This window comes from Sporosarcina sp. P37 (assembly GCF_002109365.1).
Classification (GTDB): domain Bacteria; phylum Bacillota; class Bacilli; order Bacillales_A; family Planococcaceae; genus Sporosarcina.
This window is the reverse complement of sequence record NZ_CP015349.1, coordinates 1,137,672-1,194,896: the sequence shown is the minus strand read 5'-3', so window position 1 is coordinate 1,194,896 and position 57,225 is coordinate 1,137,672. Positions and strand designations below refer to the sequence as shown.

Here is a 57,225-nt window from a genome sequence, read left to right as displayed (position 1 = left end):
AAAATGGCCTGGGCTGTCTGGCTTCGTTAGATACCTGATTATGTATATTGTCCAAGCGCCGATGTTTATGTTGATAAAAAGATTAAACTTTTTAATTAAATCATGCATAAGTTCATTTCCAATAACAAGAAAACGCTTGCAGACACAAAACTGCCATATGTAAGCGTTTTGACTTTGAAAGAATTGTGAAAACCTTCACATAGCCGTTTCTTTTGTTGTAGAACAGCGTATGATAGGAGTAACAAAAGAAATTGGTCAGCAGAATCCATTCAAGGAAATATGCTGCCAAACAAAAAGGAGACTGTACAATATGTGGGTTATCACATTGTTTGAACAGGCAAATGTACGAATCTTTGAATACGATAAGAAAATTGAAGCGATTAACGCAATGAAGAACTTCGGTAAATATGCTGTACTATCATATACAAATTAAGCCTTAGCTTTTATGACAATAAACGAATGTAAATGAAAAGGAGACGGTAAACATGCGGGTCATTACATTATTTGATAAAGAAAACGTAAGAATTTTTGAATATGCGGAAAAAGCAGAAGCGACAAATGCAATGAAGAACTTCAGTAAATACGCAGTACTTTCTTATACAAACTAAGCCATAGATTATTTTTAGATCACCGAATATAAAACAAAAGGAGACTGGAAAACATGTGGGTAATCACTTTATTTGAATCAGAAAATGTAAGGATCTTTGAATATGCCGAGAAATCAGAAGCGACAAGCGCAATGAAAAACTTCAGCAAATATGCAGTACTGTCATACACAAACTAAGTAAATAAATTATCACCTGCAGCGATCATCGGCTGCAGGTTTTTTGCCGTATCCCTAAATAATTCACATGCCCATTTTATAACCAGGCGTTTGAGTATGTTACTATAAGATCATATCATTACAAGAATTAGAGAACTTTTGATAATTTACAGTACAGTTACGAGGAAAGGAACATCTATGTTAGGCAAAGTGAATACATTTTTGCAGCGATGGATCGCAATATTGACACCGTTAAGTTTAGTAGTGGGTGTGCTGTTCCATTCAGTGGGAGAGCAGTTATTATTTATCGTTACTTGGCTATTTGCCTTCATGACATTTGTAGGCAGCCTAGGTATGAATGTAAAAGAGCTGCGGATGGTGGGAAAACATCCCATCGTTGTACTCGTAAGCATCGCCTTTTTGCATATCTTGATGCCAGCGTGGGCTTATCTATTATCTATTGTCTTTTTTGATGATCATTTATTGACAGTCGGCTTTGTATTAGCTGTCGCTATTCCGACGGGTGTAACGAGTGTAATCTGGGTAACCATTTCTAAGGGCAACTTACCGCTGTGTCTGTCCATTATTTTAATTGATACGCTGCTTGCACCTATAATTATGCCTGCAATTCTTCATGTAGTTGTCGGGGAAAGTATCACAATCGATATGACAGCAATGATTCTAAATTTATTATGGATGATTGTACTGCCGACGATACTCGGTATTACGCTGAATGAACTGACGAAAGGCAATGTTCAGAAGGTATGGGGATCCCGGTTAGCTCCATTTTCCAAATTGAGCCTGTTCGCGATTGTTGCGATCAACGGCAGTGCGGTTGCACCGTATGTGAAGACCATTTCCCTTGAGCTGATTGGAATAATTTCAGTCGTGCTAATGTTATCGCTGACCGGTTACGGGGCTGCTTTATTGGTTGCGCACGTACTGTGGAAAAATCCGGAGATTGCCGCGACTTTCATGTTTATCGGCGGAATGCGTAATATCGCTACAGGTGTTGTCATTGCTACTACCTTCTTCCCTGCGAAAGTTGCGATGCCTGTTGTTTTCGGTATGTTATTCCAGCAGGTGCTCGCTTCTATTTCCAGTAAGGCAGCCGCATGGTATGGAAAACGGCAATTGACTGTCAGTGAAGGGTAATAAAATAAAACAACTGCCGCTATTCTGACTCAGAGAAAGCGGCAGTTGTTTTATTTATTCTTCTTTTTCTCATTTCTCGGTCTCGAACCAAATTCTGCAGAGAATTCTTCCTGTGAAAAACCTTCAGGATGCTGATTATTACTGTTGCTTGCTTCTTTGTTTTTATTCTGATACGTACCCAGCGGATTGTGCGTTCTTTCATTCATCGTTTTCTTATTGTTTTTATTCGTCATATTCATCCACCTCCTACTGACTAAGATGGACGGAAGCTAAATTTTTATACGGTGCCTGAGAATTCCTGAAGTTGTCTGAAAAATGTTATCATGACTAAAAGGAGAGGTGGGACTATGCGAAAAGTATATAGAACTTTCCTGTTACTCATCGTCAGTGCACTCTTTCTATTCATAACAGGATGCTCCAATGAAGAGCCCGAACATGTTTTGCAGCCAGATCAACAACAACATCAAAACGAACAAATCCAATCATTGCTTATTTCTGCCCGTGAAGCGGCTGAAAAAGGACGGCTGTCTGATGAGCGCTGGCAAGCAGGGATGACCACCTATCCACAGGTCATCGATGAGCTGGGTGAACCCGACAAAGTAATACATGCAGATAACGGAAACTATGCGATTTATGAAAAAGCTAAGCTTGAACTGGTCTTAACAGCGAACAATCTGATCTGCGAAATGCGTTCTTCTCATCCTGAATTGGAAACGATAACAGAAGCCGCTGCAGAAGAGGTGCTGGGTGCGCCGGATGAATACCGCGAATCAGATGAACAAAGGGTTGCCGTCTATAATTTGAATGACGAGTACGAACTGGCTGTACGTTTTTCGGCTTCAGAAGACGCAGACGCAACTGCTGAACAAATTGCTGTCATTCATAAGCAGAGCGCTGAAATACAGTCCGTTATACAAAATATGGGGATGGATGAAAAGCTCGGGCAATTGATTATGATAGGTGTACAAGGCCCGCGGCTTGACTCTGCGGCAAAGAAATTTATAGAAGAAACGCATGTGGGCGGAGTTATTTTATTTAAACGTAACCTCGTATCAGTCACACAGTCGCTCACTTTAATCAATGAATTAAAACAAGCCAACGCAGATGCAAAAGCTCCATTGTTTATAAGTGCGGATGAAGAAGGAGGCCGTGTGACGCGATTGCCGAAAGAAATCATGAAGTCGCCTTCCAGCCGTAAAATCGGTAACGCGGAATCGGGGAAATATGCGTTTGAAGCGGGAGAATTAGCAGGCCGCAAGATGAGCGCTTTCGGATTGAATATGGACTTTGCACCAGTACTTGACGTGGACAGCAATCCCAATAATCCTGTGATTGGCGACCGTTCCTACAGTTCTGACGCAAAGCTCGTCAGTAAAGCGGGAATCCGACAGGCAAAAGGCATGAAGTCTCAGCGTGTTATACCCGTCGTCAAACACTTTCCGGGTCATGGCGATACAAGTGTAGATTCACATATTGAATTGCCGGTAATTCGTCACACAAAAGAACGTTTGCAGAACGTGGAGCTGCTGCCTTTTAAGGAAGCAATTCAGGAGGGTATAAACGCAGTGATGGTCGGTCATTTGATTGTTCAGGCCTATGATCCAAAAACGCCCGCGTCTTTTTCCAAGCCGGTGATACAAGGGCTATTGCGTGATGAATTACAATTTAATGGGGTAGTCATTACAGATGACTTAATTATGGGTGCCATCGGAAAAAACTATTCGATAGGTGATGCCGCCATTCAATCCATTTTGGCGGGAGGAGACATTTTGCTGGTCGGCCATGATTACCAGCCGGTAACGGATGTGCTTACGGCACTTCACAACGCATTAGATGAAGGGACGATTACAGAACAAAGGATCAACCAAAGTGTCGAGCGAATTTTGTTAGTAAAACAGCAGTATGAAGTGGACGATCTTCCGCATGAAAAGGTGGACGTAGAAGAACTGAACCGTCTGACTAAAGAATTGTTGAACAAGCTGCAGTGATACGCAGATGCGTTGAACGCGGAATGATCGTGCTGGAAATAGATCATCAGAAAGAAGCCGCGGAATTATTTGCATATTTTTTCAGACAGCCACTTGTAAATAGAGTGGCTGTTCTTTTTGAAAAAATTCACAGCTGATGTTTCGTTCTAATATTCATATCTGCGGGCATGCTATGTCTGAGGGAATAAGGAGGATGAATGGATGAACATTAGCGAAGAGTTGAAAATGTTGAAGGCATTTCGCTGTGATGATCGTTGCGTGCTGTCTGTATACTTAAACACAAATCCGGCAGATCGTGATCAGCAGCAGGCTGCATGGAGAATTCATTTGAAATCGGGATTGAAACGTCTGGATGAATACTTGGTCGCATCAGGCGATGAAAAAGAATTGACTGCATTCCGTTCAGTAAAAGAAGATGTAATGAAGGAAATTGAAGATAAGCAAAATGATCTGGCAAAAGGGGCCATCATTTTTGCGGCGGCAGAACCTAAAATCTGGTCTGTCCATTATGTTCAAGTTGCGGTCAAGACTAGCTTTCATTGGGAAAGTCAGGCGATGACAAATGAGTTGGAGTATATGTTACAAGCATATCCAGAAGCGGGAATAATACTCCCGAGCTACAGCGATGTACGTATTTTGGATACGGCGATGGGGAGAGTTCATGATGAAACTGTCTATGAATTTGATTCAGGCCTTGACGTCTGGAAAGAGCAAAAAGGGGTGAAGTCTTCCATTCAGCGCGGAGTAGGAGGACACACGGACGGTTTTGACCAACGCCTGAAACAAAACTTAGACCGCTTTTATAAGGATATGGGCTCTGTCGTCGGCACATTGAAAAAGAAACACAGATGGAAAGAAGTGCATGTGGCGGGGGAGGCCGAACTCGCGAAAAGCTTCGCATCCATTCTGAGTGAAAAGCCGAATAGCTGCATACACAAAAATTTCGGTAAAGCGAATAATAATCACATCATCCAAAAAATCTTCGAGTCCCGCTGAATGAATCAAGAACATGCTGCCCGGCAGACGGCAGCATGTTTTTTTGCGTTGTATGTCTTCAAAACTAAATAGGAATATGACGTGAAAATTACGTCAGCCAATAATTGTTCAGATTGTACATTTTGGTTATTTCCTGTTGAACCAATATAACTAAAGTAATTTTAGAATTTTACTAGTATACTAAGTGGTAAAGAAGGGGGTCAGCACATGGGAAAAGTAAGAAAAATTACGTTGTGGGGACTGAGTATACTGTCAATTATAATAGTAATTGCAGTAATATTTGCAAACGCTTACATCTCGAAGTCAAGACCGCTTGAAGCGGGGGAGCAACAAGTCTCTTTTATCGATGATGAAGTAGTCGTTGCACGGGACAAAAACGGTGTGCCTCACATTCACGCCGCATCGGATGAAGATTTGTACCGGGCGCAAGGATATGTACAGGCACAAGACCGATTGTTCCAAATGGATCTCGCACGCAGACAGGCAAGCGGCCGGCTGGCGGAAGTAATTGGTGAAAAAGCAGTAGATACGGATAAGCTGTTCCGCACATTCAGTCTTCGAAGTGCAGCAGAAGCCTCGTATGACGGCTATGGAGAGCATGCGAAGAAAGTGCTTGGCTGGTATGCGGAAGGTGTGAATGCTTTCATTGAGGAAGCTAAATCATCAAAAAAATTATCCTATGAATTTGCGCTATTGGGATATGAACCGGAAGAGTGGACACCGGTGGATTCATTGACAATCGGTAAATATATGGCCTATGACCTCGGCGGCAGATGGCAGCCTCAGGCATTCCGCCACTGGGCAATCCATGCATTTCCCGAAGAAAAAATGAAGGATTTATTTCTAACGTATCCCGAAAACGCTGAATCCATTATGACGGCAAATAAAGAACATACAGTAGAAGTGGCAGGACGTTTTCTTCCGGAACTGTCACCGCCTGAATTCAATGGCAGTAATAACTGGGTAGTTTCCGGAAAGAAGACCGCTTCAGGCAAACCTCTGCTTGCAGACGATCCGCATTTAGGCCTCAGCACCCCGTCCATCTGGTATCAGATGCATTTGCAATCACCGAAGCAGAATGTTGAAGGCGTAATATTTGCTGGCATACCTGGCATTATTTTAGGAAATAATGAAGATATCGCATGGGGCGTTACGAATGTCGGTCCAGACGTGCAGGACTTGTATATTGAAGTGCCGCACCCAAGTAAAAAAGGCTTGTTCCGGTATGATGGACAATGGGAAAAAGCTGAAATTCGTAACGAAATAATCCAAGTCAAAGGCGGAGAAGAAATACCGTTTGAAGTCATCGTTACACGGCATGGGCCCATCATTTCGGACGTCATGTATAAGAAAGAAAACCCAGGTGCATCATTTTCCATGCAGTGGACAGCACTTGAGCCGACATTAGAGCTGGAAGCAATCATGGAGATGAATACTTCTTCCGATTGGAACAGTTTTGAGAAGGCATTGGAAAAATTCCACGCGCCGGCGCAGAACTTTGTTTTTGCTTCCACAGACGGCACGATCGCGTATAAAGCAAATGGCCGTATACCTATTCGAAAACAAGGTGATGCACAATTGGCTGTCCCCGGTGATTCATCCAAATATGGCTGGAAAGGCTATGTGCCATATGACGAACTGCCGACTATAGTGAATCCCGAAGAAGGCTTTATCGCCACTGCCAATAATGAAGTGGCGGATGAAAACTATCCGTATCACATCACGAAGTTTTGGGCACAGCCATACCGTTTTGAACGAATTGTAGAAGTGCTGAGAGAAAAAGATGACTTTACTGTGGAAGATATGATGAAACTGCAGATGGATCAAAAAAATCTCTACGCTGCAGAATTTCTTGATGCCATGATTGATTCTGTACAGAAAAAAGATCAGTCAGGAGAATTTAGAGATACATTGAATATGTTGCAGCAATGGGATCAAGTGGATTCGCAGGACAGCAGCGCACCTTTGATTTTCCATAAGTGGATGAAGCAACTGCAACTCGATATGTTCCGTGATGAAATGCCTGCGGATGTCTACCAATTAATGCCGGGTAAAAACCAAATTACCGATGAATTATTGCGGAAAGGATATAACGGCGAAGAAAGCGTGTGGCTTGAAGAGAAGGCGGGGATCGATCAATGGGTCTACGATTCATTCGCGAACACGATGAAAAACATCGCCAATGATTTCGGAGATAATCAGGATAAATGGACATGGGGAGATTACCACCAGCTGACATTCCCGCATCCTTTGGCAAGCGCATCCCCCTTATTCGAAAAGTTATTGAATCCGAAAAAACAACCGATCGGCGGTTCAAATATTACAGTACAGGCTGCCGCATTTAAAGACGACGGCTCTGTCAACCATGGGGCCTCGTGGAGATTCGTCGCAGATTTAGCCGACTTGTCCAAAACCTACCACATTGTAGGACCGGGACAAAGCGGGCACATGAAATCCAAATGGTTCCACGACCAGGCAGAAGACTGGGCACTCGGCAACTATCATGAGACTCTCATGACAGAGAATCTTCCAGACAGCCGTGTGCTTATATTGCAGCCGAAAGGTAAATAAGTAAAACGTCTATAGATATCAGGGACTGAAGGCCAACTCGTACACACTGCGGGTTTGACTTCAGTCTTTTGTATATTGAGTTACCAACCTTCCGCAGCATAAATTGACACCAGGTGCTTAATAAGTGGTACGCATCTGCCTTTACAGCTGATGAATGTTCCTTTATCTGTTTTCTTTCGGATACGATAAAAACATTTTTCTCATGGTATACTATAAGAATTCTAAATGGCAAAGCATTATCGGAGGAATCATCATGAAACATCTGGCAGGCGGCATACAATGGGCCGTCTTTCTCATCGCTTCATCCATTGCAGCACCCATCGCCATCTCACATGTATTCGGTATGGATCCGATGGCCGCATCGCTGTTCATGCAACGAACAATATTCCTGCTCGGCATCGCCTGTCTGATTCAGGCATTTTTCGGGCACAGGCTGCCAATCAACGAAGGGCCGGCGGGATTATGGTGGGGGATTTATGTAGTGTATGCCGGGATGGTCGGCATTTTCTATACGACATCAACAGATGCTCTGCAGGCACTGCAAAGCGGTATGCTTTACAGCGGTATACTGTTTATTATATTAGCGGCCACTGGCATCATCACGAAAATGAAGGCGTTATTTACACCCGCCATTACATTTACCTATTTAATGCTGCTGATTTTGCAGTTGAGCGGAACATTCATTAAAGGAATGATGGGTGTTGAAGAAGCAGGGGACCATCTGGATCCTGCCATTACGGTCGGGAGTCTTATCGTTCTGCTGATTACATTTATTGCGATGGCAAATAAACGTCCGTCTGTCTCGAAGTATGCCGTGCTGATATCCATTGCGCTCGGGTGGGGGATTTTCCTGGCACTCGGCAAAACGCCTGCTGTAGCGAAAGTTTCAGATCAGCTGATCCAGCTGCCAAAAATGTTCGTCTACGGCAACCCTGTGTGGGACAGCGGTGTTCTCGTTACGGCAGTATTCATTACATTATTGCTAGTTGCAAACATGCTGGCCTCCATTCGTGTGATGGAACATTTATTGAAACACTCCTTTCATATCACCCCGCCTGACCGTTTGCGCCAAGGAGCATTCGCTTCAGGATTTATCCATCTGCTAGCGGGTGTGTTTTCCGCAATCGGCTCGGTTCCGATTTCAGGTTCTGCGGGATTTGTCGGCACAACACGAATGCCTTCCATCAAACCGTTTATTATCGGCAGTACGCTGCTCGTTCTCATTACACTGTTCCCTAGTGTCATGGCCATATTTGCCGCATTGCCGGCTCCTGTCGCCTATGCAGTGACGTTCGCAATCTTTACGAAGATGGTGTCCATGGCGTTTGATGAACTTGATGCCGATCCAGAAAAAGAACGCGCACGGCAAGCGGTGGCATTCGGGCTGATGGTGGGTGTAGGGACAATGTTCGTACCGGCAGAAAGTCTGTCCCAACTTCCAGCCATTGCAGCTTCTACATTATCTAACGGATTGATTACGGGCACAATTCTCGCAATCATGATTGAGCAGTATATGATTAGCAGACAAAAACGAAAACAGCACAGCGCCGGCAAAAACTCCTGACAATTGCATTGCTGTCAGGAGTTTTGCCCGCGTAGTAAGGGGAACATTATTCTTTCTTTGACCGTTTATCTTCTGTTGCACGATAGACTTCTTTCAGCGCGTCGCGATACTCTTTTCCACTTGAATTCTCCCTAGCGCGTGCTGCTTCTTCGGCACTGGCTTCAAATTCCAAGCCCATTTCTTCATTGATTGTCCCTTTATGGAACAAATGCCTAATATCTCTCTCCATAGTCATCCCTCCTCTTTCGTACTATGGCTTGTTTTGCCATAGATATACATAGCGCGGGTATTTTTGCAGAAAGAAAGAGGATTATCTATGGAATTGTCGAAAGAAGTGAAGTAGCAGCAAAATTCAGAACAGGGAGAGTGTATGAATATGAGCAAAAAAGTATTGATTCTAGGCGGGGATGCCGTAGAAGCGCTGGAAATATTCTATCCGTATTATCGCTGTCTGGAAGAAGGATTTGACACGACTATTGCTTCACCTTCTGTGAAAAAATTATATACAGTTACACATGACTTCGTTGACGGAATGGAAACGTATGTAGAAAAGCCTGCGTATGGCCTGGATTCACATATTGCTTTTCAAGATGTCAATCCTGCTGAGTATGATGCGCTCATTATCCCGGGAGGACGGGCGCCTGAATATATTCGTTTGGATGACTCATTACCGGGCATCGTCCGTCATTTCTTTGAGGAGAATAAACCCGTGGCAGCGGTTTGTCATGCGGCGCAAGTATTATCCGTCATTCCTGATCTTATGAAAGGCAGGGAATATACAGCCTATATTGCCTGTAAGCCGGATGTTACAGCAGCAGGCGCCACATACATTGAAAAAGATCTTCATACGGAAGGAAACCTCGTGTCAGGACATGCCTGGCCGGATCTTCCTGGCTTAATGAGAGAATTTATGAAAATGGTCAATAAATAAAATTGCATACGCTTTGTCTAAAAACTCCAGACGATTCCCATGTGAAGCCGTCTGGAGTTTTTGCTTACTATATACCGCCTGCAGACAAAATAAACACCAGCAGCAAGATCAGTGGAATAAGCAGCACCAAAAAGAATCCGAATATAATCATAACCGTACCGAATCCGCGCCATGAAGAGAAATGATGAACAATACCAATTCCCTTGGATAAAATGATTGTACTAAAAATACCTATTCCTAATGTCAGCAAATTCGTAAACAATAAAACGGCAGATATCGTCGAGAATATAGCCGGCTCCGCAGCATTCACTGTATCTATAAATAAATCCTTACCGAATAAAATGATAAGCAACAGATAAATAGGCATCATCCAAATATATGGTATAGAGGCAATCGGCACCATCTGCAGCATATCATTAAAATTTCCCGCACCGCCAAGCCACTTGCCTGCCCACGTGTATAATGCGGAAGCAATAAACAGACTGATCAACCCTCCGATAAAAGCAGACAGAATACCAAGGATTACGATAATGAATAACGGAAGATCAAGTAATAAATCCGTTCCCCAAAACGAAGTCAGGCCGATGCTGACCGAAGATAAGAATAGGATGAAAAAACTATAACTCCAAGTTTTGTATTCTAAAACATAGCGAATCGTTTCTTTTGGCTGTGTCCATGCCGAAATAAGTGGATTCATGAAACATAACCTCCATTTCAATTATACTGCAGTATACGTTTCGGAACTTCCATTTGTTTCATAATCGAATAAAGTAATTAAGGAAATCCTCATTCATTAAAAAAATCTTCAGGTTTGCTATACTTTCCGTAGCAATAACTGAAGGAGGAATCATTCATGACAAAATTATTCAGCCCTTATACCATACGCGGCGTAGAGTTCAAAAATCGGATCGCGATGTCACCGATGTGTATGTACTCTTCGCATAACCAGGACGGAAAAGTAGAAGACTGGCATAAAACTCATTATCCGGCCCGTGCAGTAGGACAGGTAGGCCTCATAATAGTAGAGGCAACTGCGGTGCAGCCCCAAGGAAGGATTTCCAGTGAAGATTTAGGGATCTGGTCAGATGATCATGTGGAAGGATTAGCTGAATTAGTCCGTTTGATGAAACAGCATGGAGCGCGTACGGGCATCCAGCTGGCACATGCGGGAAGAAAAGCAGCAGTAGACGGAACGATTTACGCGCCGAGTGCGATTGCTTTCAATGAAGAATACAAAACACCTGCAGAAATGTCCGTGGCAGATATAGAAGAAACGATCGAAGCGTTCAAGCAGGCGGCCATCCGATCAAAAAAGGCCGGTTTTGATGTTATTGAAATTCATGGTGCGCACGGCTATCTGCTCAACGAATTCCTGACCCCTTTATGCAATCGCCGGGAAGATGAATATGGCGGATCGGCAGAAAACCGCTACCGTATTTTGCGGCAAGTGATTGACGCGGTCCGTTCTGTCTGGGAAGGCCCGCTATTTGTCAGAATCTCAGCAGAAGACTACCGCGAAGGCGGAATGGATGCTTCACAATATGCTGAAATGGCAGTTTGGATGAAAGAACAGGGTGTCGATTTAGTCGATGTCAGCTCGGGTGGTGTAGTGCCCGCAGCGATTCATGCGTTCCCTGGCTACCAAGTGCCATTTGCAGATACGATACGCCGGAAGGCAAATATTGCGACAGGCGCTGTAGGTTTGATTACTTCCGCACTTCAGGCAGAGGAAATTTTACAAAATGACCGTGCAGACATTGTATTGCTGGCACGGGAATTATTGCGCGATCCGTACTGGCCGTACAGGGCAGCGAAGGAACTTGGTGCCGAAATCGAATCCGCGGTTCAATATACACGCGGCTGGACGTACTGAATAACTATTCCATTCATTACGTTTTATCATTAAAAAACACGAGCTCTGCCCGAATTTCTTCGGTAATATGCAATATGGCAAATGAATAATGCGGCAGCTTCCGTTTGTCAGTGGGAGATCCGGGATTCAGCAGAAGAGTTTTATTCATATAACGAAGCATAGGAATATGGGAGTGTCCGAAGACAATTACGTCGGCAGGCACTCCTTCAAATGCTTCAATAACGCGTTTCTCCGTCGTCTTTTTCTCCCCGTGCCCATGCACTAATCCAATTCGCACATCACCTGCTTGAATCACTTGCTGCAAGGGGAATAACTTTTTGACTTCTTCAGAATCTGCATTTCCTGATACGCCCTTAACTACCGCAAATTCCGAAAACATTTGCACCGCCTCCATCGATTTCCAATCACCTGTATGTAAGATTAAGTCAGCTGTATCGCATTCGGCCAGTAAACGTGCCGGCAAATTCTTACCTCTGCCGGGTATATGTGTATCACCTGTAATCACAACTTTCATCACGCACCTCCTAGGCTTGTCTTTGACTATATCATTTCCATAATCACTGCATAGCAAACAAAAAAGGGGACATACTACGCCAATACGGGAGGCGATTTTTATGGAAGATTATACATTTACAGATGCAGTGCTGGCAGATTATAAAACTGGTATGGGTGCGATGAGCGAACAAGTGCCAAAATTAATGAAATCATTCCATGCTTTTTCTGAAGTATGTTTTGAAGAAGGAGAAGTCAGTCAGAAGTACAAGCATTTGATTGCGCTGGCGGTAAGCGTCTATGCCCATAGTGAATACTGCATCATCTATCATACGAAAGGCTGTATAGATAATGGCTGTACGGTTGGCGAAGTATTGGAAGCGGTAGGTGTCGCCGCCGCACTGGGCGGAGGAAGCGCATTGAGTCAGGCAGTTACAATCGTTATGCAGACACTGGATGAGCTGCAGGAAAATCCGAAACCTATACAATAATACAACACCTTATCGAACTACTTTCGATAGGGTGTTTTTTAATGCATTGTATTACGATGTACATCGTGTTAGCATGTAGTAAAAGAGGTGAAGAAAATGGATCAGGAAATGATGAAAGGCAGTATAGATTTGATTTTATTGTCGCTGATCGCTCAGCGTGATCTATACGGATATGAAATTGTGAAAGTATTGAAAGAGTTGAGCGATGATACGTATAAGATGAGTGAAGGGACATTATATGCAGCTTTGAAACGGCTGGAGAAAAAGGGGTGGGTTCAATCCTACTGGCAAGAAGGGGAAAACGGACGCAGGAAATATTACCGTCTTACCAATGAAGGCGGCGTGGCGCTGGAAACCAAACAGGAAAACTGGGAATGGATGAATGCCCTTGTCCATAAAAGTTCGGATGGTCTGATATGATTCCGGCATTTGAACGTTTTATTAGTATAGTGGTGAAACAAACAGACTGTAATGCAGAAGAACGGGAAGATTTGAAAGAGGAATTACTCAGTCATTTGTATTGTGCATATGAAGATTTACAAAAGCAAGGATATCCAGAAGAGGAGGCGATGAAGATGGCCATGGAAAATTTCGGTGATGAAAAGGAAGTCGGCAAGCAACTTCAGCATGCGATGTATCCTTACCGTCGTGAAATGATGATTGGGCTCGCAGGTGTTTCACTGTTATTTATTTACTCTACCTATCTTCTCCAGTTATTTATCATAGGAGATGCAGAAATGATCTGGCTTTGTTTAGCAGTTCTGGTGAGTGCATCGATTCTGACTTTAACAATGCATCCTGTGGCGGCATTAAACCGTCGCCTGATGGTAAACGGATTGCTGATTGCGCACATTCTTTTAGCAATCTATGGAAGTTTGCTTGCCGGATATGTGGATTCACCTTATTCCAGTATATTAGTCTGGTTATGGATTGGCATCATACTATTTTCAATCATTCTGGTGTATCGCACGACTATTTATGACTATCCCTCATCCAGTCAAACGCTTCAAAAAGATGCAAAAAGAATACATTTCGTCAATCTTACTGTTGGTCTTTTGGTAATGGCACTTTCTCTATTTTTACTCTGGGCATTCATGATATTTGCAGCAGAGATGAGCGCGTCATTGCTGCTGTTAGCAATTCCGCTAGTTATATGGGCTGTTCTTTATGCAATACAGCTTCGCTTATTGGCGGCCCATCGCAAGAAGACAGCATACAGTGTAGCAGCTTTTCAGCTTCTGAGCATAGTCGCAGTGATCGTCATCTGGATATCATGAATAGAAGGGAGAGTCGTCCTATGAAAAAATCGCTGGTCATTATATTAAGCTCTATTGCCATCATTACTGTGGTACTTATTACATTGGGTGTATTATTCAATAAAAATGAAAACGAAAAACAAGAGGGGATGACAGATGTCTATTCAGTCTCTCCAACTGGTGAAATTGCTGCTGTTACTTATCATAAAGGTCAAGCCACAATTCACCTGAATGGACAGGAAATGATGATTCAGTTGCCTGTGGAGCGGGCGATTGCGGATATGATATTCACGGAAGATGGAAAAAAGCTTGCTTATGTTGAACAGAGTAAAGACTTAGAAGGTCACAATGGTTCAGAAATTCATCTGATTGATTTGGATTCACTAGACGCCGAAACGATCTATACTTCTGCCGACATCATAACAGAAATTGCTTTTGATCCAAAAAATCCAGACACACTTTTTTATTTACAGGCAGATGACTATACGAATTACTCACCGATTGCGTCCAAACATCCGCATGATTTTGATATACACAGCTACGATATGAAAAACAAGCTTCATACCAAGCATACTGACTTCAAGAAATACAGTATGGGCTCCCTGCAAGTATCTGCTGTCAAAAATTCTGTTTATATTCAGACGAATGATGATGCATACGATGAAACAGAGGAAATATCATTTACCAGCAATGATCGGATATTTGAAATTCCTTTGGATACACCAAATGAAACGTCAGTCATCAGCAGTCCTGTTGAGGCAGAAGATGTATACGACTTCCTTCTGCTTCCCGAGAAACAGACTATCATCTATCAGGCCGTGGCGGGGACGGGGGCTAATGGTATTTTTGAGTATGAGCTCTTTACGTTTAATTGGAAAACGTATAAGACGGAACAGCTGACGGCATTGAAAGAGTCTGCATCGAAACCTGTACTCGGACCTGATGATAAAATATACTTCATGGTAGATCATGAGTTCGGTGCACGCACACCGGATTATCACCTGTATCGAGTCAATCAGGATGGCAGCGATGTAGAGGAAGTCTTATTAGAACCTAACTAAAGAAATCATAAAGAATTCTCATCTTTCGTATCCTGTATAGGCTATAGATGAGTATTCTATTGTAATTTTGCAGGTTATGATTCGAGTATAAATTAACATCCACTACCTTTATATGTTTCGTTTTGGAGAGTTGGGGTAACAGATATACAGCATAGTTTGTCAGAGGAGGATAAAACGTTGATACAAACATCTAACGCTTTATTGACGAAGGAAGACTTTCAAGAACGAAAAGATTTGCCCGACTGGCTTCGCAGGGAGTATCAGACGTTTCGCGATATAGTGACGGATAAAACTTTCCCGTGTTATTTCGGCATGGCCGGCGAGAATAAAGGCGAACTGCGGTATGCATATATTTCACAGGATGACTGGTCCAACTTACCGCAGGCATTGGAGTCATTTTTAACACTTTTTGAAAATCCCAAACATAAACGGCACGGTTTGTTTGTGTTTGTAGAACCTTTTGAAAAAGAAGGTTCCATTGAAGACTACCGAAAGCAATTCTGGGATATTCTTCAGTATGTACACGAGGAAGATTCCATGGAATGGCCTGCAGACGCTCCGCGTGATCCCGATCACTATCTATGGGACTTTCATTTTCACGGAGAACCTATATTTGCATTCGGTAATGCGCCGGCTTATAAACAAAGAAAAACCCGTGATTTAGGAAATGCGATGGTCATCGGATTCCAGCCGAGAAAAATATTTAAAGGGCTGACCGGGACAGAAAAAGGCGGCATCAATTCCCGGGAAAAAGTGCGCGAACGCGTGGAAGTGTGGGATAACCTGCCAAAACATCCCGACATCAGCCACTTCGGTGATCCCGAACATAATGAATGGAAACAGTTTTTTATTGGAGACGATTGTGTGCCTATAACAGGAAAATGTCCATTTACACATAAAGAAATGTAACGAAAGATGTCCGGCAAGCCGTCAGTTCATGGCTTCCAGGGCATCTTTTTTTGCGGGAAACGGAACTGCAGATCCCTGTCTGCTATATACATGTAATTTTATTGCATCTCTCATACGCTGCTTTTATGATGGGAATAAGAGGAGCTGATCCATTTGAAAAGATACACACCGGAAGTTCGGGGATTGCTGGTTGATGACGAAACCCGATGCATTCATTATGCTGCTGAAACCGACCGGATCGCAATCAAATTCTGCTGCTGCCAGACTTATTATCCTTGTCATCTGTGCCACGAAGAAAAAGGATGCGGCAATTCTGCAGTATGGCCTGTGAATAGATTTGACGAAAAAGCAGTGCTTTGCGGAAACTGCGGGCATGAACTGACGATTACTGAATACTTCCAAAGTGGCTACGCATGCCCGGCTTGTGAAGCCCGTTTCAACCCAGGCTGCGGCCTGCACAGAGAATTATACTTTGCGAACGAAGCAGGGGAATAATGGTTTTAACCATTTTCAAAGGGGAACACTATGGAAAACGGATAAAGTGAGGGATTTCCATGAAACGTACTACGGACAAAGAAGAACTTCTTTCGTTTGCTGAAAGCGCAGAGAACACAGGAACGACATGGATTCAGCAAGATGATTATGCCGGCGAAGAACCTATTATGACGGACGAAGACCTTTCAGGAAGAGAACCGTTGCAGCGCCTGAGACTGATAGTGGAAGCAGGGGGACAGATAAAGTCCTTCGAAACACTATTCTCCACGGCTGCCGAGCTGGAAGAATTGATGGGCGAACTGGAACCGATTTTTGAGAAGCATCCGAAACAAGTGCTGAGCGCTGATGAAATGGATGAAAAACTTCATGGTGTCAGTAACTAACAAAAAGGATCTTCTGCCATAGAGGGCAGAAAGATCCTTTTGTCATTCCAAGTACTGTAAAATTTCTTCTATTGCCAGTTCGCCTGCCGTTTCCCATCGGCTTTTATCGCGGATTTGGGCATCGCGGTCAAGTGGTTCTTGAAATTGATTAAACGAACCGCTGATCAATGAACTTGCGTCTCGATCCAACCCTGTATTGACAACATGTTTAATTACATAGGGCTTTTTGAATCTAATGAATGTGTTGAAATCATCCAGTTCTCCGTCATATGCTTCAAAAGGCAGACGCAAATAAATCGTCTCACCGCCTTCACGGTGGAGGATTGAATCAAAACTGCCTTTATGATAATCCCATCCTCCTCCAAAGTGGTAACCGTGCTGATCGACTTTATCCCGTAATGTCCCAAAACACGCCAATTTGCCTTCAATCGAAGTATCTAACTCCAGCATCCAATCACTCCTTTTTATTAGGGTTTCTCATCAGCGGATGTTCTATACATCATGCGGAATGTTTTTGGCTATAGTATTGGGGGTAAATATAACAATAGGAAGATCAGTGACAGGAGGAGATACAAAATGGGTAAGAAAAGATATATTGGCATGTACCATAACGAAACAGAACTGATGAACCGGGTGGAAGAGCTGAAAAAGGAGGGATGGGCTGAAGAGGATATCTATGTGGTAGTGAAAAATGATGACCAGCTGACTATGGTCAAAAATCGGACAGATGCAGAGATTAAATCAGCAGATGATTCATGGTGGGACCGTTTCATGGGCTTCATTTCAGGAGAAGATCACGTGCGGCGTATGATCGACAGTCTGGGATTAGGGACAGAAGATACGTCTGACTATTACCGTGAAATTGAACAGGGCGGCATGCTGCTTTACGTAGATTCAGGTGAAGCGAGGCGCAGTTATATGGAGAACATAGACTTCTATGGAAGAGACGGAAAAAGCACAGACGTAAATCTGGGTGCTAATGGATTAAGTATTACAGATCAAGAGCTGAATGGCGGCGATCCTGCATTCAGAATGAGTCAGACACTGCCGGAGCACAGTAAGCGTGAAGGCGGCGCAGACGTGCAAGAGGATGAATTGGATAGGGATCGCTTCTGAAGAATTAGACTGCAAACACCTTGTCAACTCCTTTCTCCATACTGTATGATAAAACTAACAGCCAGGAAGGGGAGATGACATGTTTAAGCATCCGGGTATTGCCGCCGTGCTGAGTTTTTTCTGGACTGGTGTCGGTCAAATTTACAATGGACAAATTCTTAAAGGAATTTTGCTCATTATTTTACAAGGAATTAACGGTTTGCTGATGTTTGTAGGAATCGGATTCATCACCTATCCAATCGTTTGGATCTGGGGAATGTACGATGCCTATCGAACAGCGGAACGTATGAATTACAGCCAAAACCATTATCAATAAAAATGTCCCGCCATCTTCTATGGCAGGGACATTTTTATATATCCTTATTTATTCAATTGCCAGGTGGAATAATTTAATGCCAGCGTTACCAAGCCAACATACGGCACCATCAGCGCACCGGAAGTCCGTTCACTTTTAACAACTCCAAGAGAAAACCTCCTTTTTAAAAGGTTTTCCCTTTCGTGCCTGTACTAAACAAATGTCAGGAATGTATCTGATACATGATTTCGCCTGCCACAATAGTTTTCTCTACGGCGACTTCCGGAATCCGATCGGCACTTACAGTAAAAATGTCTTCAGCCAATACAGTGAAGTCTGCATCGAATCCAACCGCCAGGCGTCCGCGTGAATCTGTCTTGCCAATTGTGGCGGCTGCGCCTGAAGTGAATAGTTGCACAGCTTCGTAGCGGCTGAGTTTCTCATCAGGCAAATATCCTTCGTGCTGCTCAATCGGCAATCTTCTCGTAACTGCTGCATGGATTCCGAGCAGAGGATTCGGGTCTTCAATCGGCGCGTCTGAACCTCCGCCGCAAATGAAACGTCTGTCAAGGAACTTTTTCCATGCATAGGCCCAGTCCATCCTGTCATGTCCAAGCCTGTCTGCAATCCATGGGAAATCAGAAGGAACGAAAGCAGGCTGGATATCTAAAACGATCGGCAGTTTTTCCATACGTGCAACCAGGTCGTCACGCAGTAAAGTGACGTGGATAAACCGGTCTTTTTTGCCGGCAGGTGCAGGGTGCTTCTCAATGACGTCCAGTGCTTTTTCCGCTGCGAGATCACCAATCATATGGATGGCAACAGCTTCTCCGTAATGCCGGGCAAGTTTCACGAGGTTCTCCAGCTCCCCGTCAGTTACTACTGCCGTACCTGAATTCCTCGGATCATCTGCATACGGACGGCTTAATAATGCGGTACTGCCTCCAAAAGCACCATCTATAAAAAACTTCATTTCTCCCGGCTCCACCCACGGTCCTTTATAAACTGCCTGATCCTCCATCAATTCAGAAAACACACTGAAATGGCGCAATAAATACGCACGAAATTTCCGTTTGCCGCCCAATACGTTATGGAAAGCCTGTAATGGTGTCTGATATTGACCGTAATAACCTAAGTCATCTGTAACGGCACCCGTCAAGCCGACAGACAACAGATGATCGACGGAAGTTTCCAAAGCTTTAGTTACATAAGCTTCCGTCGGTTCAGGCAAAATCTGAAGAACACGCTGCATGGCACCTTCTTTCAACAAGCCCGTAGGCACCCCGTTCTCATCGCGCTCAATTACGCCGTCCTCAGGATCAGGCGTATCCTTCGTAATACCCGCCAGTTCCAATGCCCTTGAATTAACAACGGCTGCATGCCAGCATGTACGCTTCAGCAGCATAGGGGATTCGGTAACCATATCCAGTTCATAGCGCGTGAAGATTTTTCTGTCGGGAAACATATTCTCATCCCAGCCTTCGCCAATGAACCATTCATCCTCTGACAACCCCTTAGCCGCACGAAGTAACATATCCATCATGTCAGCAGTTGAAGTAACTTTAGATAAATCAAGCCGCAGCAGCTTTTCCCCCTGGCCGATGATATGCATATGATTATCAATGAATCCGGGATAAACAAAAGCCCCCTGCAGATCCACTTGATGTTCTGCCAGATTACGCAGATCATTGTATGATCCGGCTGCTGTAATTTTCCCGTCTTTCGTCACTAACGCTTCTATTGTATGTCCTTCACTTTGCATTGTATAAAATAAGGCATTACACCAAATTGTCGCCATACCGAAACCTCCTTATCATCCTATAGTAAACCGATAAAGACTAATGAACAATAGAACTGATCTTACCCATTTCAGCCTATAAAAAAACGGCTGTGCAGACAGCCGTTCCATTACTTTATTTAATACATTTTCATATAACGTTCAATTTCCCATGGGTGCACCGTAATCCGGTAACTTTCCCACTCTTGATGCTTAGCTTCGCTGAAGTTTGCATAAATGTGTGAACCTAGAGCCTCTTGGATAATCTTATCATCTGACAGCGCAATTAATGCATGATCCAAATCAGTCGGTAAAGTTTCAATACCGTTTTCCGCAAGTTCTTCCATCTTCATTTCATAAATATTGCGGTCTACGGGTGCGGGAGGTGTCAGTTTCTTTTTGATGCCATCGAGTCCAGCTTGTAAAATAACGGCCATTGCCAAGTACGGATTGGCAGATGAATCGACAGAACGGACTTCCACGCGTGTGCTCATTCCGCGGGAGGCCGGTATACGGATAAGCGGGCTGCGGTTCTGTGCGGACCAAGCAACGTAGCAGGGTGCCTCGTAACCCGGAACGAGACGCTTATACGAGTTGACTGTCGGATTGGTGATTGCGGTGAACCCCCGCACATGTGCAAGAACGCCCGCCATAAACTGATAGGCTGTCTCGCTCAGTTTACGCTCGCCTTCTTCATCATAAAATACATTCTCACCGTCTTTAAACAATGAGACGTTACAGTGCATTCCGGAGCCGCTGACACCGTATAAAGGCTTTGGCATAAACGTGGCGTGCAAACCATGTTTGCGTGCCATCGTTTTCACGACCAGTTTAAACGTTTGAATATGATCGCAGGCAGTCAGAACATCAGCATATTTAAAGTCGATTTCATGCTGCCCAGGCGCGGCTTCATGATGTGAAGCTTCCACTTCAAAGCCTAGTGCTTCAAGTTCCAGCACAATATCGCGGCGGCAGTTTTCGCCTAAATCCATCGGCGCCAAATCGAAATAATCTCCATGATCATTGAGTTCCATTGTCGGCTGTTTGTTTTCATCTAATTTAAATAGGAAGAACTCCGGTTCAGGACCCAGGTTAAAATCAGTGAACCCTAGCTCTTTCATCTCTTCTACGATGCGTTTCAAGTTTCCGCGCGGATCACCTGAAAATGGCTCTCCATTTGCCAAGTACACATCGCATATCAGGCGTGCGACACGGCCTGTGCCAGACGGCCATGGAAATACCATCCACGTATCCAAGTCAGGCACGAGGTACATATCCGATTCTTCAATACGAACAAAACCTTCGATAGAAGATCCGTCAAACATCATTTTATTATCTAATGCTTTATCGAGCTGGCTGATTGGAATCCCTACATTCTTAATCATGCCAAAAATGTCAGTAAACTGAAGACGGATAAAATTCACGTTGTTTTCTTCCACGAATGTATAAATGTCTTCTCTTGTAATGTTCTCCATCAGGCCACACTCCTTATAATTGCTTGATACGAATCTTCTTCGCAACATTTTTCTATAATAAAGTGTCTGCAAGCAGATTACAAGAATTTTTTGCTGTTTTTTTCAAAAAACATAAGACTTAAGTTCTTGTTTTGGATAAAAAATGATAGATATCTAAAGCGAAACTTAGAAATTAGGATAATACTCCCATTAAGTAGGCTGTCAATAAAAAATGATATTTGACAGCAGTGCAGGTGAGGCGATTTACAGTGCACGGGATTTTTTACTTGGCACATTTTTATTGAATCGTCATATGCTGATAAAGAAAGGGGTGGGTGTCTTGATTGAACACCAGAAGATATCGATTAATGGCGAATCATTTCAAGCAGTCACAGTGAAGCTGCCGAAAACGACGCTGCTTACGGTTTCAAACGACAAAGGATATATCATGTGCGGTGCACTCGATGTCGGTTTGCTCAACAGTGTGCTGGCGGACCGTAAAATCATTGCGGGCCGTGCAGTAGGAGTGAAGACGATTGAACAGCTCCTTGCAGCACCGCTTGAATCTGTAACGCTTGAAGCCGAAGAATTTGGAATTACGGCCGGGATGACGGGATCAGAAGCATTATTAAAAATGAAATAAAAAAACGGCGTCTAATTTTTAAGGCGCCGTTTTTTATGTTCTATTTTAAATTTAACCGTCCGCAATCTGTAATGAACGGGATTATTCCCCTTCGTATTTCTCTTCACTGGAGGAACGGTCTTTTGTTTTACGGTGGTGCCGCTCTTCTTCCTCTTCCATGCGAACGTCTTCTAAAGGAATGGCATCTACAGTCTGCATATCCTTATGCATGTCATAAATACTTTCCTTATCTGTCTTCAAATTCTCCGGGTTGTCCATATATCCGCCTTTTGCATTTGAACGGTCTTTTTCGGTAAACACTTTTTTTTCTTCACCCATGAATATCTGCTCCTTTGCGGTCAATTTGTAATCAATCTAGAAATCTTCCGAGTAACCCTTTATTCGGTTCTGGCTTTTGATTATGATTTGAACGATCTCCACGCATTGGTGTTTCATTGAACTCATCGAATTGGCGTGATAATTTTTCACGTGCTTCTTTGTTGCGCATTAAGTAGGCCGCTCCCAAACCGATTGCTGTCAAAGCCATTCGCTTTTTCATAAAAAACTCCTCCTCGTAATTGTTTGATAGAATCTTATACTTTGTTTTCCCGGTTTCATTCAGACTAAACAATCCAATTTTCAAGGGGAGTAAACAAAGAACAGCCGACAATCGAAACCTCTCGACTGCCGGCTGTCCTTCTGTTGCTATGCGGAAAATTTTATGTTGCGATTACTCCATACTGACGATGTTGTACGCTCGCAGTATACGTCTTACACTGCTTATACTTCTTTAAAGCAGTCACTTCACTTGCACTTACACAAAAAACTTCTTTCGCATTACCTGGTAAACCTGTCTTTCTGTTTGGAACCTTACAAAACAGATTCCCGAACCGAGTGTACCACTTGCCAGTAAAGAAAATTTTCCGCCAAGGCTGTGCATCTCCTCCGGAGCCGGCGTCTAAACTACCCTCGCTGTCTCCTTCAGTTCGCCTTGTATTACTAGTATACCCCGGCAAACTATTCCTAAACATCTTTTTAAAAATTAATTTTATAATTTGTTAATGTTTTTTCTTACTCGCGGTAAATGCACTTATGATCTATAATAGAGGACTGAGGTGAGAGCTTTGAACAAGGAATTAACAGGGAGAAGCATGACGGTCCATCTTGCTGAAGTACAGCCCTATCATGAAAAGAATAAACGATGATGAACCAATTAAAAACGATAGAAATGATACCTTGCAGTCTTGAGATAACGAAAAATGCCCGCAAAGGATTGGAACAATGGTTTCTGAGTGAACAGGCTTTCGTTTCTTCGGAGTCTGCTTTTGATGTATATATTGAAAAGAAGCCCGCAAACCGCATGGGAAATCAATCCTATGCGATGTTTTTTGATCCGCAGACTAATATAAAATTCGCTAAAGAAGTGCAGCAGCGCGTTGCCGTGATGGAATGTGTGCTGAAACCGGATGGTCTGGTTGCCACCGGTTTTCATGTCAGGGGAGCGAGAGAACCTGTACAGACGAATCGGCGGCTCCAAATGGCAGTGAAGTTCCGGCTGAATCGGGCCGGGGTTGCATTGCCCATCGAGTTTTATACGAAGCTGCGTGAATTACCGGTTGCGGAAGAACGTTCTGAATATGTAAAAAAGCGAATCGAAAGCTGGGAAGGCTATCTGCAAATAGCAGAAAAGAATGCAGATGTGGCGGATATCAGCTGTTCGTTTACACAAGCGAGTTTCACAAGTGACTTCACAAAACTTCGCCTGCACTGTAAAGATCTCCAGACAAAGAACTGGCAGCAGCTGCGCGGCTTCAGTGTGAAGATGAGTGAACTGTCTGCTGAAATTGGCCAAATTGTCGATGTACAAAAAGCACAGAAAGTGATTATTGTGGAACTGAATCAGCGATTTCAAAAAAAAGCGCGTTCAGAACAATGGCTGCCGACACGAAATAAAGAGCTGGTACTTACAAATTTTGCTGAATTAAGTCAAATCCGGCGACTGCGAAAAGGTTTTAAAGATTTGCAGGACGGATTGGCCGCGAATGCAAATCTGGAAAAGGTTTTATTTGAAGAGCGGCCGGTTGTGCAAATTACAAATAAACAGCCGCAGCTGGAATTCCACAATAACTTGAATGAATTTCAGCGTGAAGCGGTAACAGGTGCGATGAAAGCTCATGATTTGTTTGTTATACAGGGTCCGCCCGGCACAGGGAAAACGACGGTAATTTCGGAAATATGCTATCAGAACGTCAAGGCGGGCTTGCGGACACTTGTCGCATCGCAGTCAAATCTCGCAGTCGATAATGCGCTTGGCCGGCTGCTGACAGATCCGGCAACCCGTATTTTGCGTTATGGTCGGTCTGAGAGTATTGAAGAAGAAGGCAAACGCTTTATGGAGGAAAATGTTGCACTGCATTGGCGCAATGAAACGATGGAAGCTGTTCAAGCCACACGTGCAATGTTTCAGACAAAGGAATCAGAATTGCAGGAACGCACTGAGCATTTAATTGCCTTAATTGATCAAAAAATAGAACGGCAATCGGCGTTAATTGAAACCAGGCGCGCGCAGGACGCCGTAAAAGAAACGCTGAAGAAGCTGACGTCAGATTCTGTATCGGGGAAATCTTTGCTGGATCGATCTCTGCGGAGAAGGACGCATAAAAGTCAGGCTATTCATCAACTAGAGACGGAAATCGAACAGCAGTCAGCAGAAATAGAAAAGCTGCGTCTTCAGTTAGATTCGCAGCCTGACAAAGAGCAGCTGTCTGCACAATTGGAAAGGTCGCTGGAAGAGCAGAAACAATTGAAGCGGATTCAATTATATATAGCATGGCAAAATGAACAGCAGCGCAATTCACTGGAACTGCAGGAGCTGGAAAGAGCCTTGCAGAAAGATTCCGGATTGGAACAATCATTTCAAAAAGCGCATGATGAAATTATCACTAATAAAAAAATGCAGGCAATCCAAAACATATTAGCTGAACAAAACATCGAATTGCCTATCCATATCATATTGCGCATCAATGACTTGCAAAAAATCATCAAGTCCATTGAAAGCGGAGAGTATACGTATGAATATCAAGTATGGAAAGAGCTGCACGACCGTTTTCAGACAGCGATTCAAAAGACCGAAACCCTGCTGCAGACTCATCGCTACCCTTTAGAAAGCATTACCGCGCGTTCGACAGAAAACTTCGGAACCGTTCAGGAAATGCACGATATGATTGATCGTCTGGGTAAATTTTTAATTAATCCGTATACGAAAAAAGTATTACAAAATAAAGAGATTTCATCCGCAAAGACAGAAGTGCTGCAAAAAATTGCAAAAGGAATGTCATTGTTTTACGGAAAAGAAAAAATAGCAGGCGATCAAGTAGTGAAACTCAAGCAGCAACAAGTCCAATCTGTAATTGAAGTGTTTGCTGAAGTAAAGAATGAAATCCTTGTTTTTCTTCAGAGTGAGCTGCAGCAAATGCAAAACCATGCGCATCAAATAAAAATGCGAAGTCAGAAGCTGCACACAAAAAATGAAGAGCTGAAAGATCATATGAATGACTGGATGCAAGAAAATAAGCCGCCTGAAAAGCATTGGCAACAAGAGCAGCTGACAGAAGAAATTTCCCGGCTGGAGACGCATATTCAGCATTGCAGACAGCAGATGAGAAACTTGACGCAACTGACCGCATCAATGACGACTTCTGAGCTAAAGCGTTCACAAATAAACCGCCGGCTGGATGAAGAGAAATCGGAAATGGCTGCAGAAGAGAAAAAAGTGCAGCAACTTCAAACAGAGTACGATCAAATGCAGGAGGAAATCCAAGAGCTGACCATTCAATTGATTCCGGATATAGAAAAGCAAATAGAGCAAATTGAAGAGGATGTAAAACAAGCACAGGAGCAACAGGCTGCAGTCGCGAAAGAACAGCAGCAATTGCCTGTCCTGCAGCAGCTTCAGGCCCAGTGGGAAGAACTGCTACAAGAAGCTAATGAGTATGATCTTGATGAAATCCGCAAACTGTATATTGATCATGCAAATGTCATTGGCACAACTTGTGTCGCTTCCGCCTCTAAAAAGTTCATGGATGAATATCCTGTATTCGATGTAGTCATTATCGATGAAGTATCAAAAGCCACTCCGCCAGAGCTGTTGCTGCCGATGCTAAAAGGTAAAAAAGTTATTCTCGTCGGTGACCACCACCAATTGCCGCCACTGGTCGGGCAGGAAACGATGGATGAACTGGTGGATCAGCAAAAAGACCCGGAAATTCAGCGGGAAATGAAGAAGCTGCTGAATGAATCATTATTTGAGCGTCTGTTCCGAACGCTGCCCAGACAAAATAAAACGATGCTCAGTATTCAATACCGTATGCACGAAGACATCATGAAAACCATTGCGCCATTTTACAAAGAAGGCAATTACCAATTGCAATGCGGACTCCCTGATTCAGATCAAATGCGAGATCATCTTCTGGAAAGCAGTACAATCACAAGAAACGATCATTTGCTGTGGCTGGATACACCAAATACACCGGCTTTCTTCGAAGACCGGGTCAAAGGCGGCACAAGCCGTTTCAATGAAGGTGAGCTGGCAATTGTCCGGGATACACTTCTGGATATCGAACGGGCAACAGCACATGCAAAACAGGCAGGCCTGATGAAACCTGACGAAAAGAAAAGTGTGGGTGTCATCAGTTTTTATGGCGAACAGGTGAAACGAATCGACCGCCTCATTCAGCAGGAGATTCGGCCGCAGCAATTATACTGCCGTACTGGTTCCGTAGATAAGTTCCAAGGCATGGAAATGGATATTATCATTTTAAGTTTTGTGAGAAATCACGGGGAAAAAGGCGGGGAGATCGGATTTGCTAAAGACTACCGGCGTTTAAATGTAGCGTTATCGCGCGCAAGAGAACTACTCATAATCGTTGGAAGTTCAGAAATGTTCACTGTCAGAACGAAAAATGCTTCAACAAGGGAAATGTATAAACAACTGAAGAAAGTTGTAGAGAATCAAGGCGGTCTGCGAACAATTGAACAGACAGAAGGCAGGTGAGGGCGTGGATTCACTTCGAAAAAAGCTGCAGCAAGAACTGGAAAAACAGTCAGATATACAAATTTTGCGGTCAGACAGCTGGGGATTGCCGGTAGATGTGCTGACGATAACCTATACTACTGTTACACGTACCGTGATGGATATTTTAATGAAAATGATCCTTTTGACAATCCAGAAACTTGAAGTATCTGATTCCAAAATGATCGCAGAGTTTCTTGCCGTAGATCCGTTATTCGCAGAAAATTTGTTCCGCAAAATGCAGGCGGGGAAAATGATTGAATTACGAAAAGGACACTTTGAATTGACGGGGATAGGGGCGGCACAGCTGCAATCTGGAATTTTTGAACATCCTCCTGAAAAAGAAGAGAGGAAGTTCTATTACAGTGTGTGTCATGATAAAATCTTGTGTGAAGAGCCAGAGAAAGTCTTTACATCAAAACTAAAACCTTTCCGGCTCGCCGCCGAACAAAAAAATAAAGCGGCTGCTTTGGAAGATGAACAATTACGTACAGCGCTTCTCGCTGCCGGCGCTGAAGCTGCTGAAGGTTCACTGCAGAAAGTTGTCGTTCACATTGATAACCCGCAAGTGACAATGAACCAGCAAATTCCTTGTGTGGAGTTTTATGTATTCAATCGTACAGAAAACTCCCGCTTCACGAGAGTGTGGAATACTCTGACTGAAGAATGGGATGAACAGCTTGAAAAACTGATAGATGAGCAAATCCTGCCTTAAGGATGAAAAGCCCAAAAACAAAGGATAGTTATCCATCCTGTTTTTGGGTTTTTCAGTGATCAATTAAAACAGTTTTAGCAACATATCAGTTTTCAATCCATGGATCATATCAGATGCATGCGAATGAAAAAACAACCCACCATATGATCACACTCACACATTAGGATTTACGCTTGTTTTGTGCGGGGCTTTTTCGTAATTCCGCCAGCTCCCGTGCGATTTCTTCTTTCATATCACGTGCAGCGATCTTTTGGTTTTTCGGTGTCTGCGGTAAAGAGCCAGACGCATTACTGCCGGTTTTATGTTCATCACGTCCCATATGCCATGCTCCTTTCTGTCAGTGCGTTCTTCAATAAGTTGGTTTATTCCGTTGAAAGTATACCTATTTCCAAAGCGGCTTGTAAGGAGAAAATAAAAAATAAACAGTGTCTTTAACTCCATGAATCTTTCTGTCATGCAATTGCCTTAAGGGTGTCTGGTGTTTAGCAAACAGCTGATTGGGAATATATTCACTAAGCTTCGTAAATCGAATATTAGGAGGAATACTATATATGACTAACCAGCGCAGCACTGAACAAGAGAAGAAAATGACTTTGGAAGAAGCGGGACGTAAAGGCGGACAGGCAACTTCTAAAAAACATGACAAACAATTTTATGAACAGATCGGGCGGAAAGGCGGAAAAGCTACAGCCCAAAAGCACAGCAGCGAATTTTATAGAGAAATTGGCCGGAAAGGTGGAAAAGCGACTTCCGAAAAATATGATAAACAATTTTACGAGAAAATTGGCCGCAAAGGCGGGGAAGTCAGGGCGGGCAATCGTACGAACAAAGTGTAATCTGCCTGATTTCAAATAGTAGGTACAGGATAAGGGTTTTAGATATCTTTAAAATTAAATAGAGCAAGAAAAGCCGGGGTATGCCCGGCTTTTTTGACGGGTTCATCCCGCTATATTTAGAATAAAACCACTAATCCTGCATTCTGCAAATAATGATCGCTTTCTACTAAAAAAAGAGTATCTTTCAGTGATTTTCTAAGACTTTATTACGAAAATGAAAAAATCACAAATTTGCTGTTTTAATTTTTGGATGGTGGGAATATATCCAATAAGCTTGTCGACGAGCTAAAAATGATTATTGGTATAGGAGGAATTTAAAAATGGCTGACCGTAACAATCGCAACAACAATGACCACAAAATGAGTCACGAGGAAGCGGGACGTAAAGGTGGAGAAGCTACCTCTAAAAATCATGATCAGGAATTCTACGAAGAGATTGGACGCAAGGGCGGAGAAGCGACCGCTGACAACCACGGCCAGGAATTCTACGAGGAAATTGGCCGTAAAGGCGGAGAAGCTAGAGCTGAACAGAATAATTCAAACAACAACAATAATGGCAAAATGAGCCGTGAAGAAGCTGGCCGTAAAGGCGGAGAAGCACGTGCCAGACAACGAGACAATAATTGAAAGACTGCAATAGTATAAATGTAAAATTTAGGTAAATAGTGACATGACAAACACTCTTGAATTGAAACTTCAATTCAAGAGTGTTTTTTGGTGAAATAGGTTAGTGGTTTAACATATTACTGAAAATTATATACGGTGATATGTCATGTAATCATAGTGGATATTGAAAGTAACACTCTGCGGCAGTATAATTCGTATAGGAAGAATGAGTAATAATAGAAATATAATCAGAAGAGAAACAAGGGTGTATGGGGATGAATAATCAGGCGCTGCCGCTGCATATACGGCAATGCATTGCTGACGTTATGAAAATAGTCGGTATGAAAGAAGAGCTTCGTGAAGTTCATGATGGGATCAATATGAGTTATAATTTTATAGGGAAATATATCGGATATGATGAGGAACGGTTACATACTGCTTATGAAGAAATGGCTTCTCTCTTTTCATTTGAAACGTATGTACAAACTATTACATTGCATGAGTTAGGCCACGCGATAGACTTGCCGGCATTGGAGGCATCCTTAGCAAGAACTATTGAAATATTCACTATGAAAAAAAGTCATACTAAAGAAGAAATTCTGCATACTCCTGAGCTATTGAAGATACTCATTGAGGAAGATGAAATGAATTTGGCCTTCGAAATAACGGCGTGGAAAAATGCACGCAGGCTGAATAGCCGTTACGGGGTAGTTAATCCGGCTGATTTCCATGCAATTGAAAATACTAGTCTTGCTACGTATAAAACATTGTATCATAAAAAATTACATGCTTATCGACAGCTGATTAATCAAAATATTGCACAATAAAAACCAATTGGATGCCAATTGGTTTTTATTGTTGAGCTGCAGGATAGAAGTGATCCCAGGCTTCTTTTATGCCTGCTGCATAATATTCAACAGCCCGGTACAGCAGCGTGTGGGAAGGTAACTTGGAAAGCTCTTCCTGAGCGTTGCCGACAATGACGGCAGGGTACCCTAAAGTCAGCATGTCGACATCGTTGCCCGAATCACCTGCCAGCAAAATTTTTACATCATTTTTAGCGTATTTTTGCAGAACATATTCTACTGCTTTTCCTTTCCCGCTGCGTTCTGGCAGTATGTCTAAATCACAGCCCGAACTATAAACGAGATGACAGGGAATGTTATGAGCATAGAGTTTAGCTTGAATGGCTTGTACGATATTTGACTGTCTGGAGCGCACTGTAAAAGAAATACGTTTTTGATGGGGCAATTTCTGCCGTACAAGTGCGGGTGTATTTTTGGATATTGATAAAACATCTTCAGGCAGCCACGTTTCATTTACCCAAGTGGCCCATGTTTTATCTTCAGACCAATCAGGAGCATGGTAAATAGCTGTTCCTACGTCAGTGATCAGGATATCAGGCGACGGTAATTTTTCTTGTTGGATGAGCGAAAGTGCTGAATTCAAATGTCTGCCTGTTACATATATCAATCCGGGATCGAATTCCTTCTCTTTATAAAATGTAAATAAATGTTTCAGCGCTTCTGGATCACCTACTAACGTGTTATCCAAATCAGTTGCCAGCAAGTATGATTTTCGTATCATTGGTAACTCCTTTATAAGCCTTACTCATTTTAATAGCCAGTACACTCCAGTCAAATTCCTGCTGTGCATAAGCGATGGCTCTCTGTTTGAGTCTGTTCGTAAGATGATTATTATTCAGTAAAGCAGACATGGCATGTGACAGCTGGACTGGATTACGGGGTTCCACATGCAATCCAGTTACACGGTGTTTCACGACGTCTTTCAGTCCGCCCACTTTTGAAGCGATAACAGGGCTTCCGCATGCTTGAGCTTCCGCGGCAACCATACCAAATGATTCATAATAGGATGGAACAACAGTTGCGATGGAGTTAGTAAATAATCGGGCAAGTTGTTTTTGATTTTGTGGGCCCAGAAATCTTACTCTGTGTTCGAAACCGTCAATTGCCTCACGAAGCTTACGGCTGTTAGGTAAGTGGCTCTTAGGGGAGATGCATGATTCGCTTCCGCCCGCAATAATCAGCTTAGTACAGTCTGTGGAAGGTCGACCTTTCATAAACAGTTCAAATGCCTCCAGAAGAGTATAAATACCTTTTGTCGTTTGCAGTCTGCCTGCGAATGCAAAGTAAGGTGAAACTGTAAATTTTGGCTGGGTCGCTTGAAACGCCTTATCGACCCCTATAGGGATAATTTTTATAGGAGCGGGATTCTCAATGAATTCCTTAATCAGCAGCTTTTCAGATTGAGAAGTTACTACGATCAGATCTGCTGAAGTCAGAATCATTTTTTCCGTGAGAAGGCGGAGTGCTTCCGAGCTGCCTGTTGCTTTCTTTTTTGCGATGCCCAGCGAGTGATTCGTGTGAACCCAGGGAAGGCCCGTCTTTCGCTTAATAAGCGAACCGATAAGCCCCGATAACCAGTAATGAGTGTGCACAACATCATAACCAGTAAAATGTATCGTATTCGACATTTCGTCAAAAAACTCAGGAATCAGACGATACATCTCGTTTTTCGGTATAAATTTATGTTTTCCTGCAGCAAATCGTATGACTCGGCAGGCGGAACCGAAATATTCAATTTGGGGAGTGTCCATGCTATTCCAATGCGTCACAACATCTACTGCATATCCTTCTTGCTCTAAAGCTAAAGCCAGCTGTCTGACATAGTTGTTTTGGCCGCCAGCCTGTTGGCTGCCTAGCGGTGCCAATGGATCACCATGATCGGAAATGAAAAGTATCTTTCTCATCATGACTGTTATCTCCCTTCTGCTTTTTTCGATTTTTACAGCTGTATTCTTTTACCCTGAAAAACTGATGGGGAAACATATATTGGTTTATTGTGTAAGAAAATAGGGAAATAGAAAGAGCATTGGAGGTGGGTATATGCGGCTGAAAAAATATCGTGCATGGGAGACGGGATGGATCTATGTAAAAATTTTACTGGCTTATATATTGGCTAAACTGTTCTATCGTAATGATCATGATACCATTCTTCTGATTGGCGGAAATCTCGGAGAAAAATATGAAGATAATGCTGCAGTATTCCATGAGTATGCTGTGAACAACTTCTCTGATCAAATGGATATTTACTGGATGTATGATCCGCGATTTGATTATATAAAAAAACATCAGATTCCGAAAGCTGTCCCTCTTGGAAGCTTCCAAAATTATTTACTGTTTTTCCGAGCCAGTTATACTGTTCATGGGCATTCTATTATTTATGATTTAGCGCCTTATATAGATAAGTTCATTTCATTAAATAAAAAAACGGTAATGTTGCATATCAGTCACGGCATCGAATGCTTTAAGAAAATTTTAATCCAAAAAGAAGATGTACCTCTGCTGGAAAGATGCAATTACTTTAATTGTGCTTCGGAGTATGAATATTCTATTAAGCGTTATGAGTGGGGCATACCTGATGATAAGCTGGTTGTCACAGGCATGGCGCGTTTTGACCGTCTTCTTCCTGATCATCCTCCAACTGAAATTAAGCGCTTGTTACTAATGTTCACATGGCGGGAGTGGCTGTTTGATTTGACGGAGGAAGAATTTCTGAGAAGCACATACTTTCAATCCACTGCAAAACTTTTAAAAAGTGACAGGCTGCAGCGGATTGTACAAGAGCAGGAACTGGAGGTAAGGGTTATTCTGCATCCTTTCATGAAACGATATGAAAAGCACTTCAGAAAGAACGGTATTATAAGCGGCAAGATATCTTTTTTCAGCTTTGATGAAATACTGATTATGCAAGAGCTTCAAGATGCAGATATGCTCATCACAGATTACTCCAGTATTTGCTGGGACTTCATATATATGAATAAACCTATTATCTTCTACACTTTTGACCAGGAAGAGTTTTTAGCTAATCGGGGGTCTTATCTGAATCTGGATACCGATCTGTTTGGTTATAAAGCGCGCAATCAAGATGAGGCTCTTGATTATCTTGATACTCTTATTAGAGAAAAGAGATTTGAAAATCCGTTCTTTAACAAGGCGACCGAGTATATCGATTTTTTCGATCAGCGCAACTGTGAACGTCTGGCCAATGCTCTTTTTGGCGAAAACATTGTATGGAAGCAGATGAATCATCAAAAGGAATCTGAACACGAAAACCATTTTCCCCTTGTTTCTGCTGAAGCAGTACAGTATAACTGTAATAAGCAGAAGTAAAGAAAATGGGTGAAATTATGGAACGTCGTAAAGAACAATGGTCATCAAAACTTGGATTTATTATGTCCTCTGCGGGAGCAGCAATTGGACTTGGAGCAATTTGGAAGTTTCCGTATGTCACGGGAATGAGCGGCGGTGGAGCGTTCTTCTTGCTGTTCGTAGTCTTCACTGTCCTGATCGGCTTGCCGATGCTGATCTCGGAATTCATCATCGGAAGGGGTTCCGGCAAAGAGGCGGTCAGCGCGTATAAGAAGCTGGCCCCGTCAAGCGCCTGGCCATGGATCGGTAAGCTCGGCGTGGCAGGATGTTTTCTCTTATTATCATTCTACAGTGTAGTAGGCGGCTGGGTATTCGTGTACAGCGGTTTGGCTGTAGGCGGCAAAATCATTAATGAAGGAGCCTCTTATTCGGAACAATTCGGTTCGATTGTCGGTTCCCCCGTAACTACTTTGATCGGTTTACTGCTGTTTACGATGATTAATGTGCTGGTCGTATCGTCGGGTGTCCAGAACGGAATCGAGAAGGCAAATAAGTATATGATGCCTTTATTATTCATCTTTTTCATCATTCTCGTTGTACGTTCATTGACATTGACGGGCGCGATGGAGGGGGTTTCATTCTTCTTGAAGCCTGATTTCTCGAGCATCACGAGAGAGTCGGTGCTGTATGCGCTCGGACAGTCGTTCTTCTCGTTAGCGGTCGGATTCTCATGTATGGTGACATACAGTTCATATTTGAAGAAAGATGTCAGTCTGACATCATCAGCAACATCTGTTGTCGGAATGAATTTGTTTGTGTCGCTTTTGGCGGGACTGGCAATTTTTCCTGCAGTCTTCGCTTTCGGTCAGGAACCGGCAGCAGGTCCGGAGCTGTTATTCATGGTCTTGCCGGCAGTATTTTCACAACTTCCGTTCGGACAGCTCTTTTTGGCATTATTCCTCATTTTATTCTTATTCGCAACGCTGACATCTTCGTTCAGTTTGTATGAGATTATTGTGGCGGCAATGACGGAAAGCGGCAGACGGTCTCGGAGATCTGTGACGTGGCTGATTGGGGCAGTGGTTTTCTTTGCGGCGATACCTTCCGCATTATCGTCAAGTGCACTGTCCGGAATAATGATATTTGATAAGAGTGTATTTGATGCAACAGACTATTTGGTGAGTAATATTCTATTGCCGGCGGGCTGTCTGCTGATTGCACTGTTTATCGCCCATAAGATGGACCAGGTGCTTGTCCGAGAACAGTTTACGCTCTATCATACAGAGTCTGCTGGCCTTTATCCGTTATGGCATTTTTTAATGAAGTGGATTGTGCCATTGACGATTATTATTGTGTTTTTAAATACGCTCGGTATTGTGAAGTAAAGAATATTTTATACTTCTCTGTCTAATTACGATTGATAATTGGTATATGCATGAAAGCTCTCTGACAAAGGGGGCTTTTTTGCATAAATCTGATGAGTGATTTGACTTCCGGCTTCTGTCAATATATAATACCTATTAAACATGTTGGAATAATATATATTGACGGGAGTGGAGAAGGAATGCAAAAGATGATCACGATTCGTTCTGGTGAAAACAATTTATCAGGTGCTTTGCATCTTCCTGAATATAGAAAAGAAAACATCCCGCTTCTGCTATTTGTGCATGGTTTCGTTGGCAGTAAAGTAGGAGAGCATCGTTTGTTTGTGAAGGCGGCACGCTATTTTACGGAGCGGGGCTACGGAGTGTTCCGCTTTGATTTCAGCGGCTGCGGGGAAAGTGATGGGGATTACTCGGATGTGACGCTAAGCAATCAGCTGAAGGAAGTACGGGATGTGGTGGATTATCTGAGTGCGATCAAAGGTATCGACAAACATCGCATTACACTGGTCGGTCATAGTCTTGGAGGTGCTGTAGCTTCATTGACAGCTGCAGCTGACCATCGTATTAAAAAGCTAATCCTCTGGTCACCGGTGGGGGCGCCATATGAAGATATCACTGGGATTCTTGGAGCAAAAGCGGTTCGTGAAATTGCAGCGACAGGAAGTCATGATCATCATGGTTTCATGATCAGTCAAACGTTCTTGAAAGATTTGAAAAAACATCATCCGATCGAAGCAGTTCGTTCATTTACCGGACATGCACATATCATTCATGCAAAAGCGGATGAGCAGATACCAAAAGAGCATGCGTTACGGTATGCTAATTCGTTCAATAAACGCAAAACAGCCGCTACGGTTCGTGAACAGTATATTGATCAAGCTGATCACACTTTCTCCAGCTATGCCTTTGAAGACGAATTATTTGCAAAGAGTGCGAAATGGCTGGAAGGCGACATAGTGAATCAATTTGCTCTTCAACTATAAAATAGCAAAGTATCCTGTGGCGTGAAGGCGCAATGGGATATTTTGCATCAGTTTTAGTTAGCAAGTTTACCGTGAATTCTTGAAGGGAATAGTTCGGTAAAGCGAGGGAATCCACTATGATGAATCGAATGAACGTCTTCATTATTATTTTTATCACTATGTTAAGTACAACAAATGAACTGTCTGTCCAGGCAGCGGAACCGACTGGAACTATCAGCGTCGTATCGTTCGACGGATTAGGTCATATGGATGCGGAACGTTATATGGACAAGGGAGTTATGCGAAATTTACAGAAGTTCCAGCAAGAAGCAGCCTATGCAACGGATTTTGTTACGGTCACCCCGTCTTTGACCGCGCCGTCACATGCCGCAATGGCAACCGGTGCAGGCCCTGCAAAAACAGGTATTGTCAGTAATCAGTTTCATTCTTCAGGTGAAAAAGTTAAGGATGATCAGAGCGGATTTTCACAAACACTTGGAGTCACGCCTATATGGAAGGAAGCGAGGGATCAAGGCAAAGTGACGGCCACTGTTGCTTTTCCTGACTCGAATCCGGATAACGCTTCTGCTGCGACGTATGCAGTTTATTCAGGCGGCACATTAGCGGACTCGGAGCTTCATGACCTAAGCTTTTCACCCATTGAAGATGAGCGGGCAGAACAATTATCTTCGGGCTCTATGGATGTTGAAGAAGCCGTAATTTCATTGGATATTAAAAATTCTCCGTCACTGCAGCTATATGTGTTAAGAACGGATGAACATGAACCAAAGTTTTATCTGTCCATGAATCAAAAGGAAATTGGAGAAGAAATTTTTGTGGAAGACTGGGTTGCGGCGGCATTGGACGTGCCATCATTGGACAGTGCCGGTTTTTATATGAAACTTAAGAAGAACCCTGATAATAACGAAGAGTTACAGCTGTTTCAGGGAACTGTAATGGGCGGCCTTTATAGGGGGCCGGGTAAGTTCGCCGAAGATATTGACGAGCGATTTGGGTTTTACCCTGCTGCTGACGAGCTGACCGCATTTACGAATGGAGACATTACAAGGGAAGAATATGAACAGGCAGGAGAACGGTTTACTGACTGGGTTACGGATGTCAGTTTGTATATTAAAGAACAGTACCGTCCTGACTTGCTGTTTTATTATTACCCTGTAGTAGACAATGAATTGCATGAATACCTGCTGAGAGAGCCAGCCCAGCCTGGGTATGTGACAGCAAATATACTGGAGAAAGAGATGTATGTCAGCTGGGCGTTCAGTCAAGCAGACCAGGCGATCGGGAGAATCTGGAACAATATGAATTCGGAAGACCATTTATTCATCGTATCAGATCACGGACTCGAACCGATTCATACAAGACTGTCGCCGAATAAAGAGCTCGAAAAGGCTGGTTTACTTGTAAAGGACCAGAATGGAGTAATAGATCAGACGAAAACGAAAGCTTATGCCGAAGCAAGCGGAACGATAGCACATGTGTATGTGAATTTAAAAGGCCGGGAAAAAAAGGGGATTGTCGAACCGGAAGAATTTGATCGAGTGAGGAATGAAATCGTTTCAGTATTTACTGGCAGAACGGTGTTTTCAAGTCTAATACAAGATCCGGAAGAAACAGCCCATCCGATATTGCGCTGGCTCACCGGTTCATCCGATATTGCGTATTCCTATCCTGGCATCCTCTTATTATCTGACCGCAAAAAAGGGCAAGTCTCTCCATATGAAAAAGTGTGGGTGGCAGGGACTGAGGAATATGACGAAATACACAATGAGAATAGCGGGGACGTGTTTCTAACTGCTGCCCCGGGATACTTGATGGGAAAAGATGCGAAAATTGCTGTTGAACCAACGCAGGAAATGGGGAGTCATGGAGGAGATCCTGAACGTCCGCGTCTGCGGCCTATTCTATTTGCAGCAGGCCCAAAGATACCCCCCGGCGAAATAACGGATCGTATTAGTATGACGGATATAGCACCAAGTTTATATAAATTATTAGATTTACAAGCGCCGGATTTTGTAGATGGAAAGGCAATCTGGCAGCGTGAATCAATATACAAGTGATAGAATAGATATAATATTATAAAAAACAGTTAGATACGAGAAACGCCTAGGTATAACATTTCCTATAGCGTTTCTCGTATTTTTGCAGACTTTTCCCAATATAATATTTTATCAAAAAAGCATCTTGCGTTTAATGAGAAAAAAAGTATAATAGTGAGTAATGAGTTATTTCAGAAAAATAGAAAAAGGTGAGCAAATGGACGAAAGAAAAAAATTACTACAAGTAGAGGATTTGCAAACGACCTTTTTCACGGATTCAGGAGAAATTCCAGCAGTAGATCACGTGGACTTTTATGTAAGAGAAGGGGAAGTCTTGGGGATTGTGGGGGAATCCGGCTGTGGGAAAAGTGTGACCTCACTGTCTATTATGCAGTTAGTTCCAAGTCCTCCCGGCAAAATTACTGGAGGGAAAATCCTCTTTGAAGGCCAGGATCTCCTCCAAAAATCCGAAAAGGAAATGAGAAAAATTCGCGGGAACGATGTAGCGATGATTTTCCAGGAACCTATGACATCATTGAATCCGCTCTTTACAATTGGCAATCAAATGTCAGAAGCTATTTCCCTGCATGAAAAGAAATGGTCGAAAAAGCAAATAAAAGAGCGGGCAATTGAAATGCTGAAATTGGTCGGACTGCCCCGTCCGGAAGAAATTATGAAAGAATATCCGCATCAGCTTTCGGGCGGTATGCGTCAGCGTGTAATGATTGCGATGGCACTTGTGTGTGATCCTAAAGTTCTCATTGCAGATGAACCGACAACAGCATTGGATGTAACGATTCAGGCCCAAATTCTAAAACTGATGCGCGAACTCAATGAACGTATGAATACAGCGATTCTATTAATCACGCATGACTTGGGAGTTGTGGCGGAAACTTGCGAACGTGTCGTAGTAATGTATGCAGGCCAAGTGATAGAAGAAGCGACAACCAAAGACATATTTGAAAATCCGTGTCATCCTTATACGCGGGGGCTAATTCAGTCGGTGCCGGATATGCGGGATAAAAAAGACCGTCTCTATTCTATTCCGGGCAATGTGCCGAAGCCGGGCTCCATCGAAAAGGGCTGCAGATTCGCAGCAAGGTGTGAAAGCGCTTTCTCTAGGTGCTGGGTGCAAACTCCAGAACTATATCAAAACGCTGACAATCACCAGACCAGATGCTTTTTATATGACGGGCAAGAAGGGGTGACGGGCACAGATGAACAAGCCGCTGCTGAGAGTTGAAGGATTAAAAAAATATTTTCCGATTCATAAAGGATTGATCGGCAGAACTGTCGGCTATGTCAAAGCAATCGACGATGTTTCATTTCATGTAAATGAAGGTGAGACGCTCGGCATTGTAGGTGAAAGCGGCTGCGGCAAATCAACGACAGGCCGGACAATCATGCAGCTGCTTGAACCGACAGAGGGCGTCGTAGAGTTCCAAGGAAAAGATTTGACAAAACTGCCGGCGAATGAAGTGCGGAAAGTCCGTCGGGATATCCAGATGGTGTTTCAGGATCCGTATGCTTCATTAAATCCTCGCCATACAATCGGGAAAATATTGGAAGAGCCGCTCATTGTTCACGGCATTAGCAACACAAAAGAACGCCGTAAAAAAGTTGTGGAATTCTTGAAGATTGTCGGACTGAGCGAATATCATGCGAAACGCTATCCGCATCAATTCAGCGGGGGCCAGCGTCAGCGAATTGGCATTGCGCGTGCATTGATGACCAATCCAAAATTAATTATTGCGGATGAACCGGTCTCTGCCTTAGACGTATCCATACAGGCACAGGTTTTAAATTTGATGCAGGATCTGCAGAAGGAATTCAATTTGACGTATATCTTCATTGCACATGACCTCGGGGTCGTTCGTCATATCAGTGACCGTGTAGCAGTCATGTACTTGGGGAAAATTGTGGAGATTACAGAAAGCGAAAAGCTGTATGCAAATCCTCTTCATCCTTATACACAGGCCTTATTATCCGCAGTGCCTGTGCCGGATCCGAATTATCATAAGGAACAAATCATTATAGAAGGCGATATGCCCAGCCCCGCGAATCCGCCGAGCGGCTGTTCATTCCACACCCGCTGTCCTTTCAAGATGGATGTTTGTACGAAAATCACCCCTGTGTTAACAGAGGAAAGTACCGGTCATTCTGTTGCCTGCCATCTCTACACGGCGGAAGGCGACGATGATATAGAAAGACAAAAACAATTGGAGGGATCTGTATGAGAAAAGGGAGATTGTGGTCGTTCGCGCTGATCATGCTTCTTGTATTGTCAACGGCACTGGCAGCCTGTTCCGGCGGCGATGACAAAGAAAGAAGCACCGGCAAGGACAAAGACACTGCAGACAAAGGGGGCAGTGAAAATAAGACTTTGGTATTTGGACGAGGCGGAGATTCAACATCTCTTGACCCATCCCGTGTTACAGAAGGGGAAACATTTAAGGTAACAGTGAATTTATTTGAAACATTGCTGAACTTTGGGGAGCAGGATACGACAGTTCAGCCGGGTCTTGCAAAAGAGTACGAGACAAGTGAAGATGGTTTAACATATACATTCCAATTACAAGAAGGCGTGAAGTTCCACGACGGCACAGACTTCAATGCGGAAGCAGTTGTTAAAAACTTTGAGCGCTGGGCTAATGGAGATTCAGATACATTCCCATACTATAACTCGATGTTTGGCGGTTTCAAAGATGACGAAGAGCACGTAATCGAATCTGTAACTGCAGATGGAGATTCAACAGTCATCATTACATTGAAGCGTCCGCAGGCACCATTTTTGAAAAATATCGCCATGAGCATGTTTGCGATTTCAAGTCCGACAGCTTTTGAGAAGGGCGATGACGAATATGAGCGTAACCCTGTTGGCACAGGTCCATTCAAGTTTGTAGAGTGGAAGCCAAATGAAACGATCACCATTGAAAAGAACGAAGACTATTGGCAGGAAGGACTTCCGAAATTGGATCGCGTTATTTTCCAGTCTATCCCGGATAACTCTGCGCGTCTGAACTCTTTACTTTCCGGTGAGATTGATTTGGCAGACGGAATTAATCCGGCTGACGGTCAGAAAATTGAAGACAATGACAAATTACAGTTATTTGAGCGTCCTTCTATGAACGTGGGGTACCTTGGGCTGACAGTAACCCGCGAGCCGTTTGATAAAAAAGAAGTGCGTCAGGCAATGAACTATGCAATCGATAAGCAGACAATCATTGACTCATTCTTTGAAGGGCGCGCGGAAGTCGCAAAGAACCCGATGCCTTCATCTATTTCAGGTTACAATGATGAAATCGAAGGATATGAATATGATCCTGAAAAAGCAAAAGCGCTATTAAAAGAAGCAGGTCTTGAAGATGGATTTGAAATGGAACTATGGGCAATGCCTGTTCCGCGTCCATATATGCCGGACGGAACGAAAGTGGCTGAAGCTATTCAGAGTAACTTGGCTGACGTCGGAATCAAAGCAAAAATCGTTTCGTATGAGTGGGCAACGTACCTGGATAAAGCAAGCAAGGGAGACGCAGATGCGTTCATGCTAGGCTGGACAGGTGATAACGGTGACGCGGATAACTTCCTGTATGTCCTATTGGATGAAGATAATATCGGAAGCAATAACTACACATACTTCAAGAACGATAAAACACATAAACTATTCCTAGAAGCACAGACAGAAGTAGACGAAGACAAGCGTAATGAGTTATACAAGGAAGCTCAGGAAATTCTTCACGAAGAAGCTCCATGGGTGCCGCTTGCTCACTCCATTCCATTGTTGGGCGGAGCAAAAGAATTAACTGGTTTCGTTCCTCATCCTACTGGGTCTGATTTGTTATCCAACGTAGAATTCAAATAAGCACGATGTAAATTGTATGGATCGAGAAGAGGGAGAATTCAGCATTCTCCCTTTCTTTGGTTGAAGAGATAAGAGCCGGAGGGGTGAAAGAGTTGTTCAACTATACGATTAAAAGACTTTTGCAGCTAATTCCTGTCCTGCTTGGTATGACATTTTTAGTATTCATGCTGATACGTGCAATACCCGGTAATCCGGCACAAGTAATTTTAGGGCAGCAGGCAACAAAAGAAGCGGTAGAAGCACTGACGATTAAACTGGGTCTCGACCAGCCTTGGTATACGCAGTACTTCAGTTATCTGGGCGGTATTTTAAAAGGTGACTTAGGGGAATCCATGCGTACGCGACTTCCTGTGGCGGACGAAATTTGGCCTTATTTGGCGGCTACGCTAGAGCTGGCATTATTTGCAATGGTTATTGCAGTAGTTATAGGTATCAATGCAGGCATTATTTCTGCCTGGTTCCAAAATTCATGGTTTGATTATTCAGCAATGGTATTGGCATTAATCGGCGTATCCATGCCGATCTTCTGGCTGGGATTAATGGGGCAGTGGGCATTTGCCATTGAATTGCAATGGCTGCCGACAACGGGCCGTGAAAATGTCCGGGATCCTGTTTCAGCCATAACCAATTTATACATAATTGATACGATAATCCAGGGCAGGTTTGATCAATTATGGGAAGTCCTTAAACATTTGATTCTGCCCGGATTAGCACTTGCAACAATTCCAATGGCGATTATCGCCAGGATGACGCGTTCGAGTATGCTTGAAGTAATGCGTGCTGACTATATTCGTACGGCACGGGCAAAAGGTCAAAAAATGTTTTGGGTAGTGTATAAGCATGCGCTGAAAAATGCGGTGATTCCCGTATTGACAGTTATTGGTCTTCAGATGGGTTTGCTTCTGGGAGGGGCCATTCTGACAGAAACCATCTTTGCCTGGCCCGGAATCGGACGCTATATCTATGATGCAATTAACTTTAGAGATTATCCTGTCATTCAATCAGGAATCCTCATCGTGGCATTTATCTTCGTAATGATCAATCTGTTTGTCGATTTACTGTATGGACTGATTGATCCGAGGATTAAGTATGATTGAGGAAGGAGGAACAGTTCATGTCGGAATTAACGCCTAAGGTAGATGGAGCGGCAGAAGCACAGCTGGAAAAGACAACAGGACCTTGGCGGGAAGCTTGGATAGGTTTTCGCAAAAGTAAAGTGGCGGTCGCAGGAGCATTTATCGTATTATTTTTCATTTTGCTTGCACTCTTCGGTCCGCTGGTCACAAAAGAAGGGATCAATGAACAGCTGATGGCAGATCGACTGCAGCCTCCTTCTTCAGAGTATTGGTTCGGAACGGATGACTTTGGCCGTGATATCTTCTCGCGTATTATTCACGGTGCGCGAATTTCATTATCTGTAGGATTCTTCTCTGTAGTCGGCTCAATTGTAGTGGGAAGTTTCCTTGGTATTATCGCAGGTTATTACGGACGCTGGGTGGATACGATTATCTCGAGGATCTTCGATATCATGCTCGCATTCCCTTCGATTCTGCTGGCGATTGCGATTGTATCTGTCTTGGGACCAAGTTTGCGCAACGCATTGATTGCCATTGCGATCATCAACGTACCGAACTTTGGCCGGTTAATACGATCCAAAGTGCTGAGTATTAAAGAAGATGAATATATTACAGCGGCAAAGGCGATTGGTATGAAAGATTTTCGCATTTTGTTTTCGCATATATTGCCCAACTCGATGGCACCGGTTATCGTTCAGGGAACGTTAGCGATTGCTACAGCGATTCTGGAAGCAGCAGCACTCGGTTTCCTCGGTCTGGGAGCAGAGGCGCCGTATCCGGAATGGGGAAAAATGCTGGCAGACTCCAAAGATTACTTGCAAAATGCTCCATGGACGATGATTTTCCCGGGTCTTGCGATTATGCTCACTGTGTTAGGCTTCAACTTAATGGGTGACGGCTTGCGTGATGCACTGGATCCGAAGATGAAGAGTTAAAATGTAACAATAAATGATTGCTGAATGATAAGTTTTCATATTACGGCAAAGTCTGATACTGGGACTTTGCCGTATTTTTTTGAGGAAAACAGCGGGCGCCTTGATCACGGGCAGGTATGGTGTACAACCAATTTTTAACCAGTTTATTCAGACGGTAATCAGGGAATGATGATAACAAATTGATGATGGGATGAGGTGGGGAAGCTGAATAAAGTATTTACTGTCATGGCGTTTACAGGAGTACCTTTAGTGTTTATAGCGTCACTCTTGAATTGGCCAGATTTATGGATGTTTGCGCTATGTTGTTACAGTATTATTGCACTGGCTGGATTCATTGGAAGAGCAACAGAAAGTTTAGCGATTGTCAGTGGACCGCGGATTGGCGGTTTATTAAATGCAACATTCGGCAATGCGGTAGAACTCATAATTTCAATATTTACATTGAAAGCCGGATTGATTGCAATCGTACTGGCATCGTTGACAGGTTCTGTTTTAGGTAACTTATTATTGGTTCTAGGTCTATCTTTTTTCGCAGGTGGTTTGAAGCATAAAAGACAGAACTTTAATATTTTCGATGCTCGATTTAATTCTGCATTATTGATTTTTGCGATTGTCGTGGCATTTGTGATTCCGGAAGTCTTCTCGATGACGATGGATACTAAAACAGGTCTGAATTTGAGTATTGGTATTTCCATCATACTCATCCTGATTTACTTGGCAGGTCTGGTGTTTAAGTTATTTACACACCGAGGCGTATTCGGTTCCGAAAATCATGAAACAGATGAAATGCCGGAATGGACAAAGAAGAAATCCATAGTGGTACTATTAGTTGCAACAGTAGCCGTTGCATATGTTTCTGAAAAACTCGTGCATACATTCGGGACATTGGGTGAAAAGTTTGGCTGGACAGAATTGTTTATCGGTGTCATCATCGTCGCAATCGTTGGAAACGCGGCAGAGCATTCATCTGCAATTACATTGGCAATGAAAAATAAGATGGATGTATCGGTCGAGATTGCAATCGGTTCTACATTGCAGATAGCAATGTTTGTAACACCGGTGCTTGTCCTGATTTCGTTATTGATGCCTACTGCAATGCCGCTTGTATTCACCTGGCCTGAGTTGATTGCCATGATTACCGCCACATTTCTGGTCGTCAATATTTGTCATGACGGGGAGTCAAACTGGTTTGAAGGGCTCGTGCTATTTTCAGCCTACTTAATCATGGGTATCGGATTCTTCTTATTATAAGTAAAAAACCGGTTCGCTTACATAAAAGCGAACCGGTTTTTATTATGATAGGCGCTGCCTGAAATCTTCATAGCCGAATTGTTTTACGACGTTGATGTTATTATCCGCAGTATGCAGGACGATAGACGGCAGGTTGACACCATTAAATGTATTGTTTTTTACCATAGAATAATGCGCCATATCGCAAAATACCAGTCGGTCGCCTGGCTGCAGCGGCTGATCGAACGAATAGTCGCCGATCACATCACCTGCAAGACATGTCGGACCGCCTAAACGATACGTATGTGCTTTTTCATCAGGCTTTCCCGCACCGATAATTTCGGGACGATAAGGCATTTCAAGAACGTCTGGCATATGGCACGAAGCTGATGTGTCAAGAATGGCAATCGGCATGCCGTTATGCATGGTATCAAGCACGGTGGCAACGAGGAATCCTGTGTTGAGTGCAACGGCTTCGCCTGGCTCCAAGTACACATCAAGCTGATACTTATCCTGCATAAATCGAATGGAGCGGATTAATGTTTCGATATCATAATCAGGACGTGTAATATGATGGCCGCCCCCGAAATTGATCCACTTCATCTTCTGTAAATAAGGACCAAACTCTTCATCAATAATTTGAATCGTGCGCCACAACGTATCAGAGTTTTGTTCACACATCGTGTGGAAGTGCAGTCCGGTGATGCCATCCAGCTCATCTGCTTCAAAGTTCTCTAATGTGACACCGAACCGCGAGAATGAAAAGCAAGGATTGTACATATCTGTTTCAATCTCTGAGTATTCGGGATTAATCCGGATGCCGCATTCAATCGGCTGATCATGCTTCTGCACACGGTTCTTGAATTGCTTCCACTGCGCAAATGAATTGAACACCAGATGATCAGAATAACGCAGAATGTCATCAAACTCATCTTCGTGGAAAGCCGGAGCGTAGGTGTGCACTTCTTTACCCATCTCTTCGTAACCAAGACGCGCTTCAAATAAACCGCTTGATGTCACCCCGTGTAAATACCGGCCAATTAACGGATAAACTTCAAACATGGAAAAACCTTTTTGCGCAAGCAGAATTTTACATCCCGTTTGATCAATGACTGATTTCATTTTTTCTAAATTCGCGAGCAACAGTTTTTCATCAACGACATAGCTGGGTGAAGGAACTGCTTGTATATCAAAGTTCATAGTAATCTCCTCAGTCGATCAAAGTAGGATTAAAATCCTCGTGCCAAGGTAATCCATATTCATTCAATGCTTCCATGAATGGATCTGGATCAAATTCTTCAATATTGAAGACACCTGGTTTTTTCCACTTGCCTGTTAGCATCATCATGGCGCCAATCATAGCAGGCACACCTGTAGTATAAGAAATAGCCTGTGAGCCTACTTCGCGGTAACATTCCTGATGATCGCAAATATTATAGACGTAATATGTTTTTGGTTCGCCGTCTTTCGTGCCTTGATAAATACAGCCAATATTAGTCTTTCCTTTTGTGCGTGGCCCAAGGGAAGCAGGGTCAGGCAGAACCGCTTTCAGGAATTGCAGCGGAACAATTTGCTGTCCCTCAAATTCGATTGGCTCAATGGATGTCATGCCGACGTTTTCCAGCACGCGAAGATGCGTCAAATACTTTTCGGAGAATGTCATCCAGAATCGAATTTTCTCTACTCCTGTAATATTCTTTGCCAGCGATTCCAATTCCTCATGGTATAACAGATAGACATCTTTTGGTCCGATTTCAGGCAGGTCATAGACACGTTTCACTTCAAGAGGTTCGGTTTCGATGAACTCTCCTTTTTCGTAGTATCGGCCGTTTGCTGTGATTTCACGGATGTTGATTTCTGGGTTGAAGTTCGTAGCAAAAGGATATCCGTGATCACCGGCGTTGGCATCCACGATATCAATCGTATGAATTTCGTCAAAGTAATGCTTCAAAGCGTAGGCAGAGAATACGCCTGTTACGCCGGGATCGAAACCGCTGCCGAGTAATGCGGTAATGCCCGCTTCTTCAAATTTCTCTTTGTAAGCCCATTGCCACTTATACTCGAATTTCGCAGTGTCGAGCGGCTCGTAGTTTGCTGTGTCAAGATAGTCCGTTTTTGTTTCAAGACAAGCGTCCATGATTGTCAAATCTTGATAAGGCAATGCAACGTTGATGACGATGTCAGGTTTGAATTCATTGATTAACGCAACCAGTTCAGGCACGTTATCCGCATCCACTTGTGCAGTTTGGATTTTGGTGCGGCCGCCGTCCAGTTTTTCTTTTAACGCGTCACATTTAGACTTTGTACGGCTTGCGATACAGATTTCTTCAAATACATCCGGTACTTGGCAACACTTATGCGCGACGACAGATGCTACGCCGCCTGCTCCAATAATTAATGCTTTACTCATTATTGACACCACCAATTTCATTATTTTTATTTATTGCTATGGTTAGTTCACGCAACACTTTACAGGCAACGGCGGTTGACACGCCGCTTTGGTCATAGACAGGGGACAGCTCGTTAATATCACAGGCGACAATATTCAGGCCGCTGACTGTTAAAATCGCCTGCAGCAGTTCAACGAAACTTACACCGCCTGCTTCGGGTGTACCGGTTCCGGGAAATACGGAAGGATCCAGCACATCCAGATCAATTGTTAAATACACAGGTTTTCCCTGCAGCTTTGCCGCTGTATCTTCGAGACCGTCAAAATTAAATTTATTCATAAACACATGCTGCTTGGCTGCCCATTCGAATTCAAGACGGTCGCCGGAACGGATGCCGTATTGAAAGATTTTCTTATCACCAAGCAAGTCCCAAATTCTGCGTATGACTGTGGCATGGGACAGACGCTGATCCAAATAATCTTCACGTAAATCGGTATGTGCATCGAATTGGATGACATGCAAGTCAGGATATTTTTTAGCAGCCGCACGGACAGCGCCCAATGTCACCAAGTGTTCGCCGCCGATCATGCAAGGGATCTTTTCATCTTTCAGAACTTGCGCAGTGAATTCTTCGATCTGTGCCAATGCGCGTTCAGTGTTGCCGAAACTGAGTTCCAGGTCGCCGCCGTCAAATAACGCGAAATCCGTCAAATCTGCATCCTGATACGGACTGTATGTCTCGAGTCCGAATGATTCGCTGCGCATCACTTTACTGGCGAAGCGCGTACCCGGTCTAAACGATGTGGTTGAATCAAAAGGTGCTCCGAAGATGACAAAAGATGATTCCTCATAATCTGCTTCAAAACCTAAAAAGGTTTCAATATTTTTATTCAGCATGGATCAGCAGCTCCTTTACATAATTCGGCAATGCAAAAGAGCCGACGTGCAGTTTGGGATTATAATACTTTGTTTGTAAACCGAGAGCATTCCAGGCATCCGCATTCAAATCATCCACTGGATCATATTTTTTGGATGCAAATCCGAACAGCCAATGTCCGGAAGGGTAGGTTGGAATATGCGCCTGATAAACTTTCGAGACCGGGAAGAATCCCGTGATGCTTTTATGCGCGCGCTGCATTCCGCGTGCATCTTCCGCATAAAATGGACTTTCATGCTGATTCACTAGAATCCCTTTTTCATTCAGCGCCTTATAGCAATTACCGTAAAACTCTTTTGTGAAGAGGCCCTCTCCCGGCCCGAATGGATCGGTAGAGTCTACAATAATTAAGTCATAGGAATTCTCTTGCTGACGTACAAATTTCAGACCATCCTCAAAATAGAGATGCACGCGCGGATCTGTCAGCTGTGCGGCGGTCTGCGGCAAAAACTTTTGACATACCTCCACGACTTGCTGATCGATTTCAACCATGTCGATTCGTTTGATTGACGGGTATCTCGTTAATTCACGTACAGTTCCGCCGTCGCCCGCACCGATGACGAGCACCTTTTCAATCGATGGATTGGTCGCCATCGGAACGTGAACAATCATGTCGTGATAAATGAATTCATCTTTTTCCGTCACCATGACATAGCCGTCTAAAGTTAAAATCTTCCCGAACTCAGTCGTCTGGAAGACATCAATTTTCTGGAATTCACTCGTCGCAGTATAAAGATGTTCTTCCACGCGAATGGAAAAACGGGTATGCGGTGAATGATCTTCTGTAAACCATAAATTCATCGGGTGTCCTCCTTCACTACGTTAATCCGTTCGACTTGCGTATCCTCTGTCCCTGTCAGGAAACACCCCTTGTCCTTGCAATAGCCGATATACGCGATGATTTCATCTGTGATCCGTTCTCCGGGCGCCACAATCGGAATGCCGGGCGGGTAGCACATGACGAATTCGCTTGCGATGCGTCCCGAAGATTCTGTTAACTGCAGTACTTCCTTGTCTGCATAAAATGCCTGCTGGGGCGTCTGGACAATTTCAGGAGTAATGTATTCATGATCGAATAAAGAGCCCGAATCCTTTTTATAGCGCCGTTTAATTTCTGCCAGGGCAGCAACTAGCCGTTCAAGGTCAAGCGTCCGGTCTCCGACGGAAATATAAGCAAGTATATTCGCCACATCTCCGAATTCGATTTGAATATCATACTCATCACGCAAAATATCGTACACTTCAATGCCGGCCAGTCCGATTTGGCGTGTATGGATCGATAATTTTGATTCATCAAAATCATAGACGGTATCACCGTTGATCAGCTCTTTGGAATAGGCATAATATCCTCCGATCTGATTGATTTCATCACGGGTATACTGTGCCATTCTGATGACCTTATCGAAAATTTCCTGTCCGTGCAGCGCCAGATTCTTACGTGAGATATCGAGAGATGACATCAAAAGATATGATCCGCTCGTTGTTTGTGTCAAGTTAATAATCTGCCGTGTATAGCCTTCACTCACTCCGTTATTAATCAGTAAAAATGAACTCTGGGTAAGTGAACCGCCGGATTTGTGCATACTGATAGAGGCCATATCCGCACCGACTGACATTGCGGAAGCTGGCAATTTGTCGTTGAAATAAAAATGCGTGCCATGTGCTTCATCCACCAGCACCAGCATATCGTGCTCATGGGCAAGATCCGTTATTGCCTGTAAATTGGAGCAAATCCCGTAGTACGTCGGATTGTTAATCAGAATCGCTTTCGCATCGGGGTGATCCATGATGGTCTTTTTCACTTCATCCACCGACATGCCAAGCGGAATTCCGAGGTCCTGCTGCACGCCGGGGTTCACATAAATCGGCACGGCCCCGCTTAAAATCAGCGCATTGATCGCACTGCGGTGTACGTTGCGCGGCATAATGATCTTTTCTCCGGCTTTACAGGCGGTCATGACCATTGCCTGAACAGCGGACGTAGTCCCGTTGACGAGCAAAAATGCATGCTTTGCACCAAAAGCATCTGCCGCCAATTCTTCAGCTTCGCGGATGACAGATACAGGGTGGCATAGGTTATCGAGCGGCTTCATGGAATTTACATCATGATGCAGACAGCTTTCTCCGAGGAAGTCGGCCAACTCTCTGTTGCCTCGTCCGTGTTTGTGCCCTGGTACATCAAACGGCACGACACGTGCTTCCTGATACTGCTGCAATGCTTCCTTAATAGGAACGCGGTGTTGTGATCGTGTCAATGTTCTCTCCTCACTCATTTTCATAGACGTTGGAACCGCTGTATATTTCAATCATCTCTTTCCGCAGATTATGCGAGATTTGAAGACGTTCTTTTGGAGGCAGCTCCGAGACATCTTTATTGAACAGGTATTCCTGCAAATCAATTTCTTTAATTAGCAGCTTAGTATGGAAAATATTCGCCTGATAGACATTAATATCAATCGCATCGTATTTTTCCAGCGTCTTTCTGTCGATGAAATCCTGAATCGATGTCATGGCATGATCCATGAACAGCTTTTTACCGTCAACAGAACGTGTAAATCCCCGTACGCGATAATCGGCTGTAATAATATCTGAGTCAAAACTCCCGATCAAATAATCTAATGCCTTCAACGGCGAGATCTCCCCGCACGTAGAAACATCAATATCCACCCGAAACGTCGCAATGGAATTATCGGGATGATACTCGGGATACGTATGGACGGTCACATGGCTTTTATCTAAATGACTGACGACGGAATCTTTATCGGGAGGAAAAGGAATGGCTCCCTGATTACAGGACGGGTCTATTTGTGATGCGGGAAATTTCTCTTCTGAAATCATCAGCGTCACACTGGCTCCCTGCGGGTCGTAGTCTTGTTTACTGACATTCAATACATGAGCTCCGATCATCTCGGTCACATCATATAAAATCTTCGTTAATCGTTCCGAATTATATTGCTCATCGATATAGGCGATATACTCACTTTGCTCCCGTCTACTTTTCGCATAGCTCACGTCATAAATATTGAAGCTAAGAGTTTTGGTGAGGTTGTTAAAGCCGTAGAGCTTCAGCTTATTTTCCAACCGTAACATACGTCCTTTCTGTATATAATCTTTGAAATTCGTGATTGCATGAAAAAAGATCTCCCTCCAATCCACATGAAAAAGCACAAACATGACAGATTGGAGAGAGACCTTTACTCTGTTTCGCTTGTATATATAAGTATAGAGATGAACTCTACTCCATTACATAACAGGTGATTTGGGTGGCATGATGCTCACAGGTTTACTCTTCCTAAATTAAAAAACTTATGAAATTGTCTTCATTATAAAGGAAAATGAATAAAAAACAAATACTTTTTTGCAGAAAAAAATAAAAAAGTTGCAGTACCCCTTGTAAAGTTAGAATTCTTTGAATTATTATCTGAACTGCTTTACGATATGGTATAGAATACATAACTACATTTTCTGGAGGTAACGAAATGAATGAAACGAAAGTGGATTATCTGGAAAGATTACGGCAGGATTTTGAGTCAAGTCCATTTTGGAAGTTTATTGGTACACAAATACAAAAATTAGAAGAAGGCGATGTGGAATTATATTTACCTTATCGAGAAGACTTTGATAATATAAGCGGCACTATTCACGGCGGAATATATATGTCTATTTTGGACACGACGATGGGCGTGCTTTGCCGGTCACTTGGCACGGATGAAATTGCAACTATTCAGATGGCTACGAATTTCTTGAAGCCGGTCGTTCAGGAAGCGGTCTATACAAAGGCATCTGTCATCAACAGAACACGAACTACCGCATTGGTGGAAGGAAAACTGTTTAATGAACGGGATGAGTTAGTTGCCTTTTGTACCGCCACATTTAAGTTGAAATGACGTATGCACATGACCTGATTTTTGGCCAAGGAAAGTTCCGTTATGAATAAGAAAGCATTTTATTTGGGATTATTCACTGTTACCGCATGGGGATCAAGTTTCGCGGCTATCCGGGTAAGCTTGCTCGGGGGATATTCACCGGGCCATTTAGTCTTAACAAGATTTCTGGTTGCTTCATTCGTATTCATTTTGTATGCACTGTGGCCAGGGACAAAAATTCGCTTCCCGGCACGCCAAGATCTATGGAAAATACTGCTGCTAGGATTCGCGGGCATCAGTATTTATCATTTTGGCTTAACGTACGGAGAGCAAACAGTATCAGCTGGCACAGCCGGCCTGTTCATCGCCACTGTCCCCATTTTCACTTCGCTGATCGCGGTTTTATTTTTACATGAAACCATCAGCAGACTTGGGTGGATCGGTATGGCAATTGGTTTAGCAGGAGTCGCGCTGATAACAGCCGGAAGTGCAGAAGGAACACTTGAAGTTTCAGCCGGTGCCTGGTTTATTATCGCTGCTGTTATTTCAACTTCTATTTTCTTTGTCTTTCAAAAGCCTTTATTTAAACGCTACACACCGGTTGAACTGACGGCATATTTCACTTGGGCAGGTACATTGCCATTTCTCTATTTCACACCGGGATTACTTAATGAAATCCAGGGAGCCACGCTCGAGGCGACATTGTCGACAGTCTATATGGGGATCATCCCAGCGACTATTGCTTATGTTACATGGTCTACTGCACTGTCACTTGCTGACGCGGGTGCTGTCTCCAGTCTTCTCTACATAGAGCCGGTCATTGCGATTATAGTAGCCTGGGTATGGCTGCAGGAGCTGCCGAGCGGATTGTCAGCGATTGGCGGATTGATCGCGATTCTTAGCGTTATTGCCGTTAACTGGGAAGCCATGCGCCGTCCCGGCACTGCAATAAAAAGCAGCCAGGCATGATTGCATGGCTGCTGCTTGGCGGATCATCCTTTTGGAAGGAATGTACCACAATCTGTTTCGGCTGAGTCTTTCGCCTTTTTGCCTTTTCTCGTGACCACTTTGATTGCTTCAGCACTGCATTGATTGCCTGATTCCCAAAAGTGGCAGTTTGTGACTTCGCACAATACGTCTTTTGCCAATTGACCCACCTCCTTTTTATTATTGTGTCCAGAATATCTGCAGACATACGGAAGATGGGGAGAAGTATAAGTTTGCAACGTCTGGAGGAGAGTTTATGGTCAAGGTACAGGATATCGATACATCGCGCATACAGAATTACTTGGAATTTGTGCGTGATCCTATTCGTTTTTTTACACGTGTTCAGCCGCTTGGCGACGTTATTTCATTAAAAACAGGTATGTCACCGACTTTTGTCGTCAACAGTCCCGAAGCTGTAAGAGAAATATTAATACGTCAGGATCAATCATTTATTAAAGGGCGGACAACAACGGTTTTGCAGCGGACGGTGGGGGAAGGTTTGCTGACAACAGAAGGCGAACGGCATAACAAGCAGAAAAAATATGTTCAGCCTGCATTTTACAAAGATGCATTGGAAAGCTATGCCTATGCCATCGTGGATGAAGCTGAGAAAGCCGCTGCACGTCTTGAAGAAAAGCGTGAGTACGATATACATAATGTAATGATGCGTCTGACGCTGTCGATCATTACACGAACAATGTTTTCTGCAGATGTATCGGCGGAAGAGAAAAAACTTGCAGATGCGGTCACAGCAACAATTGAGCAAAGCGTCAAAATTCTGTTCAGTCCGGTGATGATTCCTGCCGCTTTCCCGACAAAAACAAATCAGCGGCATAAGGAGGCTATTTCGACACTGGAGGCAATGATTGGCGACGTGCTGGCTGCAGCCAAAAAGCATCCGCAGTGGTTTGACGGAACACTGCTCGGTATGATGATGGAAGTAACAGATGAAGAAGGAAACGTGTTATCTGATAAAGAGGTACGGGACCAGATGATGACTATGCTGCTTGCGGGACACGAAACAACCGCCAATTTATTAGGCTGGCTGTTTGCAGAAATTGCTGCACATCCGGAAGTGGAGGAACGTTTGTCGGAAGAATTGACCACGGCAGAGCTTGCAGGCAATCCGTTCCACTGGATGAGTAAATTACCTTATACCCAGCAAATTATTGAAGAAGGGCTGCGGCTGTATCCTCCAGCCTGGCTGATTTACCGGGAGCTTAAAGAGCCACTTGAAATGTTTGGAAAATCTTTTAAAAAGGGCAGTACGTTTATGATCTGTCCGTACGCCATTCATCGCAATGAAGAGGTTTTTTCGAACCCTGAATCCTTTGATCCGGAACGGTTTGCTGCAGGCAAACGCTATTCACCGTTCAGTTATTTTCCGTTTGGAGGCGGTTCACGCAGTTGTATCGGGTCGCGTTTTGCAATGCTTGAGGCAACACTGATTTTGACGGTTTTTTACAAGAAGTTTTCATTTCGTACTATTCGTCCTCATGCACCGGTCCCAGAGCCGCTAATTTCTTTGCGTATAAAAGACGGCTGGCCGATGATAGCAGAAACCAGATCATCCGTTTTGCCCGTCAAACAGATAGGGTAGCTCCTGCTTTATATAAAACATCGCATGAAAAAAACAGCGGTCCCTGAATGCGGGACTGCTGTTTTTAATTCTTACATATATACTGCAGCTTCTTTTGGAGCCGTTAACTCCACAATCCGCTGTACTTCTTCACCTTCAAGTGTTTCTTCTTTATAAAGCGCGTTGACCAGCTCCTCGAATTGAAAGGCATGATCTTTAATTAAGGTTTCAGTCTTTTTCGCAGCTTGATTAAAGAGCATCTGCATTTTTTCTTCTTTTTCAGCTTTATTGAAGATTAAGGAGAAACCTTCCTGGAATAATCCGGTATTCACCATACGCTCCAAAATATCTTTCGCCTGTTCGACATCACCGCCGACCCCGATACTGTGTTCACCCAGATACAAACGCTCTGCAATACCGCCTGCTAAGATCATGCTGACTTGATCGAGCAGTTCACTGGCAGTAGACAAGTGCAGTTCCTTTTGGATAGGGGCAACATAGCCGAGTGCCTGGCCTCTTGGAATGATTGTCGCTTTTCTGACAGAACCCGGCTTCGTTAACGCAGCAATGATCGCGTGGCCCGCCTCATGAATAGCAACCCGGCGTTTAGTTTCCTGGTCATTCAATGTCCGTGCTGTATTTCCGAGAATCGTCCGGTCAATTGCAAAGTCCAGATCTTTCTTCTCGATTAATTTACGGCCTTCACGAATAGCCCGGCGGCTTGCTGTTTCAAACAGACCGCTGATCTCTGCGCCCGAAAATCCAGAAGTGCTCTCTGCGAGTGTATCAAGCGAAGTTGCCACATTAGGAGCCAATGTTTTCCCGTTCGTATGGATATCGATGATTTCCCGGCGTCCTTTTGTATCCGGCAGCTGCACATTGAAAGTGAAATCGATTCGTCCGGGGCGTAAAAATGCGTCGTCAAGCATATCTTTCCGGTTAGTTGCCGCAATGAATAAAATACCCTCATTATCATTTCCGCCGTCTAGCTGAACGAGCAGCTCCGTTAACGTTTTTTCGGATTCTTCACCGCCGTGCTCTTTTCGTTTCCCTGCCAGCGCATCCACTTCATCAATAAAAATAACGGCAGGTTTTTGTTTGCGCGCATTTTGGAAAAGTGTCCGAACACGTGAGGCTCCTACGCCAACAAATAATTCAGTAAAGGCTGCACCGCTTGAAGAATAGAAAGTGGCGCCTATTTCTTTTGCGATTGCCTGGGCCAGTAAGGTTTTTCCTGTTCCTGGAGGACCGTAAAGCAGAATTCCTTGCGGTAAAGCGATCCCCATCTCTTTTGCAGCAGCGGGATGTTTAAACACTTCTAATGTCTGCAAAATCTCTTCTTTCATTTCCTCTGGGATCCCGCCAATATCGTCCATCGTGATATCCGGAAGGGGAGTTGCTTTGGACGCCTGGTGTTTCATGCCGGTTGCGCCAATATTTAGCTTTCCTTTTTTATGAAGAATGAACAAAGTGAGAAGGGCTGCTAATACAAGTCCGCCAAAAATCCATCCGCCAGCGGAACTTGCTGCTTTATATTGATAAGATACATTGTATTTTTGTACTAAGTCATCCACTAATGTACTTTGCGGTCGAACCATCGTGCTGTACGTTGTATTGTCAAGTGTGATGGAAAGCTTCCCATCAGCCGATTCGTTTAATAAGACACCAGCACCTGACTGTTCTGCTATCAGTTTTTCCATCTGGGCAAAAGAGACCTCTTTACTTCCAGAAGGCTGTAAATAATTCCAAGTGACTCCTGCAGCAATTGCCGTGACAAAGAGGACAGCGACTAAAATTTTAGATGCTAATTTCGAAACAGGCTTCAAAGTGCGCTCCATCTCCTTTTGTTAGTTATTCAAAGTATAATAAAAAATAGTAGTTTTGAACAGGGTATAAACTTGAAAAATAGTTACAATATTATCACAGTGTGAGTAAATGCCTAAGGATAGGATGATATGGCTATTGTACCTTTCAATTGTTTGAAGCAAATAAAAACACCTCAACAGGTACACGCCTGTTGAGATGTATAGTGAAATATTATTTGGACCTGATGTCTTCCAGCACGGCAAAACCGTCACGCACTTTTAAGAGCGCCAGCAACTGGCCTTCCCGAGAAAGCTTCTCCAGTTCCATTCCCGTATTTTCCGATACATAGAAGCGATCTGGGAGGAAGTTTGCGAAATATGTCTGATCTGTATCCGCGTCTGAATTGCCGTAATAATACATATCTCCCTTTAGGAATAACCCATCGGCCGGCTTTTTATGAGTGACCTTCTTCAACCCGTACAGATCTCCTTCTTCTTGCTCGAGAACTGCATATACTGTAAGTTTGCCGGTATCGTGCCTAGAGAACTCCTCGATAAGCAAA

General features: G+C 43.6%; 58 protein-coding genes (1 of these 58 cut by a window edge). 37 read left to right on the top strand and 21 right to left on the bottom strand.

Going from position 1 to position 57,225, the window contains the following annotated elements; translation table 11 throughout:
- Positions 1–310 precede the first annotated feature (310 nt).
- The 3 genes from SporoP37_RS17555 to SporoP37_RS06275 all read left to right on the top strand — a co-directional run bounded on the left by SporoP37_RS17555 (position 311) and on the right by SporoP37_RS06275 (position 1,918).
- Positions 311–433: a hypothetical protein gene (locus tag SporoP37_RS17555; RefSeq protein ID WP_255363029.1), complete on the top strand. Its 123-nt coding sequence runs from the start codon at positions 311–313 to the stop codon at positions 431–433.
- Positions 434–485: 52 nt separating this feature from the next.
- A complete protein-coding gene (locus SporoP37_RS17550; RefSeq protein ID WP_255414218.1) occupies positions 486–608 on the top strand; it encodes a hypothetical protein in 123 nt (40 codons plus the stop codon).
- Between the two features lie 353 nt (positions 609–961).
- Positions 962–1,918, top strand: coding sequence for a bile acid:sodium symporter family protein (locus SporoP37_RS06275; RefSeq protein ID WP_085430527.1), 957 nt, complete (start codon positions 962–964; stop codon positions 1,916–1,918).
- Between the two features lie 50 nt (positions 1,919–1,968).
- Here SporoP37_RS06275 and SporoP37_RS06270 read toward each other — a convergent pair whose 3' ends face one another.
- Positions 1,969–2,151, bottom strand: a complete 183-nt coding sequence (locus SporoP37_RS06270) for a hypothetical protein (RefSeq protein WP_081242846.1) — start codon at positions 2,149–2,151, stop codon at positions 1,969–1,971.
- Between the two features lie 114 nt (positions 2,152–2,265).
- Between SporoP37_RS06270 and nagZ the strand changes: the two genes are divergently transcribed.
- The 4 genes from nagZ (at position 2,266) to SporoP37_RS06250 (ending at position 9,037) form a co-directional block, all read left to right on the top strand.
- Complete coding sequence (nagZ, locus tag SporoP37_RS06265) at positions 2,266–3,906, top strand: beta-N-acetylhexosaminidase (protein WP_158233615.1); 1,641 nt, start codon at positions 2,266–2,268, stop codon at positions 3,904–3,906.
- A 201-nt stretch (positions 3,907–4,107) separates the two neighbouring features.
- Positions 4,108–4,902, top strand: a complete 795-nt coding sequence (locus SporoP37_RS06260) for a VLRF1 family aeRF1-type release factor (RefSeq protein ID WP_081242844.1) — start codon at positions 4,108–4,110, stop codon at positions 4,900–4,902.
- Positions 4,903–5,109: 207 nt separating this feature from the next.
- Positions 5,110–7,473, top strand: a complete 2,364-nt coding sequence (locus tag SporoP37_RS06255) for a penicillin acylase family protein (RefSeq protein WP_085430525.1) — start codon at positions 5,110–5,112, stop codon at positions 7,471–7,473.
- Positions 7,474–7,726: 253 nt separating this feature from the next.
- Positions 7,727–9,037: a purine/pyrimidine permease gene (locus SporoP37_RS06250; protein WP_085431706.1), complete on the top strand. Its 1,311-nt coding sequence runs from the start codon at positions 7,727–7,729 to the stop codon at positions 9,035–9,037.
- Positions 9,038–9,083: 46 nt separating this feature from the next.
- On the opposite strand, the gene SporoP37_RS06245 is transcribed toward SporoP37_RS06250, so the two are convergent.
- Positions 9,084–9,266, bottom strand: coding sequence for a hypothetical protein (locus SporoP37_RS06245; RefSeq protein ID WP_085430524.1), 183 nt, complete (start codon positions 9,264–9,266; stop codon positions 9,084–9,086).
- Positions 9,267–9,413: 147 nt separating this feature from the next.
- Here SporoP37_RS06245 and SporoP37_RS06240 point away from each other — a divergent pair, with 147 nt between their 5' ends.
- Entirely contained in the window at positions 9,414–9,968 is a 555-nt protein-coding gene (locus tag SporoP37_RS06240; protein ID WP_085431704.1) for a DJ-1/PfpI family protein, read from the top strand.
- Between the two features lie 67 nt (positions 9,969–10,035).
- On the opposite strand, the gene SporoP37_RS06235 is transcribed toward SporoP37_RS06240, so the two are convergent.
- Positions 10,036–10,665: a YIP1 family protein gene (locus SporoP37_RS06235; protein WP_085430523.1), complete on the bottom strand. Its 630-nt coding sequence runs from the start codon at positions 10,663–10,665 to the stop codon at positions 10,036–10,038.
- Between the two features lie 156 nt (positions 10,666–10,821).
- Here SporoP37_RS06235 and namA point away from each other — a divergent pair, with 156 nt between their 5' ends.
- Positions 10,822–11,841: an NADPH dehydrogenase NamA gene (gene namA, locus SporoP37_RS06230; protein WP_085430522.1), complete on the top strand. Its 1,020-nt coding sequence runs from the start codon at positions 10,822–10,824 to the stop codon at positions 11,839–11,841.
- A 16-nt stretch (positions 11,842–11,857) separates the two neighbouring features.
- On the opposite strand, the gene SporoP37_RS06225 is transcribed toward namA, so the two are convergent.
- Positions 11,858–12,355 (bottom strand): metallophosphoesterase family protein, encoded by a 498-nt coding sequence (locus tag SporoP37_RS06225; RefSeq protein WP_085430521.1) that lies wholly within the window; start codon positions 12,353–12,355, stop codon positions 11,858–11,860.
- A 100-nt stretch (positions 12,356–12,455) separates the two neighbouring features.
- On the opposite strand from SporoP37_RS06225, the gene SporoP37_RS06220 reads away from it, so the two are divergent.
- The 7 genes from SporoP37_RS06220 (at position 12,456) to SporoP37_RS06190 (ending at position 16,928) form a co-directional block, all read left to right on the top strand.
- The gene (locus tag SporoP37_RS06220) at positions 12,456–12,824 is read left to right on the top strand and encodes a carboxymuconolactone decarboxylase family protein (RefSeq protein ID WP_081242838.1); all 369 of its coding nucleotides are present in this window, start codon (positions 12,456–12,458) and stop codon (positions 12,822–12,824) included.
- 96 nt (positions 12,825–12,920) lie between these two features.
- Entirely contained in the window at positions 12,921–13,244 is a 324-nt protein-coding gene (locus SporoP37_RS06215) for a PadR family transcriptional regulator (protein WP_081242837.1), read from the top strand.
- A gap of 32 nt (positions 13,245–13,276) precedes the next feature.
- On the top strand, positions 13,277–14,101 hold the full coding sequence (locus SporoP37_RS06210; RefSeq protein ID WP_157118620.1) for a permease prefix domain 1-containing protein: 825 nt from the start codon (positions 13,277–13,279) through the stop codon (positions 14,099–14,101).
- 20 nt (positions 14,102–14,121) lie between these two features.
- On the top strand, positions 14,122–15,141 hold the full coding sequence (locus tag SporoP37_RS06205; RefSeq protein ID WP_085430520.1) for a hypothetical protein: 1,020 nt from the start codon (positions 14,122–14,124) through the stop codon (positions 15,139–15,141).
- Positions 15,142–15,318: 177 nt separating this feature from the next.
- On the top strand, positions 15,319–16,050 hold the full coding sequence (locus SporoP37_RS06200) for a YqcI/YcgG family protein (protein WP_081242834.1): 732 nt from the start codon (positions 15,319–15,321) through the stop codon (positions 16,048–16,050).
- 153 nt (positions 16,051–16,203) lie between these two features.
- Complete coding sequence (locus SporoP37_RS06195; RefSeq protein WP_231293307.1) at positions 16,204–16,545, top strand: CHY zinc finger protein; 342 nt, start codon at positions 16,204–16,206, stop codon at positions 16,543–16,545.
- Positions 16,546–16,604: 59 nt separating this feature from the next.
- A complete protein-coding gene (locus tag SporoP37_RS06190; RefSeq protein ID WP_085430519.1) occupies positions 16,605–16,928 on the top strand; it encodes a hypothetical protein in 324 nt (107 codons plus the stop codon).
- Positions 16,929–16,970: 42 nt separating this feature from the next.
- Here the strand turns inward: SporoP37_RS06190 and SporoP37_RS06185 are convergent, their stop codons facing one another.
- On the bottom strand, positions 16,971–17,378 hold the full coding sequence (locus SporoP37_RS06185) for a YugN family protein (RefSeq protein WP_081242831.1): 408 nt from the start codon (positions 17,376–17,378) through the stop codon (positions 16,971–16,973).
- A gap of 126 nt (positions 17,379–17,504) precedes the next feature.
- On the opposite strand from SporoP37_RS06185, the gene SporoP37_RS06180 reads away from it, so the two are divergent.
- Positions 17,505–18,044: a YflT domain-containing protein gene (locus tag SporoP37_RS06180; RefSeq protein WP_158233616.1), complete on the top strand. Its 540-nt coding sequence runs from the start codon at positions 17,505–17,507 to the stop codon at positions 18,042–18,044.
- 79 nt (positions 18,045–18,123) lie between these two features.
- Entirely contained in the window at positions 18,124–18,360 is a 237-nt protein-coding gene (locus SporoP37_RS06175) for a hypothetical protein (RefSeq protein WP_081242829.1), read from the top strand.
- Positions 18,361–18,562: 202 nt separating this feature from the next.
- Here the strand turns inward: SporoP37_RS06175 and SporoP37_RS06170 are convergent, their stop codons facing one another.
- Positions 18,563–20,137 (bottom strand): amidohydrolase, encoded by a 1,575-nt coding sequence (locus SporoP37_RS06170; RefSeq protein ID WP_085430517.1) that lies wholly within the window; start codon positions 20,135–20,137, stop codon positions 18,563–18,565.
- A gap of 119 nt (positions 20,138–20,256) precedes the next feature.
- Entirely contained in the window at positions 20,257–21,591 is a 1,335-nt protein-coding gene (glnA, locus tag SporoP37_RS06165) for a type I glutamate--ammonia ligase (protein ID WP_085430516.1), read from the bottom strand.
- A 292-nt stretch (positions 21,592–21,883) separates the two neighbouring features.
- Between glnA and SporoP37_RS06160 the strand changes: the two genes are divergently transcribed.
- On the top strand, positions 21,884–22,213 hold the full coding sequence (locus SporoP37_RS06160; RefSeq protein ID WP_081244767.1) for a YunC family protein: 330 nt from the start codon (positions 21,884–21,886) through the stop codon (positions 22,211–22,213).
- A gap of 81 nt (positions 22,214–22,294) precedes the next feature.
- Here the strand turns inward: SporoP37_RS06160 and SporoP37_RS06155 are convergent, their stop codons facing one another.
- Positions 22,295–22,531, bottom strand: coding sequence for a hypothetical protein (locus SporoP37_RS06155; RefSeq protein ID WP_085430515.1), 237 nt, complete (start codon positions 22,529–22,531; stop codon positions 22,295–22,297).
- A gap of 31 nt (positions 22,532–22,562) precedes the next feature.
- On the bottom strand, positions 22,563–22,751 hold the full coding sequence (locus tag SporoP37_RS06150; RefSeq protein ID WP_081242825.1) for a hypothetical protein: 189 nt from the start codon (positions 22,749–22,751) through the stop codon (positions 22,563–22,565).
- Between the two features lie 645 nt (positions 22,752–23,396).
- On the opposite strand from SporoP37_RS06150, the gene SporoP37_RS06145 reads away from it, so the two are divergent.
- Both SporoP37_RS06145 and SporoP37_RS06140 read left to right on the top strand, forming a co-directional pair.
- Positions 23,397–27,245 carry an AAA domain-containing protein gene (locus SporoP37_RS06145; RefSeq protein ID WP_158233617.1) on the top strand — a complete coding sequence of 1,283 codons (3,849 nt, stop codon included), beginning with the start codon at positions 23,397–23,399 and terminating at the stop codon, positions 27,243–27,245.
- Positions 27,223–27,978, top strand: coding sequence for a hypothetical protein (locus SporoP37_RS06140; protein ID WP_085430513.1), 756 nt, complete (start codon positions 27,223–27,225; stop codon positions 27,976–27,978). The genes SporoP37_RS06145 and SporoP37_RS06140 overlap by 23 nt, the downstream gene beginning before the upstream one ends.
- Positions 27,979–28,138: 160 nt before the next feature.
- Here the strand turns inward: SporoP37_RS06140 and SporoP37_RS17265 are convergent, their stop codons facing one another.
- Positions 28,139–28,297, bottom strand: a complete 159-nt coding sequence (locus SporoP37_RS17265; RefSeq protein ID WP_196796864.1) for a hypothetical protein — start codon at positions 28,295–28,297, stop codon at positions 28,139–28,141.
- Between the two features lie 232 nt (positions 28,298–28,529).
- Between SporoP37_RS17265 and SporoP37_RS06135 the strand changes: the two genes are divergently transcribed.
- From SporoP37_RS06135 to SporoP37_RS06125, 3 genes are all read left to right on the top strand, one after another.
- Positions 28,530–28,814: a KGG domain-containing protein gene (locus SporoP37_RS06135; RefSeq protein WP_085430512.1), complete on the top strand. Its 285-nt coding sequence runs from the start codon at positions 28,530–28,532 to the stop codon at positions 28,812–28,814.
- Positions 28,815–29,134: 320 nt separating this feature from the next.
- Positions 29,135–29,440, top strand: coding sequence for a KGG domain-containing protein (locus SporoP37_RS06130; RefSeq protein WP_081242821.1), 306 nt, complete (start codon positions 29,135–29,137; stop codon positions 29,438–29,440).
- A gap of 254 nt (positions 29,441–29,694) precedes the next feature.
- Complete coding sequence (locus SporoP37_RS06125; protein WP_081242820.1) at positions 29,695–30,246, top strand: hypothetical protein; 552 nt, start codon at positions 29,695–29,697, stop codon at positions 30,244–30,246.
- A gap of 25 nt (positions 30,247–30,271) precedes the next feature.
- Here the strand turns inward: SporoP37_RS06125 and SporoP37_RS06120 are convergent, their stop codons facing one another.
- Together SporoP37_RS06120 and SporoP37_RS06115 are read right to left on the bottom strand one after the other, a co-directional pair.
- Positions 30,272–31,006, bottom strand: a complete 735-nt coding sequence (locus SporoP37_RS06120) for an HAD-IIB family hydrolase (RefSeq protein ID WP_085430511.1) — start codon at positions 31,004–31,006, stop codon at positions 30,272–30,274.
- Positions 30,975–32,192: a glycosyltransferase gene (locus SporoP37_RS06115; RefSeq protein ID WP_081242818.1), complete on the bottom strand. Its 1,218-nt coding sequence runs from the start codon at positions 32,190–32,192 to the stop codon at positions 30,975–30,977. Before SporoP37_RS06115 ends, SporoP37_RS06120 begins: the two co-directional genes overlap by 32 nt.
- 133 nt (positions 32,193–32,325) lie before the next feature.
- Here SporoP37_RS06115 and SporoP37_RS06110 point away from each other — a divergent pair, with 133 nt between their 5' ends.
- The 10 genes from SporoP37_RS06110 to cax all read left to right on the top strand — a co-directional run bounded on the left by SporoP37_RS06110 (position 32,326) and on the right by cax (position 45,119).
- Positions 32,326–33,612: a CDP-glycerol glycerophosphotransferase family protein gene (locus tag SporoP37_RS06110; RefSeq protein ID WP_085430510.1), complete on the top strand. Its 1,287-nt coding sequence runs from the start codon at positions 32,326–32,328 to the stop codon at positions 33,610–33,612.
- Positions 33,613–33,629: 17 nt separating this feature from the next.
- Positions 33,630–34,976, top strand: coding sequence for a sodium-dependent transporter (locus SporoP37_RS06105; RefSeq protein WP_085431702.1), 1,347 nt, complete (start codon positions 33,630–33,632; stop codon positions 34,974–34,976).
- Positions 34,977–35,155: 179 nt separating this feature from the next.
- Positions 35,156–35,959, top strand: coding sequence for an alpha/beta hydrolase (locus tag SporoP37_RS06100; protein WP_158233618.1), 804 nt, complete (start codon positions 35,156–35,158; stop codon positions 35,957–35,959).
- 116 nt (positions 35,960–36,075) lie between these two features.
- Positions 36,076–38,016 (top strand): alkaline phosphatase family protein, encoded by a 1,941-nt coding sequence (locus SporoP37_RS06095; RefSeq protein ID WP_085430508.1) that lies wholly within the window; start codon positions 36,076–36,078, stop codon positions 38,014–38,016.
- Between the two features lie 196 nt (positions 38,017–38,212).
- Positions 38,213–39,238 (top strand): ABC transporter ATP-binding protein, encoded by a 1,026-nt coding sequence (locus SporoP37_RS06090; RefSeq protein ID WP_085430507.1) that lies wholly within the window; start codon positions 38,213–38,215, stop codon positions 39,236–39,238.
- Entirely contained in the window at positions 39,213–40,232 is a 1,020-nt protein-coding gene (locus SporoP37_RS06085) for an ABC transporter ATP-binding protein (protein WP_081242812.1), read from the top strand. Before SporoP37_RS06090 ends, SporoP37_RS06085 begins: the two co-directional genes overlap by 26 nt.
- The gene (locus tag SporoP37_RS06080) at positions 40,229–41,857 is read left to right on the top strand and encodes an ABC transporter substrate-binding protein (protein ID WP_085430506.1); all 1,629 of its coding nucleotides are present in this window, start codon (positions 40,229–40,231) and stop codon (positions 41,855–41,857) included. Before SporoP37_RS06085 ends, SporoP37_RS06080 begins: the two co-directional genes overlap by 4 nt.
- A 92-nt stretch (positions 41,858–41,949) precedes the next feature.
- Entirely contained in the window at positions 41,950–42,954 is a 1,005-nt protein-coding gene (locus SporoP37_RS06075; RefSeq protein WP_081242810.1) for an ABC transporter permease, read from the top strand.
- A 17-nt stretch (positions 42,955–42,971) separates the two neighbouring features.
- Positions 42,972–43,868 carry a nickel transporter permease gene (gene nikC, locus SporoP37_RS06070; protein WP_081242809.1) on the top strand — a complete coding sequence of 299 codons (897 nt, stop codon included), beginning with the start codon at positions 42,972–42,974 and terminating at the stop codon, positions 43,866–43,868.
- A 225-nt stretch (positions 43,869–44,093) separates the two neighbouring features.
- Complete coding sequence (gene cax / locus SporoP37_RS06065) at positions 44,094–45,119, top strand: calcium/proton exchanger (protein WP_232329819.1); 1,026 nt, start codon at positions 44,094–44,096, stop codon at positions 45,117–45,119.
- A gap of 42 nt (positions 45,120–45,161) precedes the next feature.
- Here cax and nspC read toward each other — a convergent pair whose 3' ends face one another.
- From nspC to speD, 6 genes are read right to left on the bottom strand one after another with little or no spacing between them, the layout of a single operon-like run.
- Positions 45,162–46,298: a carboxynorspermidine decarboxylase gene (gene nspC / locus SporoP37_RS06060; RefSeq protein WP_085430505.1), complete on the bottom strand. Its 1,137-nt coding sequence runs from the start codon at positions 46,296–46,298 to the stop codon at positions 45,162–45,164.
- Between the two features lie 10 nt (positions 46,299–46,308).
- The gene (locus tag SporoP37_RS06055; protein ID WP_081242807.1) at positions 46,309–47,508 is read right to left on the bottom strand and encodes a saccharopine dehydrogenase family protein; all 1,200 of its coding nucleotides are present in this window, start codon (positions 47,506–47,508) and stop codon (positions 46,309–46,311) included.
- Positions 47,501–48,385 carry an agmatinase gene (gene speB / locus SporoP37_RS06050; protein ID WP_198160055.1) on the bottom strand — a complete coding sequence of 295 codons (885 nt, stop codon included), beginning with the start codon at positions 48,383–48,385 and terminating at the stop codon, positions 47,501–47,503. The genes SporoP37_RS06055 and speB overlap by 8 nt, the downstream gene beginning before the upstream one ends.
- Positions 48,375–49,226 (bottom strand): polyamine aminopropyltransferase, encoded by an 852-nt coding sequence (gene speE, locus SporoP37_RS06045; protein ID WP_081242806.1) that lies wholly within the window; start codon positions 49,224–49,226, stop codon positions 48,375–48,377. Before speE ends, speB begins: the two co-directional genes overlap by 11 nt.
- The gene (locus tag SporoP37_RS06040; RefSeq protein ID WP_081242805.1) at positions 49,223–50,704 is read right to left on the bottom strand and encodes an aminotransferase class I/II-fold pyridoxal phosphate-dependent enzyme; all 1,482 of its coding nucleotides are present in this window, start codon (positions 50,702–50,704) and stop codon (positions 49,223–49,225) included. Before SporoP37_RS06040 ends, speE begins: the two co-directional genes overlap by 4 nt.
- Positions 50,691–51,515: an adenosylmethionine decarboxylase gene (gene speD, locus SporoP37_RS06035; RefSeq protein WP_081244763.1), complete on the bottom strand. Its 825-nt coding sequence runs from the start codon at positions 51,513–51,515 to the stop codon at positions 50,691–50,693. The genes SporoP37_RS06040 and speD overlap by 14 nt, the downstream gene beginning before the upstream one ends.
- 389 nt (positions 51,516–51,904) lie before the next feature.
- Between speD and SporoP37_RS06030 the strand changes: the two genes are divergently transcribed.
- A complete protein-coding gene (locus SporoP37_RS06030) occupies positions 51,905–52,312 on the top strand; it encodes a PaaI family thioesterase (RefSeq protein WP_081242804.1) in 408 nt (135 codons plus the stop codon).
- 42 nt (positions 52,313–52,354) lie between these two features.
- Positions 52,355–53,260, top strand: a complete 906-nt coding sequence (locus SporoP37_RS06025) for a DMT family transporter (protein WP_081242803.1) — start codon at positions 52,355–52,357, stop codon at positions 53,258–53,260.
- 23 nt (positions 53,261–53,283) lie between these two features.
- Here SporoP37_RS06025 and SporoP37_RS06020 read toward each other — a convergent pair whose 3' ends face one another.
- A complete protein-coding gene (locus SporoP37_RS06020) occupies positions 53,284–53,439 on the bottom strand; it encodes a DUF1540 domain-containing protein (RefSeq protein WP_081242802.1) in 156 nt (51 codons plus the stop codon).
- Positions 53,440–53,534: 95 nt separating this feature from the next.
- On the opposite strand from SporoP37_RS06020, the gene SporoP37_RS06015 reads away from it, so the two are divergent.
- On the top strand, positions 53,535–54,878 hold the full coding sequence (locus SporoP37_RS06015) for a cytochrome P450 (RefSeq protein WP_085430504.1): 1,344 nt from the start codon (positions 53,535–53,537) through the stop codon (positions 54,876–54,878).
- Between the two features lie 71 nt (positions 54,879–54,949).
- Here the strand turns inward: SporoP37_RS06015 and SporoP37_RS06010 are convergent, their stop codons facing one another.
- Positions 54,950–56,683, bottom strand: a complete 1,734-nt coding sequence (locus SporoP37_RS06010) for an AAA family ATPase (RefSeq protein ID WP_081242799.1) — start codon at positions 56,681–56,683, stop codon at positions 54,950–54,952.
- A gap of 211 nt (positions 56,684–56,894) precedes the next feature.
- On the bottom strand, positions 56,895–57,225 hold the 3' portion of the coding sequence (locus SporoP37_RS06005) for a GDYXXLXY domain-containing protein (protein WP_085430503.1). The gene runs 209 nt beyond the window's last position; only the last 331 of its 540 coding nucleotides appear in the window; its start codon lies off the right edge, out of view; it ends in the stop codon at positions 56,895–56,897.

What these genes read in the sequence shown, in the direction of transcription:
- SporoP37_RS17555 (WP_255363029.1), top strand. Translation starts at nt 311, where the DNA reads ATGTGGGTTATCACATTGTTTGAACAGGCAAATGTACGAATCTTTGAA.
- SporoP37_RS17550 (WP_255414218.1), top strand. Translation starts at nt 486, where the DNA reads ATGCGGGTCATTACATTATTTGATAAAGAAAACGTAAGAATTTTTGAA.
- SporoP37_RS06275 (WP_085430527.1), top strand. Translation starts at nt 962, where the DNA reads ATGTTAGGCAAAGTGAATACATTTTTGCAGCGATGGATCGCAATATTG.
- SporoP37_RS06270 (WP_081242846.1), bottom strand. Translation starts at nt 2,151, where the DNA reads ATGACGAATAAAAACAATAAGAAAACGATGAATGAAAGAACGCACAAT.
- nagZ (WP_158233615.1), top strand. Translation starts at nt 2,266, where the DNA reads ATGCGAAAAGTATATAGAACTTTCCTGTTACTCATCGTCAGTGCACTC.
- SporoP37_RS06260 (WP_081242844.1), top strand. Translation starts at nt 4,108, where the DNA reads ATGAACATTAGCGAAGAGTTGAAAATGTTGAAGGCATTTCGCTGTGAT.
- SporoP37_RS06255 (WP_085430525.1), top strand. Translation starts at nt 5,110, where the DNA reads ATGGGAAAAGTAAGAAAAATTACGTTGTGGGGACTGAGTATACTGTCA.
- SporoP37_RS06250 (WP_085431706.1), top strand. Translation starts at nt 7,727, where the DNA reads ATGAAACATCTGGCAGGCGGCATACAATGGGCCGTCTTTCTCATCGCT.
- SporoP37_RS06245 (WP_085430524.1), bottom strand. Translation starts at nt 9,266, where the DNA reads ATGGAGAGAGATATTAGGCATTTGTTCCATAAAGGGACAATCAATGAA.
- SporoP37_RS06240 (WP_085431704.1), top strand. Translation starts at nt 9,414, where the DNA reads ATGAGCAAAAAAGTATTGATTCTAGGCGGGGATGCCGTAGAAGCGCTG.
- SporoP37_RS06235 (WP_085430523.1), bottom strand. Translation starts at nt 10,665, where the DNA reads ATGAATCCACTTATTTCGGCATGGACACAGCCAAAAGAAACGATTCGC.
- namA (WP_085430522.1), top strand. Translation starts at nt 10,822, where the DNA reads ATGACAAAATTATTCAGCCCTTATACCATACGCGGCGTAGAGTTCAAA.
- SporoP37_RS06225 (WP_085430521.1), bottom strand. Translation starts at nt 12,355, where the DNA reads ATGAAAGTTGTGATTACAGGTGATACACATATACCCGGCAGAGGTAAG.
- SporoP37_RS06220 (WP_081242838.1), top strand. Translation starts at nt 12,456, where the DNA reads ATGGAAGATTATACATTTACAGATGCAGTGCTGGCAGATTATAAAACT.
- SporoP37_RS06215 (WP_081242837.1), top strand. Translation starts at nt 12,921, where the DNA reads ATGGATCAGGAAATGATGAAAGGCAGTATAGATTTGATTTTATTGTCG.
- SporoP37_RS06205 (WP_085430520.1), top strand. Translation starts at nt 14,122, where the DNA reads ATGAAAAAATCGCTGGTCATTATATTAAGCTCTATTGCCATCATTACT.
- SporoP37_RS06190 (WP_085430519.1), top strand. Translation starts at nt 16,605, where the DNA reads ATGAAACGTACTACGGACAAAGAAGAACTTCTTTCGTTTGCTGAAAGC.
- SporoP37_RS06185 (WP_081242831.1), bottom strand. Translation starts at nt 17,378, where the DNA reads ATGCTGGAGTTAGATACTTCGATTGAAGGCAAATTGGCGTGTTTTGGG.
- SporoP37_RS06180 (WP_158233616.1), top strand. Translation starts at nt 17,505, where the DNA reads ATGGGTAAGAAAAGATATATTGGCATGTACCATAACGAAACAGAACTG.
- SporoP37_RS06175 (WP_081242829.1), top strand. Translation starts at nt 18,124, where the DNA reads ATGTTTAAGCATCCGGGTATTGCCGCCGTGCTGAGTTTTTTCTGGACT.
- SporoP37_RS06170 (WP_085430517.1), bottom strand. Translation starts at nt 20,137, where the DNA reads ATGGCGACAATTTGGTGTAATGCCTTATTTTATACAATGCAAAGTGAA.
- glnA (WP_085430516.1), bottom strand. Translation starts at nt 21,591, where the DNA reads ATGGAGAACATTACAAGAGAAGACATTTATACATTCGTGGAAGAAAAC.
- SporoP37_RS06160 (WP_081244767.1), top strand. Translation starts at nt 21,884, where the DNA reads ATGCTGATAAAGAAAGGGGTGGGTGTCTTGATTGAACACCAGAAGATA.
- SporoP37_RS06155 (WP_085430515.1), bottom strand. Translation starts at nt 22,531, where the DNA reads ATGGGTGAAGAAAAAAAAGTGTTTACCGAAAAAGACCGTTCAAATGCA.
- SporoP37_RS06150 (WP_081242825.1), bottom strand. Translation starts at nt 22,751, where the DNA reads ATGAAAAAGCGAATGGCTTTGACAGCAATCGGTTTGGGAGCGGCCTAC.
- SporoP37_RS06145 (WP_158233617.1), top strand. Translation starts at nt 23,397, where the DNA reads ATGAACCAATTAAAAACGATAGAAATGATACCTTGCAGTCTTGAGATA.
- SporoP37_RS17265 (WP_196796864.1), bottom strand. Translation starts at nt 28,297, where the DNA reads ATGGGACGTGATGAACATAAAACCGGCAGTAATGCGTCTGGCTCTTTA.
- SporoP37_RS06135 (WP_085430512.1), top strand. Translation starts at nt 28,530, where the DNA reads ATGACTAACCAGCGCAGCACTGAACAAGAGAAGAAAATGACTTTGGAA.
- SporoP37_RS06130 (WP_081242821.1), top strand. Translation starts at nt 29,135, where the DNA reads ATGGCTGACCGTAACAATCGCAACAACAATGACCACAAAATGAGTCAC.
- SporoP37_RS06125 (WP_081242820.1), top strand. Translation starts at nt 29,695, where the DNA reads ATGAATAATCAGGCGCTGCCGCTGCATATACGGCAATGCATTGCTGAC.
- SporoP37_RS06120 (WP_085430511.1), bottom strand. Translation starts at nt 31,006, where the DNA reads ATGATACGAAAATCATACTTGCTGGCAACTGATTTGGATAACACGTTA.
- SporoP37_RS06115 (WP_081242818.1), bottom strand. Translation starts at nt 32,192, where the DNA reads ATGATGAGAAAGATACTTTTCATTTCCGATCATGGTGATCCATTGGCA.
- SporoP37_RS06110 (WP_085430510.1), top strand. Translation starts at nt 32,326, where the DNA reads ATGCGGCTGAAAAAATATCGTGCATGGGAGACGGGATGGATCTATGTA.
- SporoP37_RS06105 (WP_085431702.1), top strand. Translation starts at nt 33,630, where the DNA reads ATGGAACGTCGTAAAGAACAATGGTCATCAAAACTTGGATTTATTATG.
- SporoP37_RS06100 (WP_158233618.1), top strand. Translation starts at nt 35,156, where the DNA reads ATGCAAAAGATGATCACGATTCGTTCTGGTGAAAACAATTTATCAGGT.
- SporoP37_RS06095 (WP_085430508.1), top strand. Translation starts at nt 36,076, where the DNA reads ATGATGAATCGAATGAACGTCTTCATTATTATTTTTATCACTATGTTA.
- SporoP37_RS06090 (WP_085430507.1), top strand. Translation starts at nt 38,213, where the DNA reads ATGGACGAAAGAAAAAAATTACTACAAGTAGAGGATTTGCAAACGACC.
- SporoP37_RS06085 (WP_081242812.1), top strand. Translation starts at nt 39,213, where the DNA reads ATGAACAAGCCGCTGCTGAGAGTTGAAGGATTAAAAAAATATTTTCCG.
- SporoP37_RS06080 (WP_085430506.1), top strand. Translation starts at nt 40,229, where the DNA reads ATGAGAAAAGGGAGATTGTGGTCGTTCGCGCTGATCATGCTTCTTGTA.
- nikC (WP_081242809.1), top strand. Translation starts at nt 42,972, where the DNA reads ATGTCGGAATTAACGCCTAAGGTAGATGGAGCGGCAGAAGCACAGCTG.
- cax (WP_232329819.1), top strand. Translation starts at nt 44,094, where the DNA reads ATGGCGTTTACAGGAGTACCTTTAGTGTTTATAGCGTCACTCTTGAAT.
- nspC (WP_085430505.1), bottom strand. Translation starts at nt 46,298, where the DNA reads ATGAACTTTGATATACAAGCAGTTCCTTCACCCAGCTATGTCGTTGAT.
- SporoP37_RS06055 (WP_081242807.1), bottom strand. Translation starts at nt 47,508, where the DNA reads ATGAGTAAAGCATTAATTATTGGAGCAGGCGGCGTAGCATCTGTCGTC.
- speB (WP_198160055.1), bottom strand. Translation starts at nt 48,385, where the DNA reads ATGCTGAATAAAAATATTGAAACCTTTTTAGGTTTTGAAGCAGATTAT.
- speE (WP_081242806.1), bottom strand. Translation starts at nt 49,226, where the DNA reads ATGAATTTATGGTTTACAGAAGATCATTCACCGCATACCCGTTTTTCC.
- SporoP37_RS06040 (WP_081242805.1), bottom strand. Translation starts at nt 50,704, where the DNA reads ATGAAAATGAGTGAGGAGAGAACATTGACACGATCACAACACCGCGTT.
- speD (WP_081244763.1), bottom strand. Translation starts at nt 51,515, where the DNA reads ATGTTACGGTTGGAAAATAAGCTGAAGCTCTACGGCTTTAACAACCTC.
- SporoP37_RS06030 (WP_081242804.1), top strand. Translation starts at nt 51,905, where the DNA reads ATGAATGAAACGAAAGTGGATTATCTGGAAAGATTACGGCAGGATTTT.
- SporoP37_RS06025 (WP_081242803.1), top strand. Translation starts at nt 52,355, where the DNA reads ATGAATAAGAAAGCATTTTATTTGGGATTATTCACTGTTACCGCATGG.
- SporoP37_RS06015 (WP_085430504.1), top strand. Translation starts at nt 53,535, where the DNA reads ATGGTCAAGGTACAGGATATCGATACATCGCGCATACAGAATTACTTG.